Genomic DNA, 57,671 nt, shown 5'->3' on the forward strand with positions numbered 1-57,671 from the left:
ACGCGCCGTGCCATTGAACTGCGGGATGTCGAAGGAGACCATCGCCTTGCCATCTGCATCGAGCTTCACCGGACCGGAGAAGAAGGCCACGAGCCTTTCGCGCGGTGGATTGCCCTGCAGCGCAACCTGGCCCCCGTCACCGCCGGTGCGCAGGCGTCCGGTTGCGCCCAGCGAGCCATCGATCAGACGGCCATAAAGGTCACGCAGTTCGAGGCCGAGCCGGCGCTGGCCGAAATAGTAGCTTTCCGGATCTGGTGTCTCATAGCGGGTGAGGTTGAGAATGCCGACATCGACGGCGGCGACCATCACATAGGCTTCCTCGCCGATGCCAGCGCCGGTCACTTCCACCGGGATTTCCAGGGGCTGGCGGGGCAAGGTCTTTTCCGGTGGCGAAAGCTTGATGGCCAGCTTGTCGGCGCCCGGATCGACGGCGAGCCAGGCAATGCCGATTGCACGCGCCGGCATGCGGCTTTCCTCGGCGTCACCGGGGCGGAAAAGGGTCGCGGTCACATAGGCCCCGGCGCCGAAATCCGCAGTAACTGGAATTTCGATTTCCGTGCCGGTGGCCGGGACTTCGGCAACCTGCGTCGAAATCAGGGCATCGGTGCCCGAGGTAACGATAACCTGGCCTGCGAAACGCGGCGAGATCTTCAGCTTTGCGGTATCGCCGACCTTGTAAGCCGGCTTGTCGAGGCCAATCTCGAGTGCGTCTGGCGTTTCGGTAGAGCTTGCTGTGACAAACCAGCCGGCATCGAAGTCGACGCTGGTGACGGCGCCGCCCTGCTCGACTTCCAGACGATGGGCGCCCCAGGTCACCGGTGTTGAAAGTGGTGTGCCTTCCGCTGCGATATCGACGGTGCCGTCGGCCACGAGCTTGGTCGTGGTGATCGGCTCATAGCGCCAGGAGGAACCATCGCGATACCACTGGTAGTTCCGCTCCAGCTTGATCAGCTTCCAGCTCGCGCCGGCTAGGGCCTGGCGCTCGCCATCAGAGCCGAGCGCGATCAGGTTGAAGGCGGCATTCGAGTTCTCGGAGACCTCGCCTTCGAATTCCGGCTTGATGCCGATGACGGGTCCTTCCGGCGTGACGGGAAGGGTTAGCTTGCGCTCGACCGCGCGGCCTCCACTTTCGCGCAGACGCAGGACAATATCCGCGTTCAGGAGGCGTGTCGTCGAGGGCAGATCGGTCAGGGCAACCTCGATTTCGGCGAGGCCATCGTCATCCAGCGCGTCCAGCCCTTCGAGCGGCAGACGCATGTCTTCGATGCCCTCCTCGTCCGAAAGGCCGAAGCTGTAACGGGGAAAATCGGGATGGCTGGTCGTCGGGCGGATCACCACCTCGCCTTCGAGCGTCAGGCCGGCTGCCGGCGCGCCATAGAGATAACGGCCATCGGCCGACACGGTAACGGCTTCGTCTATAGAGATTGCCCCGGCTTCGCTCGAAAGTTTCAGGTCGAGCCGGTCCGGCACGAAATCGTCGACCAGGAATGTCGACCGAGCGATGGCCGGCTTTTTCGGGTCGGTGTGGATGGCGACTGTCCAGGTGCCACGCATCGCATTGGCAAGGATCGGCAGGTCGACGGCATAACCACCCAGCGTTTCGCTTGACACCGCGAAACGGCGGAACTCGACCCCGTCGGGTCGCGAAAAGAGGAAGGTGAGCGGCAGGCCGGAAATGGCGTCGGCATTGGTGTCGCGGGCCAGCGCTACGGCATGCACAGTCTCGCCGGGGCGGTAGATGCCGCGTTCGGTCCAGGCGAGGATATCGACCGGGCCGGGCGCGGGGCGACCGGTGACGCCGCGGTCGGAGAGGTCGAAGCCGGCGCGCGTCATGTCGAGGAAGACGTTGTCGTCAGCACTGCTGCGGGCCGCAATCACGGCCGGAGCCAGCGCTGCGCCACCGCGCACGAGGCCGGCGTCGAAACGGGCCCGGCCTTCGGCGTCAGTTATGGCGGTCGCCAGGATCTCGTTGTTCTTTGCGATCAGCTGCAGCTCGATATTGGCAAGTGGGCTGGCCGATGCCAGCGAGCGTGCAAAGACATGCAGCCCATCGGTGCCGGCAAAGGTCGAAAGGCCGATATCGGAGACGACGAACCACTGCGTCGCGCGGCTGTCCCAGCTCTCGTTCACACCAGTCGGGGAGACCGCAGTCATCACATAGATGCCGGGCTTGCGGGTCGGCAGGGCCTCCTGCAGCGGAATGCTGGTAACGACCTCCCTGTTCTGCTCGTTGGCAATCTCGACCGAACCCTGCCAGACAAGTTCGCCGATCTCGTCCTTCACGCGGCCGGCGGTGTAGCCGTCCATCTGGGTGAGAAACTGCGAGGCGGCGAGAAGCGGGGCGATGTTGCGGTCGCCGATCCGGTAGAGTTCGAGATTGGCGCTTTCGCTGTTGATCGAGACGAGCGGAATGCCCTGGCGCGCGGATGATGGGAGAACGAAACTGTCGCCGGTAAAGCGTACGGTCGATGTGCGGTCACGGACATAGAGCTCGAGTTCGACCGGAGCATCCAGGTTTTCGTCGACCGAGGACGGCAAGCCGGCGCGAACGGCAAGACGATAGCGACCGCCATGCTCCAGGCCCTCGACGCAGATCTGGTTGTTTTTTGCTTCCAGCGCCTTCGGCGTCTTGCCGTCAAGCGTGACGAAGGACGAGTAGTCGACTCCGCGCTTGACCAGCGGTTCGGAGAACTCGACGCAGGCGCGCGGCGAAGCGCTGTCGGAATCAACAGTGTTGTTGACGACGCGGAAACCCTGTCGGGAGCGCAGGTCTTCGAAGCCGGCGCGCACTTGCGCATTCGACGCGAGTTCGAGGCTTGCCTTGTAGGCGCTGAGAGCCGGACGCCAGTTCTCGCTGTTCTCAAGGGACTTTGCCAGCGTGGCGAGCGCGTCGGCGCGGGTGGAGGCGCCACGGGTCAAGAGATAGCCGTTGATCGACGCCATCGCGCCTTCGTTGGCCATGCCGTAGTTGTTGATGACGGTATTGGCCATCCGGGCCATTTCGAGCCAGAGTGCTTCGTCGTCTGCATCGATCGCCAGTGCACCCTTCAGGGACAGAATGGCGTAGTCGATGTTGCCACTTGCAAAGGAGGCGCGCCCTATTTCAATCAGCGAGTCCCGTCCCAGGCCCTGCTGTTCGGCTGCAATGACAAGATTGCTGCGCTGATTGCGGGCTTCCGATTTCAGGTAGTCGGAGACGAAGGTCAGCGCCGGCGGAGCGCCGATGTCCTCTTCCGCCGTCTGAACCACGATGCGGCCCGCGATCGCGCCCGGGAAGCTGTTCAGCTGGTCATAATCGGACTTCAGGAAGCACCAGTTGACCTTCGGATTAAAAGTGAAGGCGCGGCAGGAGGCGTCGCCGATGCAGCTCGCCTCGCATTCATCGATGGAGACGTTCTTTTCGGTTCGCAGGTCGAATCCGAAATAGTCCGCATCGTCAATGCGTTCGATTGTCCTGATATCCTGCGCGTAAGCTGAAGGGGATAATGGCAATAGAGCCAGCGCGACTGTGAGCAACGCCGAAAAACGGTTCGTAAACATGGTCCCCTCCAAGCCTGATCATGGCTTCGGAGGTTAGTCTTTGCTCATGACGGAGGCTTGTCAATCGGCACAGGACACACCCTACGAGTCATTTCTTGGTGGTCTTCAAGCACTCGTGGGGCGTCGCTCGCTGAAGCTTCTTGCCTGTTCGATTATCCAGGTGGCAAAGGTGCTGGCCGGCCCATAGGCCATCTTCGACAGCGGGCGGACGAGGTAGTAGGCGCTTGCGCTTTTCACCTCATGATCCCAGGCGCGGACCAGCTGGCCACTCGCCAGCTCCGGCTCGATCAGGAATGTCGGGACGAGCGCGATCCCCAGGCCCGCGTGACAGGCCTGGACGACGTTGGAGAATTGCTCGAAGCGCATGCCGCCGCCGCGGCCCTCACTGATGCCGAGGCTGGAAAACCATTGTTCCCAGGCCCGTGGGCGGGACGCCATGTCGAACAGCGGCTTGGACAGAAGGTCTTCCGGCCGGTTCACCGGGTTGGCATCGAGAAAGGCCGGACTGCAGACCGGCACCACCAATTCATGCATCAGAAACTGGCAATCGGTGCCTGGCCAGTTCGGTTCACCGATATGGATCGCGGCATCGAGACCGGAGCCCTCGAAATCGAACTGGCCGATGCGGGTGGCGAAGTCCATGATGATGGCTGGATTCTTGGCGAGGAAGTCCGGCATGCGCGGCATCAGCCAACGGGTGCCGAAGGTCGGCAGGATGGCGAGACGCAGATGGGTGTCATCGCGGGTTGCCATGGCCTCCAGCGACAGCGTGCGGATCGTGGCAAGCGCGTCGCCGATACCCTTGGCATAGGTGCGGCCGATCGCTGTCAATTCGACACCGCGATTGGTTCGCTCGAAAAGCTTGACGCCGAGCTGGTCTTCGAGAAGGCCGATCTGGCGGCTGATCGCGCCTTGTGTCAGCGCCAGCTCGTTGGCGGCGGCCGAGAAGCTACCGAGCTTGGCGACGGAATCGAAGGCGGCGAGAGCGCTCGTCGATGGCAGGAAGCGGCGTTGATGTGTGAGCATGCGATATGAATAGACCTAATAGCAACATGAGTAAACATGGGTTGAATTGCGCTCCGACATGAGCAATCTGTGATAACGAAACAAATGGATGAGACCGATGAGCGAGATGCGACCCTTTTCCTGGAGTGACCCCTTCCTGATGTCCGAGATCCTCAGCGAGGACGAGCGGATGATCCAGGATGCGGCAGCGGCCTTTGCAGAAGCCGAGCTCGCGCCGCGGGTCGCCGACGCCTATCTCGGCGAAACGGTCGAGCCGGAACTCTTCCGGCTGATGGGCAAGGCTGGCCTGCTTGGTGTCACCCTGCCCGAAAAATACGGCGCTGCTGACGCGAACTATGTTTCCTATGGCCTCGTCGCCCGCGAGATCGAGCGTATCGACTCCGGCTATCGCTCGATGATGAGCGTACAGTCGTCGCTGGTGATCTATCCAATCTACGCCTATGGCTCGGAGGAGCAGAAGGACAAGTATCTGCCGGGTCTCGTTTCCGGTGAACTCATCGGCTGCTTCGGGCTGACAGAGCCGGATGCCGGCTCCGATCCGGGCGGCATGAAGACGCGCGCCGAGAAGATCGAGGGCGGCTATCGCCTGCGCGGGTCGAAGATGTGGATCTCCAATGCGCCGATCGCCGACGTCTTCGTCGTCTGGGCGAAGTCGGAAGCGCATGGCGGCGAAATCCGCGGCTTCATTCTCGAAAAGGGCATGAAGGGCCTGTCGGCGCCAAAGATCGGCGGCAAGCTCTCGCTGCGTGCTTCCGTCACCGGCGAGATCGTCATGGATGGCGTCGAAGTCGGCGAAGATGCGCTGATGCCCAACGTGTCGGGTCTCAAGGGTCCATTCGGCTGCCTCAACCGTGCTCGTTACGGCATTTCCTGGGGCGTTCTCGGCGCTGCGGAGGATTGCTGGCATCGTGCTCGGCAGTATGGCCTTGATCGCAAGCAGTTCGGCAAGCCGCTTGCCGGCACGCAGCTATTCCAGAAGAAGCTTGCCGACATGCAGACCGAAATCTCGCTTGGTCTGCTTGCCTCACTCCGCGTCGGCCGTCTGATGGACGAACACCAGTTCGCGCCGGAGATGATCTCGATCATCAAGCGCAACAATTGCGGCAAGGCGCTCGACATCGCCCGCATGGCTCGCGACATGCACGGCGGCAACGGCATCCAGATCGAATACCATGTCATGCGCCATGCGCAGAACCTGGAAACCGTGAACACCTATGAAGGCACGCATGACGTGCATGCCCTGATCCTTGGCCGCGCCCAGACCGGCATCCAGGCCTTCTTCTGATCGCTCTTTCGAGCTCAAGCAGTCCGGCGTCCCTGACTATTTGTGGGTTTGGGCGCCGGACTGTCGCATTCTTGCGTCGCTCCCAGAACTCAAAGATTTCAGCTTAAACATTCATATACTTGTCGGCGGCTAGAAACACATTCTGAAGCCGCGATGTTTGCTTTATGCTGATATTTGGCGATTCCTGATCTATCAGGCAGGATGGCCTTTGCTGTATGCTGCGGCCGGTTGTGGAGGACGCGTCATGTATGCTCTAACAGTGCTCGACCACTCTGCGCTTGCAGTGTTCCGGAGTGAACACCCCTGGCTGGAATTCCCTGATGCGATCTTAGAGGTCTGCATATACTTCGACGACAATGGCGGACCGACCCGGCTGACGGCTCTCAAGGTAGGGCCCAATGGCCAGACCGCGGAAGCCGATGTCGACACGTTTGGTGTCGATACCGTACTCAGTCTGATCCGCTATGCGCCGCAAGGGGCCGCGAAGCACGAGGAATCTCCCGAAGAGCGTCATATCTGGGCACTCCTCGAAGAGCTGCCCGTTGCCGACGGCTCTCGTCCCGTCGAAGTGGTGGAGGCGGAGCGGGCAGCCAAGCTGCAAAACGCCTATGCCATCCTGCAGGATATCGCCCAGGACAAGCTCCGCAGCCTGTTGGCCTCCGCTCGAAGCCCGCGTGAGACACAGCGTCTCACCGATGCGATCAACGCGCTTCCGGAGCGTCTCGAAAAGGTAGACGACAGCCACAAACCGCAGTTTCTGGAGATCGACCTCTGGCGTTTCGTTGCCGTTCTCCGGGACGAGCTTGCAATGCCTGCCGACTATGAAATCACTGCCGGCCGAGACGATGAGCTGATGTTGAGGGACGTCATCGAGCAGGCCGAGTCAACGGCGCTATCCGGGCCGGTCATTCAGGCGCTTTTCGAATTGTCGCCGGTGGCCTTCTCCATTTCGAGCATCGGCCAGAAGAGCTCGCGCTATATCCGGGTCAATCAGGCCTATCTCGATCTCGTCGGCAAAAGCTGGGATGATATCGGTGGAAACGAAATGATGGCTTCTGGCATCGTGTCGGGGAGTGAAGCGCGTGCCGAGCGTCTGATGCTGCTAGACCGTGACGGTGGCTATGCAGGCATGCGGGGTGAAATCCATGACGCAGCCGGCAATATGGTCCCCGTCATGATTTCTGCCCGGCGCATTTCGGTCGCCGGACAGCTTTACGATTTCGAGGTGCTGCAGCGCGCCTCGCGGGATTGACGGCAAGGATCAGGCGCGTCTGAGCAGCGCAAGCGATCGTGCCTGCAGCCTGAACGCCTTGCCTTCTTCCGCGATATCGCCGTGCCGCTCCACATCGAAGGTCGTCAGCTCGAGTTGCCAGTTCCCGCCGCCGGTTTCAGGTAGGACGAAATCAATGTCCTCGGCGACCGGATTGAAGAGCAGGAGCGCCTCCGGCCAAACACCCTCTTCCGCCTCCAGATCAGGTCGCCGGAGCCTCAGCGCCAGCGGGTTTCCATCGAACCAGTGTTCGGGCTCCTGATGGCCGCCTTCGACATGGTACCAGTCGATAAGCATGCCATCGCGCCAGTTCGAGCGACGCAGAAGAGGTTGCGCCTTGCGAAGAGCTATCAGCCGGCGGGTGAATTCCCGCAGATCCTCGCAGGACTGCGGTAGGTCTTCCCAGTGCAGCCAGCTGATCTCGCTGTCCTGGCAATAGCCGTTGTTGTTGCCCATCTGCGAGCGGCCAAATTCGTCGCCCGCGAGCAGCATGGGTGTGCCGTGCGAGAAGAACAGTGTTGCCAGGAGATTGCGCTTCTGACGGTCGCGGATCGCATTGATCTCGGCATCGTCCGTCGGACCTTCGTGACCGTAGTTGTGGCTGCGATTATGGTCGTGGCCGTCGTTGTTGTCCTCGCCATTGGCTTCGTTGTGCTTCTGGTCGTAGGACACGAGGTCGTTCAGGGTGAAGCCGTCATGGGCGGTGATGAAGTTCACGCTCGCCCAGGGGCGACGGCCGCGCAGGTCGTAGATGTCGCCTGAGCCTAGCAGGCGGGCGGCAAAGTCCTGAGAGGTGTTGTCGGCGTTCAACCAGTATTCACGGGTCGAGTCGCGATACTTGTCGTTCCATTCGGCCCAGCCCGGCGGGAAGCCGCCGACGTGGTAACCGCCGGGGCCGATGTCCCAGGGCTCGCCGATCAGCTTGACCTTGGAGAGAACGGGATCCTGGCTGACGGCGTCGAAGAAGCCGCCGCGCTGATCGAAGCCTTCCGGTTCCCGGCCGAGGATCGTACCCAGATCGAAGCGGAAACCGTCGACATGCATCTCCTCAGCCCAGTAGCGCAGGCTGTCCATCACCATCTGCAGGACGCGCGGGTGGGACGTATTCACCGTATTTCCCGTGCCCGTGTCGTTGATGTAGTAGCGGTGATTGTCCGGCATCGTCCGGTAGTAGGAGAAATTGTCGATGCCCTTGAAGGAGAGCGTCGGGCCGAGTTCGTTGCCTTCGGCCGTATGGTTGTAGACGACGTCAAGGATAACCTCGATGCCGGCATCGTGGAACGCGCGGACCATGTCGCGAAAGCCCACCAGACCTTTGGGACCGTAGTAGCGGCTCGCGGGCGAGAAGAAGCCGATCGTGTTGTAACCCCAGAAGTTATGAAGCCCCTTGTCCATCAGGTGGCTATCGTCCGGGAAGGCATGCACGGGCAGAAGTTCGATCGAGGTGATGCCGAGGCTCTTTACATAGTCGACGGCCGCCTTGTGGCCGAGGCCGTCGAATGTGCCTCTGAGATTGTCAGGGATCGCGGGATGCAGCTTGGTGAAGCCTTTGACATGGGTCTCGTAGACGATCGTGTCGGACCAGGGGATGCGGGCGAAGCCGTTTGACATGCGGTTCTCATTCGGATCGATCACCCGGCATTTCGGCGAGCATGACGCGCTGTCGAGCGTGTTGAAGGTGAGGTCCTTCTCTTCCGCATCCAGGTCGTAGCCGAAATGAGCCTTCGACCAGGCGAAATCGCCGACGATTTCGCGCGCATAGGGGTCAAGGAGTAGTTTGTTCGGATTGAAGCGATGACCGTTCTCCGGCTCATAGGGCCCGTGGACACGGTAGCCGTAAAGCTGTCCGGGGCGCACGCCCGGGACATAACCATGCCAGACTTCGTTTGTGTATTCTGGAAGCTCAAGCCGGGCGATTTCGACGCTGCCGCTGTCGTCAAAGAGGCAGAGCTCGACACGTTCCGCATGGGCTGAAAAGAGAGCGAAGTTCGTGCCCTCTCCATCGAAGCACGCGCCGAGACTGTGCCATTCGCCCGGCGTGACATGAAAATGCGTGCTCTTGGCGTCCATCTGATCCTCTGATGTCTGGAGTTGCGCAGCTTAATTCCCGAACGCGAAGCTTTGTTCCAAGCCCCTCTCCGGCTGGAACTTTCAGCCCCTTTGCCGGTTTGCCTCGCATCGAAATCGGATGAAACAGGAGGTGTGCAGATGCCGGCGAAATCGAAGGCGCAGCAGAAGGCGGCTGGTGCTGCACTGGCCGCCAAGCGGGGTGAGGCTAAGGTGTCCGATCTCAAGGGCGCGTCGCGCAGCATGGAACATAGCATGAGCAAGAAGGAGCTCGAAGAGCTCGCCTCAACGAAGCGTCAGGGCAAGCCCGAACATGTCGAGGGCAAGTCATGAGGCGCGGCGAACTCGACGGGAGAACCGCCGTGGTGACCGGAGCGGGCTCCGGGATCGGCAAGGGCGCTTCTCTCAATCTGGCAAAGGGTGGTGCCTTTGTCGGTCTGCTGGGGCGGACACGAGAGGAGTTGGACGAGACGCTCGCGGAGATCCGCGCAGCCGGGGGCGACGGGATGGTCCTGGTCGCCGATGTGAGCGATCATCATGAGATGGAGCAGGCGTTGACGCGACTGACCGACGAACGAAAGCGGCTGGACATTGTCATTGCGAATGCCGGGATCAACGGCACCTGGGCGCCGATCGATGACCTCAAGCCCGAGGAATTCGACAAGACGATCGCGATCAACCTGCGCGGCACCTATCTCACGCTGCATCATGCTGTGCCGCATATGAAGAAAAATGGCGGCTCGATCGTGGTGATCTCCTCGATCAACGGAACCCGGACGTTCACCTCACCGGGTGCAACAGCCTATTCGGCGACCAAGGCCGCCCAACTTGCCATGGTGCAGCAATTGGCGCTCGAGCTCGGCCGCCATGGCATCCGGATCAATGCAGTTTGCCCGGGCGCGATCGAGACCGAAATCGACGACAACACGCATATTCGCAAGAAGGATCAGACCGAGGTACCGGTGACCTTCCCTGACGGCGACATTCCTTTGACGGGTGGGGAACCCGGCACGATAGAGGAGGTGGCCGATGTGATCGGTTTTCTCACGTCTGATGCATCGCGCCATGTGACCGGAACGCCGATCTGGGTCGATGGTGGCCAGAGCCTGTTGAGGTAGGATCGTCTTGCCGAGCGCGGCTTCAGTCGCGCTCGGGAGGTAGGGGCAGCCGGTGTTCAAGCAGCCGCAACAGCCACAGCACGCTCAGCGCAAAGCCGCTTGCAATGAGGCCGATCTGCCAAAAGCCGAGCCCGCAGGCAAGGCCGATAGACCCGGCAAACCAGAGGCCGGCGCCCGTCGTCAGGCCTTTCACCTCTCCCTTGTTGAAGACGATCATTCCTGCCGCGAGGAATGCAACACCTGCCGTTACGGCTTCAATCAGGCGGATGGGGTCCAGACGGATCTCGTCTCGGTCGAAGGCGCCGTGATGAGCGATTTCGATGGTCAGGATTGCAACAATCGCCGCTGACAGGCAGACGAGGATGTGGGTGCGCAAGCCGGCAGCGTGGCTGCGCCATTCGCGCTCCACGCCGATACAGGCGCCGCAGACCATCGCGATCAGTAGCCTGATGACGATGGCCGACAGTTCCAGAGTGGTCGCGGTGCCGAAACTGTTCAGTTCAGAGGGCATGTCCCGAATCCCTGACGGTACCGTTCCCTTCCGCGATTAATGCTTCCGGTCGCTGGCGACGGTGGAGGTGTAGGACGCCGAGACCGGGTCACTGGCGGGGAAGGTGTCTTCCAGTCCTTCCTGCAGGGCGGAGTTGCTGTTCGGATTGTCGGCTGTCTCCTGCTGCTCCTGACGCAGGCTCTCGACAGCTTCACTCTGTTCATCGTTTCCGCTTTCGGCGGTTGCACCGAAGCGGCTCGCCTGCACGAGTAGGACCTGCGCCTTTTGCAGGGCGTTGTCCCGGTTCAGGCTGCCGTTTTCAGACTGTGCCATGTGAACCGATACCTTCTCGCCGCCGTCTCCGAGGAATTCGACGACGAAGCCACCTTTTGTGTCGTGGCCTTCAATGACTTCTGTTTCGATGATCTGCATGGATGAACTCCCGTGGTTTCCGGCATGGGAAACGCGTGGCTTCGCAGGGATGTTCCATCGGACGGCATGTTCCATTTATGCGAGCAACATGTCTCCTGCTTGAGCTGTTAAGTCTATGTTTACCATATTGTTTAGCAATTTATGAAAATCTGAACAAACAGGGGTTGTGGGCGTTGTGGTGGCAAAAGGAGAACGAAGATGAGACCAGGACAGCCCCTTGCCATCGATACGATCCTCATTGTCGAAGACGATGTCTTCATTTCCATGGATGCCGCCGACGCGGTCGCCCGCGCTGGGGTCAATGTCATCACGACCGAAACGGTCCGAGACGCGCTCGAAATTCTCGAAAACGAACATATCTCAGGGGCGATCCTTGACTTCAAGGTTCGCGACGGGGCCGTGACGCCGATCGTTCAGCGGTTGCGCCGCAGCGGGATACCGTTTCGCATCGTCTCGGGATCTGCCATCCGGGAGATCGAGGAGAACGGCATACCGCCGGAGCTTTGCGCACCGAAGCCTGCAGACTACGGGAAGGTCCTGGTTTCCATTCTGAACGACGTGCTGCCGCAGCGACCGGGTGGTCAGCACTAATATCGCGTCAGGCGCGCTTGGACATCAGACGTTCAAGTGTGCGCTCAACCACGTCAACCATCACCATGGTCTGATGATCGACCTCAATGTTCAACGCATCACCAGCTTTGTAACGTGGAAACGTGGTTTGGCGCAGCGTCTCCGGGATGAGGTTGATCGTAAATGTGTCGTCTTTGGCCTCCGCCACCGTGAGGCTTGCGCCGTTCACGGCAAGATAGCCCCGCTTGAAGACGTACTTCGCCCACTCCTCGGGCACGCGGAAGCGGATGAACGCGCCCGGCATTTCCATCTTTGCAGCGATCAGTTCTGCCGTCGTCGCGATGTGCCCGGCAATGTTGTGGCCACCATTTTCGTCGGTCGGCTTTGCCGAGCGCTCGATATTCACCCGGTCTCCGGCTTGCAGCATGCCCAGATTGGTGCGCTCCAGCGTCGCATCCATGGCGTCGAAGGTGACGATTGTGCCGTCCATCGAGGTCACGGAAAGGCATACGCCTTCGACCGAAACACTTGCACCCAGTTGCAGATCCACCATCAGCCGCTCGGGGAGTTCGACGTAGAACGTCGTGTAGCCGTCATGGCGGATGACTGACTTGATCGGGGCGACTGTCTGGACGATGCCGGTATACATGGTGCTTTCCTCGGTAAATGCGTTGGGAAGGTAATGTCTCAGGCGCCAAAGACAATGCCCTGCGGCGATACCGCAGTGTTCACCATCCATGCAAACGGGAACGAGGCGGTCCAAAGTCGGTTGAGCAAGTGCGGCTTTCGACCGGGTTGCGGACGGGACCTTGCCCGTCCTAGATCTGTCGTATCTTTGTTGCAGTCTGGCATTCTGACTTTTCCATGGTGGCCCCTTCTATGACCAAAATCCTTTGCCTCGCACTCAATCCGGCGATCGACATCTCCAGCGATGCGGAGGTGGTGCGTCACACCCACAAGACCCGGACCTATAATCAGCAGCAATTTCCAGGTGGTGGCGGGATCAATGTCGCCCGCGTCATCGTCACCCTCGGCGGGACATGCGAGTTGATGTTCCTGTCGGGTGGGGCCACGGGCGAATTGCTCGAGGCCATGTTGAAACCCCTGCCGATCATGGAGCGAACATTCCGGATTCACGATCCCGTCCGTGTGGCTTTTGCGGTGCACGAGACCTCGACCAATCTCGAATATCGTTTCGTGCCGGAAGGGCCTCTAGTGACGGAGGAGGAGCTTAAGCCCGTATTCGATGCCGTCGAAGCCAGTGATGCCGAATATGTCGTTGCAAGTGGCAGCCTGCCAAGGGGCCTACCGGATGACACCTATGTCCGTCTCGCGGATCTCGTCGCGGCGCGGGGCGGCAAGTTTGTCCTCGATACATCGGGAAATCCGCTTGCGCAGGCGTTGTCGCGATCGCGCATGTTCCTCGTGAAGCCGAGCCACGGTGAGTTCGAAGCCTTCCTGGGGCGCAAGCTGGCGCATGACGAGGTGGGACCTGCAGCACAAGCGCATGTTCGAACGGGCGCTGCCGAACATATTGCCGTCACCCTGGGGGGCGACGGTGCGATCCTCGCCTCTGCCGATGAGATCATTCGACTGCCGGCAATCGATGTGCCGGTCAATTCTGCGACCGGGGCCGGCGACAGCTTTGTCGCAGGCATGGTTTGGTCACTTGCCCAAGGCTACACAATCGGCGACGCCTTTCGTTTCGGTCAGGCGGCTGGTGCTGCGACGGTCATGACATCGGGCACGGAACTCTGCCGCCAGAAGGACGTCATCGATCTCTACGAGCGCGAGCGGCAAAGAGCCAGTTGATCGTCATCCGAGCGATTGCGTCCGCGGGAAAACCGCGCTTTGGTTGTTTTATTACTTGTCACAGATTATCAAGTTTTATATGGGGAAGGCAGCGTGACGGGCGGCGATGAGCGCCTGTTTTGTATCACAAGTTCATAAGGAGCTCCCAATGCCGCTCAACCATTCGGGACCTTCGCTGAAGCGATTTGGCATTCTTCTTACTTTTCTTCTATCTGCATCACTGGTGCAGGCGCAGCAGCCGGCTCCGGCGGCCACGGAAACACCCGTCGTCGCGCCTCAGGCTGGCGCGACGACCGCGCCGACTGCAAGTGAAAGCTCTGCAACTTCGCCTCGCGTCGTGACGCAGCCCGACGCTTCCGCGCCTCCGGCAGCGACGGCCGCTCCCGTTTCGCCTGCCAACCCCAACAGTGAGGCTTCTCCACCAGCACCAGAGGCCGTGGCTGCTCCCAGCGCGCAGGCCCCAGTCTCCGACGCTGCCAACCTTCCTTCTGCCGTGCAGCCGGCCGATGCCGCTGCCACCGGCGGTGAAGCCGCGCAATCTCCGACGGATCCGCTTGCCTCCGAGGTCGATGCGGTGCCCGCCGACACGGTTACGGACGTGCCGCCGATGAAGGCCATGCCGCATGATCTCTCGCCTGAGGGCATGTTCATGGCTGCCGATTGGGTGGTCAAATCAGTGATGATTTCGCTGGCTGTGGCTTCGGTTCTGACCTGGACCGTGTGGCTCGCGAAATCCTTGCAGCTTTTCGGTGCGCGGGCACGCGCCAAGCGCGGCCTCAAGGCCGTCACGAATGCCCGCCAATTGCGTGATGCCCTTCAAGCCCTCGAAAATCGCGGCGGTGTGGTGGCGACCATGGTTCGTGCCGCCCAGCATGAGGTCAGTCTTTCCGATGCGGCAATCGACCAGGTCGGTGGCGAAGGCGTCAAAGAGCGCGTCGGCTCGGCGCTCGCCCGGATCGAAGCCGGGGCAGGACGCGGCATGGCGAAGGGCACGGGCGTTCTCGCCAGCATCGGCTCGACTGCGCCATTCGTCGGTCTGTTCGGCACGGTCTGGGGTATCATGAATTCGTTCATCGGCATTGCCGAGACGCAGACCACCAATCTTGCCGTCGTCGCGCCGGGTATCGCCGAGGCGCTTCTGGCAACGGCCATCGGTCTCGTCGCGGCCATTCCGGCTGTTATCATCTACAATGTCTTTGCACGCTCCGTGACGGGCTACCGCCAGCTTCTTGCCGACGCCGGGGCTGGCATCGAGCGGCTGGTCAGCCGTGATCTCGACTTCCGCAAGAGTGCCCGCATCGCTCAGGCGACCAAGGCCATGGCGATGGCGGCGGAGTGAACCAATGGCCGGTGGCATCAGAGAAAACAGTTCCGGCGACGATCTGGCCGAGAACCACGAGATCAACGTGACGCCGTTTATCGACGTCATGCTTGTGCTGTTGATCATCTTCATGGTCGCCGCGCCCTTGTCGACGGTCGATGTGAATGTCGATCTGCCCGCTTCCACGGCGAAGCCGGCCGAACGTCCCGATGAGCCCGTTTATGTCACTCTCAAGGAAGACATGAGCCTGGCGCTTGGAAACGATACCGTCGCACGCGAGACGCTCGGCACGTCGCTCGACCGGATGACCGAAGGCAACAAGGACGCGCGCATCTTCCTGCGTGCCGACAAGACGGTCGACTATGGTCAGTTCATGGAGGTCATGAACCTCTTGCGGGATGCGGGATACCTGAAGATCGCCCTCGTTGGGCTGGAAGCAGTTGCCGCCGTGCCGGCGCCTGATGCTGCTGCAGCGACAGAGCCCGTAGGACCGGCACCATGATCGAGCCTCGCTCCACGAAACGGATCCTTGGTGAAGGGCTGTTGTGGACAACGGCCGGGGTCCTGATCGCCACGGCCCATGCGGGTGCGGTGGCTGTTCTGTTGCGCGAACCGGACATGGTGATGGCCGATAGCGGGCCGCCGCCAGCGATCATGATCGAGCTTGCGCCGGAACCTGAGGCCGTCATCACAGACGAGACCGAGATCTCGACCGAACAGGTCGATGCAGAAGAGGTCAAGACCGCAACCAGCGAGCCGCTGCCGGAACCCATCCCGGAGCCTGTGGAGCAGCCTCTCCCGGAGCCGCCGCCTCCAGAGCCTGAGCCAGAACCAGAACCCGAGGTCACAGAACTTCAGCCCGAAGTGCCGCCGCTGATCGAGCCCGAGCCGCTGCCGGAGATCGATCCGATCGAACAGATGGTGATGGCGGAACTGGAGAATGTCGAGGTTCCGATCCCGATGCTGCGGCCGCCCGCGCCGAAACCGGAAATCGAGAAGAAGAAAGAACCGGCGCCGAAGAAAGTGGTCAAGAAGCAGGCCCAGCCTCCCGCGTCGCAGGCGGCCCGCACGGCCAAGGCCGAGGTCGCCCAATCGACCCGCAATGCGGCTGCGGCAACCGCCAGCGGTGCCGGTCGGAGTGTTTCGCCGGCGAGATGGCAGTCGCGTCTGATGTCCCATCTCGAACGTCGCAAGCGTTACCCGAGTGCTGCCCGCAGCAACCGGGAAGAAGGCACCGTCTACGTCCGGTTCCGGATCGACGATTCCGGCAATGTGCTGTCCGTCTCGCTTTCGCGCTCGTCGGGCTTTCCGACGCTCGACAACGCGGTTCTCGACATGGTGCGCGCTGCTTCGCCGGTGCCGGCCCCCCCTGTCGGGGTCAACAAGACGATCACGGCACCCGTCCGCTTCAACCTTCGCTGAGTTTACAGGCGGCCGCGAGATCCAGCGCAGCCTGCGCAACGGATGCCGGGGGGCTTGCCGCATCGATGCGATGCCAGCCGATCGGACCGGTTCCGCTCTCCAACTGTTTGTCGAGCACGCTCACCGTCGCATCCGAGTCGACAACCGGTCGGGCCTCGACGCGGGCTCTGAGAACAGCCGGGTCCGCCTCCAGCCACAGTCCGACGAACGGCACATGGTTCGCCCGCGCGACCTCCTCAATGGCCATTCTTTCGTCAGCATGGGCGAAGACGGCATTGGCGACGACGCAGCCGCCCGACCTCAGAACCATGCCAGCCTTTTCGGCGAGGGTCGCATAGACGCGTGCTGATGTTTCCGGCTTGTAGGCGTGCTGTGGCATGGGATGACCTCGCGCATGGCCGAGCATTGCGCGGCGGAGGCGGTCGCTCTCGAGCAGGCGCGCGCCGGGAGCAAGCCCCAGACGGGGCGCCATGGCTTCGGCGAGGGTGGATTTGCCAGAGCCGCTTAGCCCGCCGATGGCAACCAGCATCGGTTCCTTCCGCTGCAGCAGCTCGAGCGCCAGATCTCGGTAGGCGATCGCTTCCTCTGCGCCATGGCCGGTGCGATCTCCGAGGTTGCGCACCAGTGTCGCGCCGACATGAGCGCGGATCGCGGCCCTCAGCCCCAGGAGGAAGGGCAGGAGCCCAAAGCCTGCGTCATCGCCCGTTCGATCGAGATAGCGATTGACCACGGCGTTGGCATACTCCGGCAGGTTTCGATGCCAGAGATCCATCAACAGAAAGGCAAGATCATAGAGGATGTCGGAGGTCGCAAGGCCTTCGTTGAAGTCTATGCAGTCGAACATGCGCGGACCCTCGGGCCCGAGGAAGATGTTATGCAGATGAAGGTCGCCGTGGCAGTGACGGATCATGCCATCCTGCTCACGCTCGTTCAGCAATGAAGCATGGCGGTCGAGGGCATCCCGGAAGAGCCTGTTCAGACGGTTTGTCTCGTCGGCTGAGAAGAGCGGCACGGCGGAAAAAGCTGCATGGTTGATATCGAGAACAGCGGCGAGGTTGGCTTCACCGCTACCCGTATGCAGCACCTCCGCCATCCCGTGAAAGTCTGCAATGCGCTCGGCCGTTTCTTCCATCAAGGTCTTCGGCAAGCTGCCCGTTTCCGCCATCCTGTCGAACAGCTTGTCCTGCGAGAAGCGGTGCATCTCGACCACGTAGTCGATAGGTGACGCTTCAGCGTCGAAGGCGACATCGCCGTTTGCGTCTCGGCCGATGGACCTCACACCGGAGTAGATCTCCGGCGCGGTTCGGCAGTTCAGCTCTACTTCTCTATGGCAGTATCGTTTTCTGAGATCGAGCGTCGAGAAGTCGGCATAGGGCAGCTTCACCGCGCGCTTCAGCTTGTAGGCCTTGTCGCCGGCCAGGAAGATGAGGGAGATGTGGGTTTCGATCACCTCGACTGGCGAGGTGATGCCATGGCTCCCGGGATCGCGGAGAAAGGCGATGGCGGCGGACTGGTCCTCGACTGGCATGCATCCCTCACGTCTGACGGCTGCTTCAGTCTCACTCATCCGTTGATCAAAGGCCAGCGTCTGGCGCATGGACCTTTGTTGCAGGAAAGAAGGGCCGACGGTTGGCCGCCGACCCCTTCATAGCTTTACTCGATGTCGAACTTAACGCCCTGGGCGAGTGGCAGAGTGCGGCCGTAGTTCACCGTATTGGTCTGGCGACGCATATAGGCCTTCCAGCTGTCCGAGCCGGATTCGCGGCCGCCGCCGGTTTCCTTTTCACCACCGAAGGCGCCACCGATTTCGGCGCCCGAGGGGCCGATGTTGACGTTTGCGATGCCGCAGTCCGAACCGCGATCGGAGACGAAGGCTTCGGCTTCGCGGATGTCGTTGGTGAAGATCGACGAGGAAAGGCCCTGCGGTACGTCGTTGTTGAGGGCGAGGGCGTCATCGAAGTCGGCATACTTGATGACGTAGAGGATGGGGGCGAAGGTTTCCTCGACGACCGGGCCGCACTGCTCCGGCATTTCAACGAGGGCCGGGCGAACGTAGAAGGCGTCAGCTGCTTCGTCAGAGCGAACGCGGTCACCGCCATGCACCTTGCCGCCATTGGCCTTGGCAGCTTCTAGGGCGTGCTGCATGCGCTCGTAGGAGCCCTTGTCGATCAGCGGTCCGATCAGATTGCCGGCTTCCAGCGGGTTGCCGATGGTGACGGAGCCATAGGCCTTGACGAGGCGCGGCACGAGCGTGTCGTAAACGCTCTCGTGGACGAAGAGGCGACGCAGTGTGGTGCAGCGCTGGCCGGCGGTACCCATGGCGGAGAAGGCAACACCGCGCAGCGTCAGGTCGAGATCGGCGGTCGGGCCGACGATGGCGGCATTGTTGCCGCCGAGTTCGAGGATCGAGCGGCCGAAGCGGGCGGCGACACGCGGGCCGACGGCGCGGCCCATGGCGGTGGAGCCGGTCGCCGAGATCAGCGGGACCTTGGGGTTGTCGACGAGGATTTCGCCGATGTCACGACCGCCAATGAGGAGCGTCGACAGATTGGCCGGCGCCTTGCCGCCCTGTGCGTTGTAACGCTTCACGGCCTTTTCGAAGATCGCCTGGGTGGCGATGGCAGTGAGCGGGGTCTTTTCCGACGGCTTCCAGATCGTCGAGTTGCCGCAGACGAGGGCGAGTGCCGCATTCCAGGACCAGACGGCCACAGGGAAGTTGAAGGCCGAGATGATGCCGGTGACGCCGAGCGGGTGCCAGGTTTCCATCATGCGGTGTTCGGCGCGCTCGGTCGCGATGGTGAGACCGTAGAGCTGGCGCGACAGGCCGACGGCGAAATCGCAGATGTCGATCATTTCCTGGACTTCGCCGAGGCCTTCGGAGGTGATCTTGCCGACTTCGATGGAAACGAGGCGACCGAGTTCGGTCTTGGCGGCGCGCAGTTCCTCGCCGAGCAGACGGATCAGCTCACCACGCTGAGGTGCCGGCACGAGGCGCCATTCGAGGAAGGCCTTGTGGGCTGCATCAATGGCCTTGCGGGTGTCGTCGCCAGAGATTTCGGCAACGGCTGCGATGGTTTTGCCGTTGATCGGCGAGCGGACAGACATCGTGCCGCCGGTCAGAGCCTTGGCGTCGACGCCGAAGCTTGCCATCAGCGATGCCGTTTCGGCAGAAAAATTGAGAGTGGCGAGGGTCATGGTGGTCCTTCCGTCAGGTCTACCTGGTTCTTGTTCGTTCAAAATCGTGCGCCGGCCAGATGCGCCACCTGGGCGCCGGCCTCGTACCATGCTTCCTTCAGGGTGCGGAAGGCCGGTGCTTGTGGATCGGTGAGTGGCAGGGGCAGTTCTTCCTCTGACATCTGGCCGAGAATGTGGCTTGCGATGGTCTTGCCGAAGATCGTGCCCGGCGAGATGCCTCGACCGTTATAGCCGGAGAAGCCGATGACGCCGGGCGCAAACTTGTGGAAGCGCGGAAGCGCATTCGTGGTCATACCGATCTGACCATACCATTCGCTTTCGAAGGCAATGTCGCCGATCTGCGGGAAGATCGCCTTCAGCGCGCGGCGAGCCCAGGACCGATGGATCGAGAGCCCGGTGCCGCGTAGGGCGCCGACGCTGCCGAAGACCATGCGGCCGGCCTTGTCCATGCGGAAGGAGGAGAGAACCTCCTTGGTATCCCAGCAGCCCTGACGTTCCGTCAGTATCGACTTACGCAGGTTGTCGCTCAGGGGGGCCGTCGCAAAATTAAAGTAGGGGAGGTGAACCTGTTCTTCGCGGACGGCGGCAAAGGGGCCGTGGCTATAGGCATCGGTTGCGACGACGATCCATTGGGCATCAACAGTGCCTTCTGCCGTGGTGACCCTCCAGCGATCGGCTGTCTTGCCATAGGCTTCAACCGTGCTTGCCGTATGCAGAACCGCTCCGGCCTTTTGTGCAGCATGAGCGAGACCGCGGACATAGGCGAGTGGCTGCAGCGTGCCAGCCCGGCGATCGAGCAGGGAGCCCTGGTAGGCGCGGGTGCTGATCTTGGATTCCGTTTCTGCCTTGTCCAGCAGGTCCACGGGGGCGCCCCGGCGCTGCCATTGCTCGGCGCGCGCCTCGATTTCCTTCTGGCCGGCGCTGCCGACTGCGCAGTGTAGCGTGCCAGAGCGCTCGAGTTCGCATTCGATGCCGTGGCGATCGATCAGTTCCATCACGGTGCGCGGTCCGTTGCCGAGAAGGTCCAGCAGCCGCTCGCCATAGACTGGGCCGAGTTCGCCCGGAAGATCGTCTGGCATGACCCACATGCCGGCATTGATCAGGCCGACATTGCGGCCCGCGCCGCCGAAGCCGATCTCCTTCGCTTCGAGCAGGATCACGCTGGTGCCTGCTTCAGCGAGGTGCAGGGCTGCAGAAAGCCCAGTATAACCGCCGCCGACGATCACGACATCCGCAGTCGCGGCGCCGCGCAGGGGCGCGGTCTGGGGCGCGGCAGGGGCCGTCTTTTCCCAAAGTCCGTGGGAGCGAGGATCGTTCAGCATGGTGTGGCCCCGAGATCTGCAATGTGCCGGGGCTGGCCGCATGAGATCACTCCGTGTCCCATGTCATTCCGCCCCGTACAGTCTTGTGATTTCTAGAAGAGCGTTCTACGCCATTCCAGCGATAAATTCTCAAGAGATCATTCCAAAAAGGCATGACCATGCTGCCTGCCCGCCGCTTCCTTCCATCGCTGTCGCTGCTCACTGCATTCGAGGCCGCAGCCCGGACGGGGAGCATCACGGCGGCGGCACGGGAGCTCGATCTGACGCAGAGTGCGGTCAGCCGACAGATCAAGGCATTGGAGAACCAGCTTGGTGTCGAGCTGTTTTTACGCGAGCGCCAGACGATCCGGCTGACAGTCGCCGGTGACAGCTATGCCCGCGAGATACGGGAAGCGCTTCGCCGCATCTCCAGCGCGTCCCTGAACCTGCGTGCCAATCCGCATGGCGGCACGCTCAATCTTGCAATCCTGCCGACATTCGGTGCCCGTTGGCTCGCCCCGCGGCTGGGGCAATTTCTCGCCGGCAATCCCGGGATCACGATCAATCTGGTGACGCGACTGTCGCCATTCGACTTCCGACTGGATTCGATCGATGCGGCGATCCATTTCGGCGATGCCGTCTGGCCGGGCGCGGAACTGACGCTCTTGATGCGGGAGGAGACGATCCCCGCATGCAGCCCGGACTTCAAACAGGCGCATGCGATCGATGCGCCATCCGATCTTCTGCACGTGCCTTTGCTGCATCTCACGACCCGGCCGGATGCATGGGAACGTTGGTTCACGGAAACCGGTGTCGTGTTCGAGAACCTGCATGGAATGCTCTTCGACCAGTTCGCCACTGCATCGCAGGCGGCGATCGGCGGTCTCGGCGTGGCGCTGCTTCCGACCTTCCTCATCCAGGACGAGCTCGCACGGGGCGAGTTGGTGGCCGCAGTCGATCGCCCGATGCAGAGCGCGCAACGATATTATCTCGCCTTTCCGCGGGAGCGGGCGGCCTATCCGCCGCTCGTCGCTTTCCGGGAGTGGATCGTCAAGGAACTTGCGCAGCGCTAGCAGCTTCTGGTCACAGTCAACTCGCCGCAGCCGCAATCCAGACGGCGAAGGCGAGATGGGTGAGATGGTGCAGGGTCTGATCGGTGCCGAAAAGCCACCAATAGGCCGCCTGGTCCACCTTGAAGTGGTAACGCTGCTGGACCAGCGCCTTGCTTCTATCGATCAGTGCGTGAACGACAAGATCGACAACCGCAAGCCAGGCGAGTTGCGGTGCCATCGTGAGGCAGATCAACAGCGTTCCCAAGGCATGGACGGCAACATGCGCGAACAAGGGAGCTATCCACCCTTTAAGCCGCTCCTTGCCTGTTGCCATCCAACCGGTCTGAAGCAGAAAATCGGCCAAGAGATGCTTGATGACGAACAGAGCGACGGCCCAGATCAAAAGATCACTGGCGATTTGCTCCGGGATGGTGGGCATGAATATTCCTTCGGCTGTATGTTCTGTCCGAAGATAGACCACTCTCCAAAACGCTGTGAAGCTGCCATTTAGTGTACCCAGATTTGGGCTTTGCGTTTCCTTTACGCAGCTATCGTGTTTCGGAGCACGGAATTAGGAGGATAGTAGTGATTGCGTCCGTCATCACCATCCGTCGGAAAGCACCTTTTCCAGCATGTCCGCGAAGAAATCGGCGCTCTCTTTGCCAAGGCAGAGCGGCGGCTTTATTTTCAAAACGTTAAGATGATCGCCCGTTGGTTGCATGATGACGCCGAGTTCTAGCAGGCGGTCGCATATGGCTGCAGTCTCTTCCGTTGCAGGTTCCAGCGTCTCGCGATCACGCACGAATTCCAGCCCGAGATAGAGGCCCATTCCGTGGACGGCGCCGACGATCGGGAAACGCTGACCCAAAGCTTCAAGCCGTGCTTTCAGATGGTCACCGGTGTCTCGGGCATTTTGCTGCAGTTTTTCGTCCCGCATGATGTCGAGAACGGTCATCCCGACGACACAGCTCACGGGGCTGCCGCCGGAGGATGAGAAGAAATAGCCCTCTTTTTCGAGGCTGTCGGCGATCTCGCGCCTGGTGATCACGGCGCCGAGCGGCTGGCCGTTGCCCATGCCCTTGGCGACAGTGATAATGTCCGGGACGACGCCCTGCTGTTCGAAGCCCCAGAAATGATGACCAAGGCGGCCGTATCCGACCTGCACTTCATCGGCGATGCAGAGACCTCCACGCTCGCGAACGAGTGCATAGACGTCCCGGAGATAACCCGGCGGAAGCGGAATGCCACCGGCATTGCCATACACGCTCTCTGCGATGAAGCCGCCCAGCTGACCGCCCGCATTTTCGATCTCGGCGATCTTCTCGATCACGGCCTGAACATAGCCATCTGTCGAACCGTCACCGCGGTATTTGCCGCGGTAGGTGTTGGGGGAGAGCACCGGGTGCACCCAGTCCGGGCGCGTTTCCAGGGCGCGCGGATTGTCGGCGAGCGATGTCGAGACCGCGTCGCTTGCGACTGTCCAGCCGTGATAGGCCTCCAGGAGGCTCAGGATGTGACGGTGGCCGCTGTGGGCCCAGGCGAGCCGCAGCGCAAGGTCCACGGCTTCGGAGCCCGAATTCACGAGGAAGACCGTGTCTAGCCCCTCTGGCGCGAGTGAGGCGAGGCGATCCGAGAATTCGGCGACGGCGGCGTAGTGAAAGCGCGAGTTCGTGTTGAGCATGGCCCATTGTCTGCCGACCGCCTCGGCCAAACGTGTATTGCCGTGGCCGAGGATCGTGACATTGTTGACCATGTCGAGATAGGCGCGGCCGTTCACGTCGAAGAGATGCTCTCGCCAGCCCCGTTCGATCTGTGGTGGGTCGGCATAGTAGTTCTTCTGCGGCTTGGCGAAGCTGTTCTTGCGGCGTTCCAGAAGCGCATGGCTCTCCGGTGCCGGTGCATCAACGCCGACGCCGAGCAGCGTCGAAGGCGAGGGACATATGCGGCGCCAGACTGCGCTTTGCTGCGGCTTGGCAAAGAGTGGCGGGACGAGATCCGGATCGCGGCAAAGCTGGATGCGCAAGCCGCCGACGCCACCGGCTGCGCCGGCCACCGCACCGATTGCGTCACCCGCCTTTACGGTCGTGCCCTCTTCGAGGCTGCAGTCGATGCCATCCAGATGAAGCGACAGCTCAGGCGATGAAAGGATCAGGTGGTGGCCGTCGAGTATAATGGTTCCGTCGAAGGGAGCGAAGGCTTCGGTCGCTCCTGGCAGGCAGACATCGATATGCAGTGCGAAGGTTGCCGGCGGCGTCTGGGACAGAGGCTTGGTGTAGGACAGGCGGAATTCGCCATAGCGGGTCGAGGCAACGCCTGTCTCCATGGCCGCTCGGGCCAGAAGCTTCCAGTCGATCTCCTGGTCGCTCCAGGTGTCGCGCGGCAGGTCCTGGCTCGTCACCGACAGGTCTGTCAGGCGGAAGTCTGCGGGTGCGAGCGAGGGAAGAAGTGGATGCGACTTCGTCAGCTCCGGTTCGTCCGGAAGCATGCCGGCGGCGTCCAGGATGGCCGCTTCCATCAGCGGGTAGGGCACCGAGGTCGCCACCTCGAAAATGGTCCGCTCGTGCTCGATATTGCCAAGCACATAGTCGTTGTCAGGGTCGATCGACAGCTGCTGCTCGCTGCTGGCGACCAGCACCCCGGCGCGGGCGACGATCAGCGGCCAGAGCGCCTTCAACTCCGCCTCGTTGAGTGGATAGCGTGCGTGGAAGGCCTTGACGGCCGGCAGGATGAAGCAAGGGTCTCCATCGGCGTGGTGCAGGAGTGCGGCGCAGGTCACCGCGAGGTCGGCCACCAGCCATCCATAGAGAACATCACCGAAGTCGATGACGCCATCGGGCATCAGACGGCCGGTTGCGTTCGGTGTGGCCACCACGTTGTCGTCGGTGATGTCGTGATGAATGCATTGAATGCGCAGTTCTGAAGCCAGTGGCTGCAGGCGCTTCACCGCCATGATCATCGCCTTGGCAATCCGGTCCCGCTGTTTCTGGTCCGCGACTGATTTCAGGAGATGCAAGGCAACCGGGCCTGCGCGGCGGAGATCCCACTGCAGTTCCCGTTCCAGCCCGCTGTGACGGAAGTCCTTGAGCCCGCCTGCAATCCTGGCGACCACGTCACCGAACGAGGCGACAACCTCGGGAGCAAGATATTTCTGGCGCGTCAGGGGCTCGCCATCCAGATAGGACAGGAGCCTGACCCAGTAGTAGTGCCCGCCAACTTCGATCTGGGGGATGTATTCCCCTGTCAGGGCCGGGATCGGTTCGGGTATGCGCAGACCGAGATCAAGATTGCGCAGGTGCTCCATGGCCCTGTTCTGGGCATCCAGTTCCGGCTGGGGATATTCCGCCCGTGTGACCTTGAGAACGAGCCGCTCTTCGCCGGTGTCTATCAGGAAATTGCGGTCCTGCTGGCTGCCGAGTTCCCGGATCGTCCCGCTGAAGCCGTAGAATTCGTTAAAAATGACCCTGGCATCTGCCAACGTGACGTTCGGGCGCGGCAGTTCGGTGCGCTGGAGCAGAGCCGAGTCGGCCATACGTTTCCTCCCACGGGAATCATGTCGGGAGATTAGCAGAGCCTTGTGTCGCGTCTATCCCGCAGAGCCATGGCAGCAAAAGACGAAGGGCGTCGTTTCCGACGCCCTCTTTATGCTCAGCCCATGCGCTCGGAGGCATAGGAGCCCGGGCTTGCCGGGAAGACGACCGTGCGGTTGCCGTTGATGAAGGTGCGGTGGTGGATATGGGCGTGGATGGCGCGTGCCAGCACCTGGCTTTCGACGTCGCGGCCGATCGAGACGTAATCGTCTGCCGACTGGGCATGGGTGATGCGGGCGACGTCCTGCTCGATGATCGGACCTTCGTCGAGATCAGCGGTGACGTAATGGGCCGTGGCACCGATCAGCTTCACACCGCGTTCGAAGGCCTGCTTGTAGGGGTTTGCGCCCTTGAAGCTCGGCAGGAAGGAATGGTGGATGTTGATGATCTTGCCCGACATCTTCTTGCACATGTCGTCGGAGAGGACCTGCATGTAGCGGGCGAGCACAATCAGTTCGGTGCCAGTCTGCTCGACCAGGTCCATGATCCGGGCTTCGGCTTCCGGCTTGTTTTCCTTGGTCACCTTGATGTGGTGGAAGGGAATGTCATGGTTCACGACGACCTTCTGGTAGTCGAAATGATTGGATACGACACCGACGATCTCGATCGGCAGCGCGCCGATCTTCCAGCGATAGAGAAGGTCGTTCAGGCAGTGGCCGAAGCGCGAGACCATCAGGAGGACCTTCATGCGCTTGGCGGCGTCATGCAGGTTCCAGTTCATGCCGAATTTTTCGGCGACGGGCAGAAAACCCTTTTCGAGCTTGGCTTCATTGGCGCCTTCCTCCGAGATGAAGGAGACGCGCATGAAGAACTGGCCGGTGTGGAGGTCGTCGAACTGAGAGCTGTCGACGATGTTGCAGCCCTGCTCGGCTAGATAGCCCGAAATCGCCGCGACAATGCCGCGGGTCGACTGGCAGGATACGGTCAATACATAGCTCGTCATCGGTTCTCTCATCTCCTCGGCATGGCGCAGGCGCCGTGTCTCTATCGCATGTCCGACACGATCGGAAGCGTGCCGTGTTGCTGATCCTCATCGTCTTTCAAAGGAAGTCGGCACGCGCGCCTGCGGTTTCCGCTCCTTTGCGATGGCCAGAGATTAGGGCAGGAAATGCAAAACCCCGTTCCCATTGCGTCTTTCCAGGGCGCATCTTCGCCGTTCGTCTCTTGATGGGGGTGGAATATTCCGGCCTGTTAGCGCCGTTCGCGGTGACTTGCGCATGAAGGATCGGGAATGCCTTCCCGGTGCCGCTCCTCAAAGTGTGATTTGAGGCGCGGTGTCGACCACACGCATGAATACTGCTGGCAGAACCAGAATGACATTACGCCGGTGACCGGCTAGAACGTCCGCGATATTCAGGCCAAGACAGGATTGAAAACGATGAAACGGAATTTGATGCTCGGCCTGATTTCCGCTGCTGTCGCCATTGCAATGCCCATCAATTCGTTTGCTGCCACAAGCAGTGCTTGCTTTCGTGGAATAAACCTCGCGGGGCGGAATTCGGCAATCTGCAGGGCGTGTTCGGCGAAGGCTACATCTATCCCTCGTTGGAGACGATCACCTACTTCGCGGGCAAGGGTTTCAATACCGTGCGGCTCCCGTTCCTTTGGGAGCGCCTGCAGCCGAAGCTGAACAGCGACTTCGACCCTGCGGAGCTGAGCCGTCTCAAGGAAACCGTCGCGACGATCGGATCCTTCAATCAGACCGTGATCCTAGATCCGCATAACTATGCGCGCTATTTCGAAAAGCTGATCGGAACCGAGGAGGTTCCGGTCTCGGCCTTCGTCGATTTCTGGGAGCGGCTGGCCAAGGAGTTCGAGGGAGACCGACATGTGGTCTTCGGCCTGATGAACGAGCCCTTCGACATCTCGTCGACGGATTGGCGTGATGTTGCCAACGAAGCGATCGCGGGCATTCGCGACGTTGGCGCAGACAATCTCATTCTGGTTCCGGGTACGTCCTGGACGGGTGCGCATAGCTGGTTCGGCGACTGGTATGGCGGGGCGAATGCCGAGGTGCTTTTGAGCATCAAGGACCCGGCGAATAACTATGCCTTCGAGATTCACCAGTATTTCGACGACGACTTTTCAGGCACCTTGAACAATTGCAGCCGTGCCGCTGATGCCGTCGATGCGATCCGCGAGGTCGGCGAATGGCTGAAGGAAACCGGTCAGCGAGGCTTCCTCGGCGAGTTCGGTGTTCCGGGAACGCCGGAATGCACGGCGGTGTTGACGGAGGTGGTGAAGCTGCTCGATGAGGACAAGGCATCGTGGATCGGCTGGACCTATTGGGCGGCTGGTGACTGGTGGCCCGAAACCGAAGAGCTCAACATCCAGCCGACCAAGAACGGCGATCGACCCCAGCTCCGTGGTCTCGCACCCGTGCTCAACGATTTCGTTGGTGCAGCGGAAGGTTGCCCGGGCCTTGAACGTCCCTGAGACCGCCAGCCGTGTGAAACGGCGCAGAGGTTAAGCTGGTATCAACAGTTTTGGTATTTGCTCGGCGAAGTTCCGCACATTCGAAAGAGCTCCCGATTGGCCTTACCGGATCACATCGAGCTGGTCACGCAGACGCCTGATCTGGCGCATGACGCCGTCACGGTTGTCGTGACGGTACCGACCTTTCGTCGACCAGTGCACCTTCTCAAGACGCTTGAAAGTCTGGCGGCCCAAAGGACAAACCGTCGCTATGCCGTCGTGCTGGTCGACAATGACAGTGATGACCGCGAGGGTGTGGTGGCGGCCCGGCCCCTGTTCGAAACGGGGCAGATCAACGGCATCCTGATCGTCGAGACGCTCAGGGGAAATTGTAATGCCTATAATGCCGCCTGGCTGACGGCGCTTCAGCACTTCCCCAACATGAGCCATCTGCTTGTTATCGATGATGACGAGATTGCCGATCCGGACTGGATCGAGGCCATGAGCCGCACCAAGGAAATGTTTGGTGCCGATCTGGTAGGTGGCCCGCAAGTGCCGGTCTTCCCGACGACTGAAACCGGCGATGTGCCCCGGCATCCGGTATTCACGCCGCCTTATCAGACGACCGGGCTTGTCCCGCTCCTCTATTCCTCCGGCAATCTCCTGGTCTCCCGCGTTCTGCTTGAGGCAAATACCTATCCGTTTCTCGACCAGAGGTTCAACTTCACCGGTGGCGGGGATGCGAACTTCATTGATCAGTCTGTGCGCAAAGGTTTCAAAACTGCCTGGTGTCATGAGGCGCCGGTCCTCGAGACCGTGCCTGCAAACCGTCTTCAGCGATCCTGGCTGCGCGCGCGCGGCATTCGCGATGGTGTCATTTCCAGCCTGGTCGAGAAGGGACGGCGCGCCAGCCAGCCATTGGGCTCCACGCAGGTCTTCCTGAAGAGCATCGCCCTGCTGAGCCTCTCGCCGCTGAAGGCGATCATGGCCGCTCGCCGCCTCGGATCGTTGCGGAACAGCCTGTATTACGTCCATGTCGGCCTTGGCCGGACGCTCGCTCATTTCGGATATGCCGATGAACAGTATCGACATACGGACGGGCGCTGACCGCGACGTCGCGGGGCGGAGGCCTGCCTATCCCGCGCAGATGCTGCGCCGGGCGGCCGTCGTCGTGGGCATCCTGCTGTTTACGATCATGCTGATCTCGTTCCAGCCTTTCTCGCCGGTTCATGAAGGCGTGGAAGAAGGCGGCAATCTGGTCAATCAGCTGGGTTTTGGCATGCTTGGCCTCATTGCGCTCGGCTCGCTGCTGACGCTGGCCGATCTGCGCAGGCTGCCGTCCCTGATCGGTCCGGCCTGGTTGCTGATGATCGGTTTTCTTGTGCTGTCCGGATTCACCGCTCCAGATCCGAGTGCGACCTTGCGCGGCATCATTCTCACCCTGATCGTGATGATGACCATCGTGACCGTGCTGGCGCTGCCGCAGGATGGAGATGGCTATGCCCGCATGTTGAGCGTGGTCGCAGGCATCCTGATCTTCATCTGCTATGCCGGGCTCCCCTTGGTCCCGTCTCTGGCAACCCATGGCTTCGACGCGCTGGAGCCTCAGAATTCCTATCTCTGGCGCGGGGTCTTCACGCACAAAAATATCGCCGGGCCGGTCATGGCGGCATTCGTCTTTGCGGCCATCTATCTCTGGCGACGCGGCGACCGCTGGTCCGGCGTGGTGATCGCGGTGTCGGCCCTGATCTTTGTCAGCCAGACGGGCTCCAAGACCACGCTTGGACTGGTGCCCGTTGCCGCTCTCCTTGTCCTCCTACCGAGTGCGATCGGGCTTCGCGTGCTGACACCGATCGCGGTCTTCTGCTGCCAGCTTGCCTTTGCTCTCCTGACCTTCGGTTCCGTGCTGATCGAACCGATCCACCAGTTTATTCTCTGGCTCGGGATCGACCCGACATTTACCGGACGTGTCTCCATCTGGAAGTTCGGGCTCGATGCACTGGCCGATCGCCCGCTCACGGGCTTCGGCTATGAGAGTTTCTGGAGTACGGATCTGGTCCGCTATGCCGCCAATCCCTATTATCTCGACTGGGATGTGCGCGGCATCGTGCATGCCCATAACGGCTATCTCGATATCGCGATCTCCATGGGGATACCGGCGCTGATCGTCGCGCTGGCGGTCCTGATCCTGCTTCCGCTGATCGACTACATGCGCTGCAGGCCGGTCCAGGAGAACAGGTTGCTCGCGGACTTCTTCATGATGATCGTCTTCTTCACGACGCTGAATGCGATGATGGAGAGCTTCTTCTTCCGTCGCATGGACCCGGTCTGGATGCTCTGCTTCTTCGGGGTGATCGGCCTCAGGCTCGTGGCGAGAGTGTCCATCCCACGAAGGCTTGCCTGAGCTGCCTTTCGTTCAGGCCTGCGCGTCTTCGCGGCGTTTCCACAAGCGTGTCAAATTGAGGCCAAGGGCGAGCAGAACGCCGATGCCAAATCCAGCGATCAGGCCGCCAAGGGCGATCACCTTGCGAGAGGGACCGACCGGATCCAGCGGTGGGCGGGCCTCCGACAGGACCTGAATATTGGCGAGCGTAATGGCCTCCTGTTCCCCGGTTTCGCGGGTTCTGAGCAGGAAGGACTCGTAGACGGAACGGCGTGCCGCCGCCTCGCGCTCGAGTTCGCGCAATGTGACGAGGCTATCATTGTTCGATGCCTGGGTGTCCTTGAGTTCCCGGAGGCGGCTGGTGAGTGCCACTTCCTGCTGGAGGGAGCGATCCAGCTCGACCTGGAGGGCGCTGCGGATGCGGCTGAGTTCCTCACGGATCTGGTTGAGCATCCCACTGGCCTGCGATTGTGCCTCGATATATCTCGGGTGTTGCGGTCCATAGCGGGCCGCGATCGATTCGAGTTCCTTGCGCAGATCGGCATAACGCGTGCGCAGGACCGCGATCGTGTCGGAACTCACGTCTTCGGGAAGCGCCAGTTCACCGCCGCTGGAGGCTGCCATCTTTGCGATGCTGGTGATCTTGGCGCGCAGGCCGGCGGTTTCGACGCGCAGCGAACTCAGTCTTTCATTCAGCAGTTTCAGATCGTTGTCCACGATCAGTTTGCCGTCGACATTCACGAGGTCATTCGAGTTGCGGAAGCTTTCGGCTGCCTTTTCCGCCTCTTCGAGCTTCATGCGCAGGTCGGTAAGGCGGCTCGACAGTTCGTCCGATGTGCGGCGAACAGCTTCGGATTGCATCGAGGCCAGTTCGCGCTGAAAGACGTCGCTGACGATGTTGGCCAGACGCGCGGACTTCTCCGGATCCCGCGTTTCTGCAGAGATCGAAAAGATGAATGTCTTCTGATCCCGGTTCACATTGATCACCTCGTGAAGGTGGTTCAAGACCCGTGACTCGACATTCTGGGCGTCGCTCTGGGATGCTGGCGACCAGAGGGCGCTCAGGCCCGAGGGGCGGAGGGTGCCGTTGAATTCCGGGTCCTGCTTGAGATCGGCCTGCTCGATGACTTTCAACAGGACACTGTTCGACTTGACGATGCGCGCCTGACTTTCGACCACGGCGAGCGAGGCATCGGTGGGCAATTGATCGGTGGTCAACTGGTCGCCGACGGTGCGGATCTGCCTGGGGTCGACGAGGATGTCACTGCTGGCGACCCAGAGTTTCGGCAGGGTCATGGCATAGGCGGCACCAAAGAGGCCGCCGATCACCGTCGAGGCAATCAGAATGCGATGGGACCGTTTGAGAATGTCGATGACGATGAGGGGGTCGATCAGAGGCTTCCATTCGGCCTGATCCCGCCGGACGTCATGGCCGTCTCGATTTCCATCCTGACGACTGTCCGTGGAGATTTCAGGCGAAGGCTCCTGGATCGGCACGACAACGGGGGCGGGAGCAGGGGGGCTGGATTCTCCGACCTCCATGCTGTTCACCTGGCCCTCGAGCATGGATACGCGTGCCCGCAGAAAATCGAGGTGGTCGTCGTGGCGTTCCAGCATGTCCCGCAGGGAAGGTCGCCCGACACGGGTGTCTGCGGAGTGTCCGGATAGGCGCTCCGCGCCTGCGGCGCCGGGCTCTTTGCCTCCGTGACTGGTGCGATCATCGCGCAGATACATGTCAGCCCTTGCTTCGGGAAATGGTTCGCGTGGCGCGAATTTAATTTTTTATCAAAAACAAATGGTTAAAAGATCGGAAAATTAACCGTTTCGGACGTAGCTTCTGCAGGTGTCGACGCCGTCCGAAATGTGACCTGCGCCTTCAGCAACTCTGGACACCACGTGAACGCGATCCTTCGGCACCTTTCTGCAAACCGGCAGCTCCTACACTCCTATTTCTCGGTGATATCGGGATCTGCGGGGCGACTGGTCGTGTCTCTCGCCTACTTCGTCGTGCTGGCCAACACACTGCCGCTTGCGGACTACGGCGTCTTCGCCACAGCGTCGGGCGCCGGGCTCGTTCTCTCCCGGCTGCTGGCGCTCGGTTTCAGCTCACCGCTTTATCGCATTGCGGTCGTCAAGCCGCGGCTACTCGGCGTCTACACGGTTGGCTATCTGCTCGCTTCTCTTCTCTCCCTGCCGCTCGTCATCATCTCAGCGCTGCTGATCTATCTCCTGTTCTTTTCCGACGATGTCGGTCTGCTCACCTTTTCCCTGGTGATCATCGCCGAGATTTTGCTCTGGCGGTCTGCCGAGATCGTCATCATCGTCAACAATGGGCTCAAGCGTTTCGGGCTCGCTGCTCTCCTGGTGATCTTTGGAACTGCTGCACGCGCGGCTGCAGCTGGCCTCTTCTGGAGCCAGGCCTCGGTCCAGGACCTCGAGCATTGGGCATGGTGGTACATGGGCGCGAATGCCGTATCGCTGGTCGTTGCCCTCTGCTTCTACCCCCGCGTTCGGCTGCGGTTCGATATGCGGCTCTATCTTCGGCGGGTGCAGGATTCTCTCGCCGTCGCGGGTGCTGAACTGCTGTTCTACCTGCAGTCGGAGCTCGACAAGCTGATGGTGCTCGGGATCGGTGGGCCGGCCGTTGCCGGTGTCTATGCGATCATCATGCGGGTCGTCGACCTGACTGCGCTGCCGATCCGCTCCTTCAACACGATCCTGGTGCAGAAACTGATGCAGAGCCCTGACATGTTGAGGTCACTCAAGGTCAGGGTGCTCATCGAAGCAGGGTTGATGATCGTCTCCGTTGCCGGCCTCGCAACACTCGCCTTTCTCCTGCACCTCTATCCGAATGCGCTCGGCCGCAACGTGGCACCAGTTGCCGAGTTGCTGCCGCTTGTTCTGCTCGTTCCGGGTTTTCGGAATCTCGCGGAGTACCAGGGAGAGCTGATGTATGCCCGTGGTCAAAGCTGGCTGCGCACGTTGTGTCTTGCACTTCTGACACTGAGCAAGGCAGGGCTAATCGCGCTCCTGCTCAACAGTTTCGCACATGAGGGCCAGGACTGGATTGTTGCCTTGAATGGCGTCTTTGCCGGTCTCTATGTGATCTCGGCCATCTTTACCTATTCGAGCCTCAGGCTGCCGGCAAAACGAGTCTGACGGTTCTCGCCACGAAGCTCACCAATCGTGGTCAAAGGCCGAGGATGCGTCGGATTTCTGCGGGTTCAAGACCCAGGAATGACTGCATGCCGAGCGCCACCTGTTCAGGTGCCATGTCCGCCACGAAGGCACGGAATTCGTCCTCCGTGGGCGGTGGAGCCAGCCAGAAGACCTTGCAAAGCTCCGTCTGGTCGTGGAAATGACCCGCGCCGTGCTCGACGTCATCCACGAAGCGGCCATACATCATGCATTCCGAAAAACAGCGCTGCTTGCCCATCGCCGCGATCCAGTGCTCGCCCGTGACGCTCTCGATCCGCGCACACATGTCCCTGATGCTGCTTCGTTTCCAGGCGATCATCGTGCCGACATAGTCGCTCGTGGAGCGCTGCGTTTCGGGCAGACCGAACAACTTCCCGGCATTGGCGGACCAGCGTCGATGTTCGTCCATGGAGTCTGCCGTCAAGGCGCCGGGCCTGACCAGCAGGCGCAGCGCTTCGTCGCGCCAGAGCTGGCTGCAATCATAGGGCCGAAGGAATGCGACATCGGAATCCAGATAGAGAAACGCATCGTCCTCGACCAGGTCGGCGATGGCTATCCGGCGAAACTGCTGAACATGCCAACCGCGAAGCGGCTTAGTCTTGAACGATAGCCAGATGCGACGTCGGCCCATGGTCAGCGGATCGGGAAAGACCTTCAGCCAGGATGGCAAGAGGTCCTTCTCTCCGATGATCACCCTGCGCGGCGATTGCAGTGGCCGGAACAGCGGAACATCGCGGTCTTCGACGAGCACATAATGTTTCGTGTATCCCGTGACATGCGTGTCCAGCGTCTCGCAGAGCAAACGGAACCGTTCGAAGTCCGCGTGATAGCTCGCGGTGACAATGGCTGTCTTCATGACAGAGCTTCCTTTGCGCCTGATGTGGCCCCGGTCAGCATGTCGAGCATCTGCCTGATGCCGGCATCCATCAGCTGGGCCTGTGTTTCGGCAAAGACCCGGCCATCGAGCCGCTGAAGGTTGCCCGCCCGCGCCCGACGGATCTTGTCGTTGAGCGCTGCAGCGAAACTTTCGGGATCGTCAGCAATGGTGCAATTGTCGGGGATCGCCGCAATGCCGCGGACCGAGCTTGTCGTCGCCACGCTTGGCAGGCCGAGCGAGAAGGTTTCAATCGTCTTCAACTGCACGCCCGTGCCGGCCCGACTGATCAGCGGGATCACGGCGCTTTCAGCGACGAAATCTGTCGCGCGTTCCACCCTTCCGACGAAGTCGACATCGGGCCAGGCAGAAGCAAGATCGGCCGGGGTGCTGCCAGCGACCCTGATGCGCACATCGTCGAGCAGCCTGGGCGTCACCTCGTTTAAGAACCATTCCAGCCCGATCCGATTGGGATGCCATGTCCAGGTGCCCAAGAGGGCAAGATCATGCGCCAGTTTTCTCGTCTCCGGGAGCCGCGTCGATCTCTGAATACTTAAGGGGAGGAATACGGAGCGGTCCGGCGGAACGCCGAGATCCACCGCGTCCTCGGCAGCGAAGGTCACGACGCTGGTCGACCGGTCCCTGAGCCTGGGCTCAAGTGTCTTCAGAAGTCGCGCATCACGGGCGAACAGAATGCGCTTGATCAAGGAGCCGGCATTGCGGGCGTTCTCGGCCGACGAGCGATGCTCGACATTGTGAGCGACAAAGATCGATGGCTTGTCGGTGAACAGATCCGGAAAGGCTCCCGCGAGGGCGACGCCGTTCAAGACATAGCCGTCGAACGGGCCAGCGGCCGTGATTGCGCTTCGCACAGCCTCTTTTCGTATCACACGCAGCTTGGCGCTCGACATCGGCAGTCCCGTCGCAAGGGACATGAGTAGCCATTTGATCTTGAGCCAGGGGCCAGCCTTTTCGGTTCGCACTTCCACCTCGCCCAGAGCGGCCTCCGCATCCGGAGCGACGGCCTGTCCTGGCCAGGCGCAGCCGATGACCGTGGTGCGCACGCCTGCCCGTGCCAAGCCTTCCAGCAGGGCTGCATTGGCAAGTTCATAACCTGTTGAAGGATTGGCTTGTGCAACGAGCGACGTGACGAAGACCAGATGCAAGGACAAATCGCCACCTATGCGAGACACGATACTTTTTCGAGATGCAATTCTTAAACCTTATTCTCAGTTAGGGGCGTGAACATTCCTTTAAACCTGGCCACTTCAGTACCCCATTAACTCCGAATTCATGCCTCGACACCTAACGTTTCACAGGTTCGTGACGGGGCTTTGCCTATTGAAGGCAGACGTCCCTCTCGATCGCGTAAGTTGTTCAGACATGTCACGGGTGGCCAGCCTTGCGAGGTAAAGGCGCATCAAGTGATCGGAAGCACGGCGCATTGCTTCCCTTGTTTCAGTTGTTTGGATGCCGGGTTGGTCCTGCTGCCATGCATCTTTGATTGGTATTGCGTTCTGGGAGTGCAGCGAGAATGGACGCCAGATTACAAGAGAGCCGGGATCTGCCGCTTGCGGTCGATCTGGATGGAACGCTGATTGCGACGGATCTTCTTTGGGAGACGATCTTTCTCGCCCTCAAGACCAACCCGCTCATCGTCTTTCTGCTTCCGATCTGGGCGCTGGCTGGCAAGGCGCGCCTCAAACTTGAGCTGGCTCGACGGGTCACGCTCGACCCATCGCGGCTGCCATATCGTCAGGACTTCCTCGACTATCTCAGGGCGGAACGCGCTTCAGGCCGCACCATCGTTCTCGCGACCGCAGCGGCGGAGCCCCTGGCGCAGGCGGTTGCCGCCCATCTCGGCATATTCTCCAAGGTATTTGCCACACGCGACGGGATCAATCTCGCCAGCAAGGCGAAAGCCTCGGCGCTGGTCGACGAATACGGAGAATACGGGTTCGACTATGCGGGCAATGATCGCGCTGACCTTGCGATCTTCGACCGCGCCCGCAACGCCGTCGTCGTTGCGCCCGACCGGGCGGCCTCGCGCTTCCAGCAGGCGCATGACACCATGCGTTTCGACGCGCCCCGCACCCATTTCAAGACATATCTCAAGATGTTGCGGGTGCATCAGTGGCTGAAAAACCTTCTGGTGTTCGCTCCGCCGGTGCTGGCCCATGATTTCCTGATTGCCGAAACGATGTTTTCGGCGACGCTGGCCTTTATCGCGTTTTCGGCGTCGGCCTCGGCGATCTACATCATCAACGACATCATCGATCTGCCGCTCGATCGCGTCCACCCGCGCAAACGGCATCGGCCCTTTGCCAGCGGTGCGCTGTCCATCCCCTTTGGCCTCATGTGTTCTGCGGCTCTTCTGGCGATTGCTGCGGCGATCTGCTTCTTTCTGCCGCCGATGTTTGCCGCGATTATCGCTGTTTATATCGTTACCACCACGGCTTATTCGCTGGCGATCAAGCGGATGCTGCTGCTCGACGTCATTTGCCTGGCCGGACTGTACACTCTGCGCCTCCTCGGCGGCAAGCTGGCGGCGGACATCCCAATGTCCTTCTGGCTGATGGCCTTTGCGTTGTTCTTCTTCCTCTCGCTCGCATTCCTGAAGCGCTATGTCGAATTGCAGCATTCCGGAGCCCCGGAGCAGTCACGGATCGCCGGCCGCGGATATCGGCCGGAGGATATCGGCATCGTCGGTCAGAGCGGCGTGTCTTCCGGTTTCACCGCCGTCCTTGTTCTGGCGCTCTACATCAACAGCGACGTCGTCGGGAACCTCTATTCCGAGCCCTGGCTGATCTGGCCGCTGGTGCCGATCGTGCTCTATATCAACATGCGCGTCTGGGTTCTCGCCCATCGCCGGGAAATGAACGAAGATCCGGTCGTCTTCATCGCCTCGGACTGGCGCAGCCAGATCTTTATTGCGATCGGTGCGGCACTCCTCATCGTCGCCGGGATGGTGTGATGCTGGGCGCTTTCGACAGCTTCGGACGGGTTGATCGGCGGCAGCGCATGGCGCTACCGGTGGCCGACGCCCTCGCAAGACTGCGGGCCCCGGCTGAAGGCGCTGGTTTGTCGCTTCTGCCGTTCGGCAATGGTCGGTCCTATGGGGACAGCTGCCACAATGACGGCGGCGCGCTGGTGCCGATGCGTGCCCCCTCTGCCGATATGTCGCTCGACCCCGAAAGCGGTCTCCTCGACGCCGCCGCTGGCGTAACGCTGGAAGACATCATCGCTCTGGTGGCACCGCATGGCTTCTTCCTGCCGGTGACGCCAGGAACACGCCATGTGACGCTCGGCGGGGCCATTGCCAACGATGTCCACGGCAAGAACCACCATCTGCGCGGCACTTTCGGCTGCCATGTGGCAAGCTTCGAACTTCTGCGTTCCGATGGCGAAACCCATCACTGTTCGGCGACGAGCAATGCAGCTCTGTTTGCCGCGACGATCGGCGGCATGGGACTGACCGGGATCATCACCCGCGCACGGCTCAAGCTGATGCGCGTGTCTTCGCTGGATATTGACGAAGAGGTCGTCGCCTTCGCCAATCTTGGCGACTACTTCGATCGGGCCGAAGAGGCCGACCGGATCAACGAATATGCGGTGGCCTGGGTCGACCAGCTGGCGGCGGGTCGTTCCGCAGGACGCGGCGTGCTGATCACCGGCAATCATTCCGACAATGGCAAGCGGGAGGTCGCGACGCGGGCCAGCCGTTTGGCTGTTCCCTTCGATCTCCCTTTCTCGGCCCTCAACCGCCTCAGCCTTTCGGCTTTCAACGCAGCCTATTTCACGGCGAAGAGCCGCAAACACGGCGTGCACCGGGCGAGCTACGGAAGCTTCTTTTATCCGCTCGATGGCGTCCGTCACTGGAACAGGCTCTACGGTCCGCGTGGCCTTTTCCAGCACCAGAGCGTCATTCCGTTCGAAGCCGCACGGCAGACGATCCCGCTGCTGCTCCAGGCGAGTCGGGATGCTGCTCACGCCTCCTTCCTGACGGTGTTGAAGCGTTTCGGCGATATCGGTTCTCCCGGCCTCCTGTCTTTCCCGCGACCGGGCTACACCCTGACCATGGATTTTCCCAACCGCGGCGCGCCAACCCTTGCGCTTCTTGAGACACTCGATCGCCTCACGATCAAGGCCGGCGGTCGCGTCAATCCCTACAAGGACCAGCGGATGAGCCCGGCCACCTTCAAGGCCGGCTTTCCTAGCTGGTCGGAACTCGAGACGTGGCGCGATCCGGGGTTCTCATCGAACTTCTGGCAACGCGCTGTACTGAATCCATCGCACTCATGACGAGACCGGACAGACCATCCGACGAGAGGACATCATGAAATACATCCCCTTCATCCTGTTCACGGTGATGACCAATGCAGCCGCACAGCTGATGCTGAAATACGGCATGATCACGCTGGGTCCGATCAGCTTTTCGGCGGATACGATGATCCAGCGGATCTTCCAGATCCTGTTCAATCCCTGGGTCTTCTTCGGCCTTGCCATGTTCGTGGTGTCGATGGCTTCGCATCTCTACGTGCTCTCGAAGGTAGACCTTTCCTTCGCCTATCCCTTCCTCAGCCTTGCCTATGTCGCCGTCGCTCTCTGCGCCTGGCTTCTGTTCAAGGAGGAGCTTGGCACGCTCAAGATTGCCGGCATCGCCTTCATCTGCATCGGCACCGTCCTGATTGCCCAAAGCGGCAGTAGCAGCACCAAAACAGCGGAAGACAGCTCGATTGCGAAAGCGGTCGAGACCTGAGCATCAAACCAATCTGACACGACAAAAAACCAAGAAGAAAACGGGGTTTAGAACATGAGACACATCATCTTCGGTGGAGACGGGTTCGTCGGACGCTACCTGGCACCCAGACTGCTTGCCGACGGCCGCGAGGTTGTCGTTGCCGATATCGTGAAGAGCGACCTGCCGCATTACCGTGATGCGCGCTTTGTCCCGACGGATGTCACGGATCCGGATTCGATCCGCAAGCTCGGCATCGGCGCCGACGACATGGTCTACAACTTGTCCGCCAAGATGCTGTCGCCGATCCAGGTCCGCGCCAAGCGGCACGACTTCTTCTTCCCGGTCAATTTTTATGGCACCGAAAACATCATCAAGGCGATGGATGCCGCCGGCGCCAAGTCGCTGGTGCACTTCACCACCGACATGGTCTATGGCCATACCTATAGCTGGCCGCAGACGGAGGATCATCCGTGCAAGCCGCTCGGCGAATACGGGCTTTCCAAGCTGAAGACCGAGGAACTGGCGGCGGACTGGCGCAAGCGCGGCATGAATATCAGCCTGTTTCGCCCGCGCCTGATCATCGGCCCGGGCCGTCTCGGCATTCTCGCCAAGCTCTTCAAGCTGATAGACAACAACCTGCCGGTGCCGATGATCGGTTCGGGCAAGAACCCCTACCAGTTCATCTCGGTGTTCGATTGCGCCTCGGCCGCCCATGCCGCCTACAAGGCCGGCGTACCGAACGAGGTCTACAATCTCGGTTCGCTCAACCCGCCGCCGGTGAAGAAGCTGCTTGGCGATCTGGTCAAGCATGCGGGCTCGAAGTCGATCCTGGTGCCGACGCCCGCCTGGGCAGTCAAGCGCACGCTCGATTTCCTCGATCTCATCAACATGCCGCTGATGGACCCGGAGCAATATCTGATCGCCGACGAGATGTGCATCCTCGACGTGTCCAAGGGCGAACGCGAACTCGGCTGGGTGCCGCAGTATCGTGACGAGGACATGCTGATCGCCGCCTATAGCGAATACCGGAAATCGCTCGAAGGTCGTGTTGAACCCCATGCCGCAGCATCAAAGGCTGCGTGAGGAGACAGTGATGAATACTGCAGTCAGATTGAACGAACAGCCGACCCTCGATGCGGTGAAGGCGCCCCGCGCGAAAACCGAAAAGCCGAACCTTCTGTCGGTCGATCAGGCCAAGGCGCTTGACCTTCCGCAGATGACCGACCTCTTCACGCAGCACCTCAATCCCGGCCAGCTGCATTTCATGAAGCTGCTCGGCTTCCACAAGATCAAGGTCGAGCGTGCCGAGGGCATGTATTACTACGACCAGAACGGCCGGAAGATCCTCGACTTCTTCGGCGGCTTCGGGTCGCTTGCCTTCGGCCATAATCATCCGCGCATCATCGAGGCGCGCAAGACCTTCCAGGACGAGAAGCGCCACGAGATCGCGATCGCTTTCATGTCGCAATATGCGACGGCGCTTGCGCACAATCTGGCGGCTTGCTCGCCCGGTGATCTCGACATGGTCTTTCTTGGCTCGTCCGGTTCGGAAGCCATGGAAGCTGCGATCAAGGTGGCCGAGCGGGCTGCCGGCCCGCAGAAGCCGAAGGTCGTCTATGCCGAGAATTCCTTCCACGGAAAGACAAAGGGCGTCCTGTCGATCACCGACGGTTCGCTTTATCGCGGCCAGTTCAAGCTGGTCGACAATACGGTTCGCGTGCCGTTCGGCGATATCGAAGCGATCGAGAACGCCTTCCGCAGCGATCCGGAAATTGGTGTCATCGTGCTCGAAACCGTCCAGGGCGGTGGGGGCATCATTCAGGCGGATGCGGCCTTCTGGCAGAAGCTGCGCCAGCTCTGCGACCAGTATGGCGTTCTCTGGGTTGCCGACGAGGTCCAGTGCGGTCTCGGCCGTACCGGCAAGTTCTACGCATTCGAGCATTACGGTGTCGTCCCTGACGTGACCGCGCTCGCCAAGTCACTCGGCGGGGGCAAGACCGCGATGGCGGCAATGATCGCGCGACGCGAGGTCTACATGAAGGCATATGGTACGCCTAAGACGGCGATGATCCACGCCATGGCGACCTTTGGCGGCATCGGCGAAGCCTGCATCACCTCAATCGAAGCCCTCAACGTTCTCTATGACGAGGGCCTGATCGATCGCACCGCAGAGGTCGGCGATTACCTGCTCGACCAGCTCCGGATCCTGCAGGCGCGTTACCCGAGCCTGATCAAGGAAGTCCGTGGCCAGGGGATGATGGTCGGCCTCGAATTCCACGACTTCTCGCAGACCATGCCGCTGGTGCTGCGTCCGGTCATCGCGATGCTCGACGACAAGCTCAAGGGCTCGCTGCCGGGCTTCATCGGCAGCCATCTCCTGCGCGATCATGGCGTGCTGGTGGCCTTCACCGAGTATAACCGCAACGTCATCCGCCTCGAGCCGCCGCTTATCTGCGAGCGGGAACATGTCGACCAGTTCATCGCGGCGCTGGACGAGGTGATGTCGCGCGGGATTATCCGGATCGTGAAGGATTTCGTCACCGCTCAGGTGAAGTGAACCCCACGACCATGAAAGCCTACCGGCCGGGCCCTGAGCCCGGCCTTTTTATTGGGGCTTCAACATGCCCGGACGTAGCAGGAGATCCCAGCAAGGGTCGAGAGCGACCACCTGGCGTCCGCCGAGCGCTGCCGCATAACGTTCCTCAAGCATCCGCCGCCCGGTCGTGACAGGGCATTTCGGGCGAAGCACCCCGTCGGTTGCTCGAACCGCTTCCAGTGCGTCGGCTGACACCTGTCTCACAGTTCGGAATGGGTCTGCCCCGATCTGGATCTTGCGGGTCGCGTCGCGGTCGAGGATCCAAGGAAACGGATTGACGAAATCGAGCGTCATCAGACTTTCCAGACGGATCTGGTTGTCGGTCTCGAACTGCAGCAGCGCCTTGACCAGGATGTCTGCGGAAATGACCCAGTAGGTCTGATAATCGAGCTCGCTGTAGAGTTGCCAGCTCGGCAGTTGGCCCTGGTTTGCCAGGTCAATGTATGCCGCTCCCTGGGTGGCGTAATGGTTCTCCAGCATGACTGCCCGCTCCAGTACATCCGGCCGCATCGACACCTGCTGCATGTTGCGCAGGAGAGGAACGTCGGGCTGGACATAGGTCGGAGCGACCGCGACCGATCGCAGCGTCTTGTGTGCGACCTTGCTGAGTGTCGGGACGGTGCAGAAGGCGGCCAGCACGAGGAAGGTGACCTTCGTCCGGTCGACCACTTGCGGCAGTCGGTCATAGGCCATCAGCAGAACCGGCCAGATGAAGATGAATTCCTGGCTGCCCGTGTTCTGGGTCTCAAGGATCGTTCCGCCGAGCAGGGAGATGCCGAACCACCAGTAGGATCGGTCGAAGAACCGTCTCGGCTCGGATGCATAGTTGAGATCCGCCCAGATCATCACCAGCAGAAGCAGACCGGCCGGCATCAAGACGTCGAGCTTGCCCGAGGCGACGGTCAGGAACCGCGGCAGCAAGGCATCCTGGTTCATGGCGATCAGGTCTAGGATATCCCGGATGTAGGCCGAGATCATGCCGGTGCCGAGTTCGATGATCACGAGTGGAAGCAGAAAGGCGGCCGCGGCAAGTACGAGATTGCCAAGTGAAATCCGGCCGGCGAGCACGGCGCCGAGGCCGACCAGGCCACCGACGAGGAAGCCTGTGATCTTGGTGAGAAACAGGGCCAGCATGACCAGGGCGCAGAAGAGCGCAAAGCGCGGGCCGCCGCGCATGAAAACGAGGCCTGCGGTCAAGACATAGAGAAGAAGCGAGGTCTGCCGGTTGTAAATGCCGAAGCCATCAAGCCCCGGATAGGAATGGAAGAACTGGGCATTGGCCGGGAAGGCGGCAAAGACGAGAAAAGGGATCAGCAGGAGGAAGGCCGTGGCGCGGCTTTTCCTGTCTGCGTCGATCAGCACCAGCGTCATCAGCGGTGCGGTGACCGCGAGCTGTGACCATTGGACCAAAAGAAGCGGCTGCGCCCGCGGGAAGAGGTCGAGCCCCCAGGTAAAAAGGTAGTAACCCAGCGCGCCCACAGGCGTGGAAAAGTCGATGCTTGGGATCTGGCCCATTCGGATGCGCTGTGCGGCATCCAGATAGATATAAGTGTCCCAGTACATCGGGCCGATTGGCACCGCCAGCGGGAGTGTGAGCAGGACGAAAAGCGCGGCTACCGTCAGCCAGAGCCAAGCGATCGGAGACAATAGAAGATAAGACAGCGTTTTTCGATCACGCGTCTTCGAAGCCGAAATATCCACCACCGTTATTGTCCCGTCCGTCAATGCTCTGCCACAAATCGGGTCATGGTGTGCATGAAAGCTTAACAGGCCGGAAACGGTGCCGATCATCGTGCATGGTCTGTCGGCTGGCGCGGTCGCTCAGGGGTAGAGATGTTCCTGCCCTTTGCGGTCGCGCACAGCGTACCGCCCATCACCGAGATCGCGGACCGCGTCCTCACCGAGTGCCACCTTGCCGTGCCCGCCGGGCAGGTCGAGGATGTAGTGGGGGATGCAAACGCCTGATATCCGCGTGCGAAGCTCCCGCATGAGAGCCTGCCCTTCGGCGATGGATAGGCGGAAGTGGCCGGTGCCCGGCGCCATGTCGGGGTGATGCAGATAGTAGGGCTTGATGCCGGTCTCGACGAATGCCCGCATCAGCGATGTCAGTGTCTCGGCGTCATCATTCACACCCTTGAGGAGCACGCTCTGGCTGACCAACTGGACGCCGCCGGCGATCAGCCGCCGACAAGCCGCGCGCACCTCCGGCGTCAGTTCACGGGGATGGTTGGCGTGCAGCGCAAGGATCACGCTTTTGCCGCTCAGCGTCAGCGCCTCGACCATCTCGGTCGTAATGCGCTCGGGATCGACGGCCGGGACGCGGGTATGGATCCGCAGGACCCTCACGTGATCCATGGCAGCCAGACGCTCGGACACTTCCCGCAGGCGTCGTGGAGACAGGATCAGTGGATCGCCGCCCGTCAGGATGACCTCCCAGATGCCCGTATTTGCCGCGATATAGTCGAGCGCGTTTTTCAGGCGCTCACCCGCAAGGTTGCCGTCGCCCTGCGGGCCGACCATTTCGCGGCGGAAGCAGAAGCGGCAATAGACCGGACAGACATGCACGAGCTTCAGGAGAACCCGGTCAGGATAGCGGTGAACGATACCCTCGACAGGGGAATGCGGATGGTCGCCGATCGGATCGAGGCGCTCTGCCGGATGATCGATCAGCTCGGCAGGCGAGGGAATATACTGGGCGGCTATGGGATCGTGCGGATCTGTCGGGTCGATGAGGGCTCGTACCGTGGGAGTGAGCGCTATCGCGTAACGCTCCGCCACGGCGTCGAGCATCGTGGTCTCCTCCTCACGGATGAGCCCTTGTGCCACGAGGTCGGCCACGGAGCGCAGGGTCGTCTCAGCCAAAATGCGTCTCCGCCACCGGCGCCCAGATAACCTGGTCGATCCTCAGCGCGCCTGTCGCCAGCATCACCAGACGGTCAAAGCCGAGCGCGATGCCCGATGCGTCCGGCATGTCTGCGAGGGCTTCGAGGAAGTCCTCATCGAGTGGATAGGTCTCGCCATAGACGCGGTTCTTCTCGGCCATTTCAGCTTCGAAGCGCCGGCGCTGTTCGGCAGGGTCCGTCAGCTCGCCGAAGGCATTGGCGAGTTCAACGCCACAGGCATAGACCTCGAAACGTTCCGCGACACGGGGATCGTCGGGGCACGGGCGCGCAAGCGCTGCTTCTGCCACCGGGTAACGATCCAGGATGGTCACGCGGCCGTTGCCGAGTTTGGGTTCCACCTTTTCGACGATGACCCGGCTGAACAGGTCGGCCCAAGTGTCGTCATCTGCCGTGCGAATGCCAGCGTCCGCGAGTTGACCGGCCAGTGCATTGCGATCCGTCGTGCCATCCGTTGCGATCGTGGCCAATAGATCGATGCCGGCGTGCTGCGCGAAAGCGTCTGCGACAGAGATCCGCTCGGGCTCCGCGAATGGGTCGACGATCTTGCCGGCGAATGCGAATTGCCGCGTTCCGACCGTGCGTGCGGCCAAGGCGATCAGATCGACGCAGTCGCGCATAAGTTGCTCGTATCCCTCGCCGACCCGATACCATTCCAGCATGGTGAATTCCGGGTGGTGCAGCGGTCCGCGCTCGCGGTTTCGATAGACATGCGCGAAGCAGGCGATACGGGTCTCGCCGGCGGCGAGCAGCTTCTTGCAGGCGAATTCCGGAGAGGTGTGCAGGTAAAGCGGCGCTGCCGTTCCATCGTGGCCGATGGCATCTGTCCGGAAGGCGTGCAGATGGGCCTCGTTGCCTGGAGAGACCTGCAGGGTCGCGGTATCAACCTCGACGAAGTCATGCTCGGCGAAATGCGCGCGAAAAGCCGCCTGGATCCGGTTTCGGCCCATCAGGAAGGGACGGCGGTCCGCATGTACGGACCTGCGCCACCAAGAAGGGGATGATTGGCGGCTGTCAGTCATGCCGGAATCTCGGTCCATTTCTCAACACGGGCTGGCTATTTTACCGGATTTGGGTTAGTTGCGCCCGAGAAATTCAAAGAGGTCAGTCGGGACGGCCGTCCTTTACGACGGGTCTTACGCAGATACAAGGAATTCCAATGGTCAAGATTATCGCCTCGTCGGTGCGCAAGGGCAACGTGATCGACGTCGACGGCAAGCTCTACGTCGTCCTGACGGCTGAAAACTTCCACCCGGGCAAGGGCACGCCTGTCACTCAGGTCAACATGCGCCGCATCGTTGACGGCGTGAAGGTTTCCGAGCGCTGGCGCACGACCGAGCAGGTCGAGCGCGCGTTCGTTGAAGACGTCAATCACCAGTTCCTCTACGAGGACGGCGAAGGCTTCCACTTCATGAACCCTGAGAACTACGACCAGGTTGTCGTTGACGTCGAAACCATGGGCGACCAGAAGGCCTATCTGCAGGAAGGCATGGTATGCATCCTGTCTATGCACGAAGGCGTCGCGCTTGCCATCCAGCTGCCGCGCCACGTAACGCTCGAGATCGTCGAGACGGAACCGGTCGTCAAGGGCCAGACGGCTTCGTCGTCTTACAAGCCGGCGATCCTGTCGAACGGCATCCGGACCATGGTTCCGCCGCATGTCGACGCCGGCATCCGCGTCGTCATCGCGACCGAAGACAATTCCTACGTCGAGCGCGCCAAGAACTAAGAGCTGTAGCTCGACCGATACCGAAAAGCCCGGCGTGGATCACGCCGGGCTTTTTTATTTGCTCGTCATTTCCCCTAATGCCGGCGGGGCGCAGGGTGCCCCGCCGGCCGTTCTCACCGGTCACGCTTGCGCCATCACGGAGCGCCCGCGTGATCAGCGTCCGGCGAGAATGGGACTGCCGAAGTTCGATGCCTTGGGGCGGGCGGCGTTTGCCTTCATGGCATCGCCCCGCTCGAGCAACATGATCTGCTCCTTCAAGTGCAGCTTGATCTTCTTCAAGGCGCGGACCCTGATGCCATCAGGCTGCGGACGGCGCTGTTCCTCGTCAATCTTGGCGGCGACGATCGAATGGCGGGCTCTGAGGGCTTTGAGCAGTTGCTTCATGGCGATCTCCTTTCGTACGTCGACAATATGAGTCTTCCGAGTTGATTGTTCCAATTGATTGATTGTATGATTTCGATAGATTCTATCTATCGAGGTCGACATGCCATTTCGCCCCAGTCATCGGCAGTTGGAATATCTGGTCATGCTTGGCGAAACCGGGCATTTCGGCGAGGCGGCCAAGAGGTGCAACGTCTCCCAGCCGACGCTTTCCGTGCAGGTTTCGCTGCTTGAAAAACAGCTTGGAGTGACACTCATCGACCGGATGCCCGGCCAGGTGATGCCGACGCCTGTTGGCGCCGAGATCATTGCGGCGGCGAAGGTCATTCTCAATGGGCTTGATGAGATCAGGGCGCTTGCCATGGGATCAAAGGCCAATCTGGGAGGAGCTATCCGGCTGGGTGTGGCGCCGTCCTTCGGGCCCTATTTCATGCCCTATCTTCTGCCGCCGCTTCACCAGACGTATCCGGAGCTCAAGGTCTATATCCGGGAAGACAGGCCCCGCCAGTTGGAGAGGGCCGTGTTGCAGGGCGAGACGGAATGCGGGCTCGGACCGCTGCCTTCCAACGAAGAAGGCCTGGTGGCGTTCCAGATATGCCGGGAGCGCATCCTGCTTGGCGTGCCCAAGGCCCATCGGCTGGCCGCATTCGATACAATTACCTCGCAGGAACTCAAGGGCGAGAAGCTGCTAACGCTCGGACCGGGGCACCGACTGATGGACGAGGTACGGCGCTTAGCGGACATGTCCGGTGCCATTCTCGCCGAAGAGTATGAAGGATCGAGTCTCGATGCTATCCGTCAGATGGTCTCCATCGAAATGGGACTGTCCCTGTTTCCCGAACTCTATGTCCGCTCCGAGTTCGGCAAGGAGGATGGGATCAAGCTTCTGACGATCGAAGACTGGCAGGGGATTCGCGACATCGGCTTCTTCTGGCGACGGTCATCAGCGCGGGGCGGTCACTTCGAGGCCCTGGCCGGTCTCGGCAGGACGGTGGCTGAACGGATATTCCGGTCCGGGGACGTCAAATGAAAATCCCCGGCAGTGCCGGGGATTTCAGATGGTTCAGGCGATGCCGCCGAGGCAGATATACTTGATCTCGGTATAGTCATCCACGCCGTATTTCGAGCCTTCGCGGCCGAGGCCCGACTGCTTGATGCCACCGAAGGGCGCTACTTCTGTGGAGATGAGGCCCGTGTTGACGCCGACCATGCCATATTCGAGCGCTTCCGCGACGCGGAACACCTTGGCGATGTCCTTCGAGTAGAAGTAGGAAGCAAGACCGAATTCGGTGGCGTTGGCCAGCTCAATCACCTCTTCTTCCGTCTCGAACTTGAAGAGCGGCGCAACCGGCCCGAAGGTCTCTTCGGTTGCGACCTTCATCGCGGTGGTGACGCCGGTCAGGATCGTCGGTTCGAAGAATAGCTCGCCGGCCGCAGACGGCTTGCCGCCGAGGGCAACCTGGGCACCCTTGGACACGGCATCCGCCACATGCTCCTTGACCTTCTCGACCGCCTTGGCGTCGATAAGCGGTCCGGTGGTAACGCCATCAGCGAAGCCATCGCCGACCTTCAACTGGCCGACCTTCTCGGCCAGCTTCGTGGCGAAGGCGTCATAGATGCCCGCCTGGACATAGAGGCGGTTGGCGCAGACACAGGTCTGGCCGGCATTGCGGTATTTCGAGATCATGGCGCCTTCGACGGCGGCATCGAGATCGGCATCGTCGAAGACGATGAAGGGCGCGTTGCCACCAAGCTCCAGGCCGAGCTTCATGATCTGATCGGCCCCCTGACGCATCAGGATGCGACCGACATTTGTCGAACCGGTGAAGGTGAGCTTGCGGACCTTGTCATTGGCGCACATTTCCTCGCCGACCATCGCCGCATCGGTGGAGGTCAGGACCGAAAAGAGACCGGCAGGCAGACCGGCGCGCTCGGCGAGAACGGCAAGAGCCAGTGCCGAGAGCGGGGTCTGGGCGGCCGGCTTCGATACCATCGCGCAGCCGACGGCAAGCGCCGGTGCCACCTTGCGGGCGAGCATGGCGTTCGGGAAGTTCCACGGCGTGATGGCTCCGACGACGCCGACGGGCTGCTTGATGACCATGATCCGCTTGTCAGCCTGGTGCCCCGGGATCGTGTCGCCATAGACACGCTTGGCTTCCTCGGCGAACCACTCGACGTAAGATGCGCCGTAGAGGATTTCGCCGCGGGCCTCCGGCCAGGGCTTGCCCATTTCCATCGTCAGGATCGTGGCCAGGTCGTCGGCATGGGCGACCATCAGATCGTTGAGCTTGCGCAGAATGGCCGCACGCTCCTTGCCGGTCTTCTTGGCCCAGGCTTTCTGGGCTGTATAGGCCGCATCTATCGCCTTCTCGACGTCTGCCTTGCTCAGATCCGGGAGCACGGCGATCACGTCGCCGGTGGCCGGATTGGTCACTTCGAAAGTCTTGCCCGACTGGCTGGCGGCCAGCCACTCATTGCCGACCAGTGACTTGTCGGTCGCCAGCGTCGGGTCCTTGAGTTTGTCCGTCAGAATGTTCGAGATGGTCATGCGTCAGGCTCCTGCTGCAACTTCGCGGATCGAGGCTTCGATCAGATCGAGTGCCTCATTGAAGACCTCGTCCTGAATGGTAATCGGGGCGAGGAAGCGGATCACGTTGCTGTAGACGCCGCATGTCAGAAGGATCAGGCCCTTCTCCAGCGCCTTCAGACGCACCGCATTGGTGAAATCCGCATTCGGCTTGTCGGTTCCCGGGATCTTGAATTCAACGGCGTTCATGAAACCAAGGCCGCGGATGTCCATGATCTGGGGAATGTCCGACCGCAGGCTTTCGAGGCGCTGCTTCAGGCGGTTGCCGAGCTGGTTGGCGCGGTCGCAGAGGTTTTCCTCTTCGATCACGTCAAGAACGGCATGAGCAGCTGCGATCGCCAACGGGTTGCCGGCATAGGTGCCGCCGAGGCCGCCGGGGCCGGGGGCATCCATCAGTTCGGCGCGGCCGGTTACGGCCGACAGCGGGAAGCCGCCGGCAAGGCTCTTGGCCATGGTCGTGAGGTCCGGAACGGCATCGTAGTGCTCCATGGCAAACATCTTGCCGGTGCGGGCAAAGCCGGTCTGGACTTCGTCGGCGACGAGGAGAATGCCGTGTTCGTCGCAGAGTTCGCGCAGGGCCTTCATCAGAGCGCGCGGAACGTCATAGAAGCCGCCTTCGCCCTGGACGGGTTCTAGGATGATGGCTGCGACGCGCTTCGGGTCGACATCGGCCTTGAACAGCTTGTCGAGCACGTCGAGCGAGGTCTCGACGTCGATGCCGTGCATTTCGAGCGGGAAGGGCACGTGGAAGACGTCGCCCATCATCGGGCCGAAGCCGACCTTGTAGGGCACGACCTTGCCGGTGAGCGCCATGCCGAGGAAGGTGCGGCCGTGGAAGCCGCCGGTAAACGCGATAACAGCCGAGCGGCCGGTGGCGCAACGGGCGATCTTGATGGCGTTTTCTACGGCTTCGGCGCCGGTTGTCGCGAAGATCGTCTTCTTCTCGAAATTGCCCGGCACGATCTTGTTGAGACGCTCGGCAAGCGCGACGTAGTTTTCGTAAGGCACGACCTGATGGCAGGTGTGGGTGAAGCGGTCGAGCTGGTTCTTCACGGCTTCGACGACCTTCGGATGGCGATGGCCGGTGTTGAGAACGGCGATGCCACCGGCGAAATCGATGTAGCGTCGGCCCTCGACATCCCAGATCTCCGAGTTCTCAGCCTTGTCGGCATAGATCTGCGTGGTCATGCCGACGCCGCGGGAAATGGCATCATTCTTGCGAGCTGAGATTTCGGCGTTCTTCATCGTTTTCGTCCTGTGCGAAGGGTTGCCAGCGGCGTTGCAGATGGCTGCAATCGCGCGGTGCTATATTTCCTACATTTTTTCTGTAGACTTGCAATATGCCTTATCGGCATTATCACGCAAGACTGCGACATTTGATGAGGGCAGCGTGGACGATATCCGGTTCAAGATTGCGGAGGCAGCGCGCATGGCGGGCGTGTCGCCGTCGACGCTTCGCCTCTGGGAAAGCCAGGACCTGATCCAGCCGATCCGGACACCGACCGGCCAGCGCGTCTATGATCGGGTGTTGGTGGATCGGCTGAAGCGGATCGCCTGGCTGCGGACGGAGAAGGGCCTTAATCCGGCGGCGATCCGCGAGACGCTGCGGGAATTTTCGTCTGATGCCGACGAGGAGAGCGTCGAAACTGAGGATGATACTTCCGATATCCGCGCAGGCACGCGAATGCGGCGTCTGCGGCGAGAGGCGGGCAAGACGCTCGAATACGTCGCCCAGGCGACGGGGGTGTCGGTATCGCAGCTCTCGACATTCGAGCGGACCTCGCAAGGACTGTCGTTTACCGCCCTGCATGAGGTTGCCCGGCATCTCGGCACGACACTCGCGTCGCTCAGCGGCCAGGAGGAGGGCAGGGGCGGCGAAAGCCTGATCCGCGATGGCAAGTGGTCGTCATGGCCAACCACCTCCTCCGGTGTGGCCGTCCAGGTTCTGGCCGAGGGTCGCAACATGATGGAGTGCAACCGCTTCCAGCTTGCCCCCGGGGCGTCGAGCGAGGGCGCCTATCAGCACGAGGGAGAAGAGTTCATCCACATGCTGTCCGGAAGCCTCGAGATTATCCTCGACGGCGACCAGTTCTTCGAACTGCATGCCGGCGACAGCTTCTATTTCGAAAGCCGCAGGCCACATTCCTGGCGGAACATTTCCAGCGGTGAGACGGTCCTCATCTGGATCAATACGCCTGCGACCTTCTGAGGTGAGGCAAAGAAAACCCGGCAACCGTTTCCAGTGCCGGGCTCTGATGTGTTTGCCGGAGGTGCTTACCTGCTGGCGACGACCGTCTTCGATCCGTCCCACGCATAGCCGCCGCCGATCGCAACGTTCAGCTGGACATAACCATTTGCCAACTGCTGAACAGCCTGGGCGAGGTTGGCCTGAGCGCTGGCGACGTTGCGCTGTGCATCGAGGACGTCGAGCAGCGAGGAGGCGCCGTCACGGTAGCTTGCGGTAGCAAGCGACAGGGCTTCCTCGTAGGAGCGCACGGTAGCCGTCAGGGCCGAGACCGTCTGACGGGTACGGCTCACGGCAACAAGCGCGTTCTCGACTTCGGAGACGGCGCTCAAGACCGTCTGCTTCCAGGCGAGATAAGCTTCGCGGGCCGCCGCTTCACGTGCCTTGATGTTGGCGCGGCGTACGCCGGCATCGAAGATCGGCAGGTTCAGGCTCGGACCGAAGCCCCATGATGTCGCGCTACCGCTCGCTGCCGATGTGGCGACCAGTGTCGGCGAAATCGAGCCGCTGAGGGTGATCGACGGATAGAGGGCTGCTTCCGCAACGCCGATTTCGGCGGTTGCTGCTGCGAGATTGCGCTCGGCTGCGCGGATGTCCGGGCGGTTGCGGATCAGGTCCGCGGGAACGCCCGCGTTCACGCCACGACGAGCGTAAGGCTGGGCTGCACCCTTCTGGAGGTCGGCAAGCAGGCTTGTTGCGGGCAGGCCGAGCAGCAGTGAAATGCGGTGGACCGACTGGCGGAAGGAGATCTCAAGGCCCGGAATTTCCGCGAGCGTCGAATTGACGAGACCTTCAGACTGGACGACGTCGAGGCGTGAAGCTGCTCCGGCCTCGAGCTGCAGGCGTGTCAGCTCCAGTGTTTCACGACGCGAGGACAGGTTCTTGCGGGCGATCGCGATCCGTTCCTGGTAGTAGCGTGCATCGACATAGGCCGAGACGACACTGGACAAGAAGGTCAGGCGGGCCACATCGGCGCCGGCATAGGCCGCATCGAGGGTTGCCTTCGCGCTTTCCTTGGAACGGCGGTACTGGCCGAAGAGATCAATCAGCCAGGAAACGCCGAGCGTGCCGCTCGTCGTGTTCGTGGTGTCGCTATCACGGGTTCTCAGCGCGCCGCTGCCGTTCGTCTTCGATACCTGATGATCGGTAGATACGTTCAGCTGGGGAAACGCTGCCGAGTCTGCCGCTTCGAAGCTGGCTTCCGCAGAGGTAATCCGCTCGATCGCCTGCAGTACATCAAGGTTCTGGGCGAGGCCGGTTTCAACCAAGCCGTTCAGACGGCGGTCGTTGAAGGCGGTCCACCAGGGAGCCAATGTCACGTCGGCCGACGCGCGGGCGCTGCCTTCGGAGAACTTGACGGGGAGGGCGGTCTGCGGCGCCTCATGGTTCGGACCGACGACACAGCCGGAAAGGAGGAGCATTGCGAGTGGTGCGGCGGCACGAATCTTGAGCATCACGTGTTCCTGTAAAAGTCCCCCGGTCTTGCCACGACGAGGTTTATCATGACCTCGAGCCAACGACCGACTTACACACGCAGGCTACCGCAGCAGCCTACGCATTAGTTGGTTAACATAGTTTGTCAATCACGACGACGACAGCGCTTCCTTCGGTTTTGCACCGCCGAAAATCTGCCGGATGATGACGAAAAACGACGGTACGAAGAAGATTCCTAGCGCCGTAGCCGTAAACATGCCGCCTAGGACGCCAATACCAATCGAATTCTGTGCTGCAGAGCCCGCACCGGTCGCGATCGCCAGCGGCACCACACCCAGAATGAAGGCGAGCGAGGTCATGATGATGGGGCGCAACCGGAGCTTTGCAGCTTCGAGTGTTGCATCAATGACACTGATTCCGGTAGCCTGGCGATCCTTCGCGAACTCCACGATCAGAATCGCGTTCTTTGCCGCTAGACCAATTGTCGTGAGCAGTCCGACCTTGAAATAGACGTCGTTGGACTGGCCGAAGACATAGGCCGCCGCGACCGCTCCCAGGACACCCACCGGCACCGCCATGATGACGGAGAACGGTATCGACCAGCTTTCATAGAGGGCTGCCAGGCAGAGGAAGACGATCAGAACCGAGAGCGCGTAGAGCATGGGGGCCTGCGAACCGGACAGGCGCTCCTGGTAGGAGATGCCCTGCCAGGCTACGGTATAACCACCACCCAGATCGGCGGTCAGCTGTTCCATCGTCTCCATGGCCGTGCCGGAGCTCACGCCGCCGCCTGCTGCACCTTCCATCGAGATGGCGCCGACGCCGTTAAATCTGCTGAGCGTCGGTGCGCCGCTGATCCACTGCGTCCTGATGAAGGACGAGAAGGGAACCATCTCGCCGTTGGCATTCCGGGCATGCCAGTCGTTGATCGCGGTTTCCTGCATGCGGTAAGGCGCGTCGCCCTGAACATAGACAGGCTTCAGTTCGCCGTTCAGGGTGAAGTCGTTGACGTCACGGCCCGCAAAGATGGTCGACAGCATGCTGTTGACGGCTGCGATGTCGAGGCCCATGGCGCCCATTTTTTCCTGGTCTAGCAGAAGCTTCAACTGGGTTTCAGCCGGCGGGTTGTTCGAGCGCAGCGAGCTCACGTTCGGATTGGAGCTGCCCACCTGCATCAATTGCTGAGATGCGGCCGTCAGTGCTTCGGTGCCTCTATTGCCGCTGTCGACCAGATACATGGAGAAGCCACTCGACGTGCCGAGACCGGGGATCGCAGGCGGCGCCAGTGGGAAGACCATAGCGTCACGAAGCGTGAAGAAATAGCCCATGGCGCGCTGTACGACGGCAGGCGCGGCAAGCTGTGGGTCTTCGCGCAGTTCGAAGTCCTTAAGCTTGGCAAAGACCAGCGCGTAGTTCTGGCCGGCACCGACAAAGGAGAAGCCGGAGACGGAGAAGACGTCTTGGATCGCGTCCTTTTCCTTATCGAGATAGTAGTCCTCGATCTTCTTGATGATCTCTTCGGTGCGCGTGACAGTTGCGCCGTTCGGCAGCTGGACGATCGTCATCAGCACGCCCTGATCCTCTTCCGGGAGGAAGGAGGAAGGCAGGCGCAGGAAGAACCAGCTCATGCCAGCGATCACGATCGCGAACATCAGCATGACCCGAAGCGGACGCTTGAGAAGATAGCCGATCGACGAGACATAACCGCCGGTCGCGCGATCGAAGTTACGGTTGAACCAGCCACCAAGACCGCCCTTCGGCTTGTGGTGGTCGACCGGCTTCAACATCGTCGCGCAGAGCGCCGGGGTTAGAACAAGAGCAACGACAGCAGAAAGCAGCATCGCCGAGACGATGGTCACGGAGAACTGGCGGTATATGATGCCGGTCGAGCCGCCGAAGAAGGCCATCGGAATGAAGACGGCCGTCAGGACGAGGGCGATGCCGACGATTGCGCCGGTGATCTCGCCCATGGACTTCTGGGTTGCCTCGAGCGGAGACAGTCCTTCCTCGGACATGATGCGCTCGACGTTTTCAACCACGACGATCGCGTCATCGACAAGCAGACCGATCGCCAGAACCATGGCGAACATGGTCAGCGTGTTGATCGAGTAGCCCGTCAACGCGAGGATGCCGAAGGTACCGAGAAGAACGACGGGCACCGCAATCATAGGAATGATGGTGGCGCGCAGGTTCTGAAGGAAGACGAGCAGGACCACGAAGACCAACACAATGGCTTCGAGCAGGGTGTGAACGACCTTTTCGATCGACAGCTGCACGAAGGGCGTGGTGTCGTAGGGGTAGGTGATCACCACGTTTTCCGGCAGCGATGGTGCGATTGTTGCAAGCTGCGACTTCACGCGTTCTGCCGTATCCAGTGCATTGGCACCGGTCGCCAGATTGATGGCGAAGCCGGTCGCCGGATTGCGGTTGGAGCGGGTCTTGGTGGCGTAGCTTTCCTGGCCGACCTCGATGCGCGCGACATCGCTCAGTCGCACGGTGGCGCCGTCTGTCTCGGTCTTCAGGATGATGGATTCGAAGTCGGATACGGACTGCAGCTGGCTTTGAGCGGTCACGGTGACCGTCAGCTGCTGACCCGCCGGCGCCGGCTGGCTGCCGAGGGCACCAACGGAAACCTGCGTGTTCTGCGCCTGGATGGCGGAGGTTACGTCCGTCGGTGTCAGCTGGAACTTGTTGAGTTTGAACGGGTCTAGCCAGACGCGCATGGCGTAGCCGGTACCGAACACTTCAAGGCTTCCCACGCCTTCCAGACGCTTTATCTGATCCTCGATCTGCGAGGAGAAAATGTCGCCAAGCTCGACATTGCTGCGGGCGCCATCCGTGGACACCAGTGCGCCGACGAGCAGGATGCTCGAGGTCGAGCGCGTTACCGAGATGCCGGCCGACTGGACGATATCCGGCAGTTGCGACTGGACGAGCTGCAGCTTGTTCTGGACCTGAACCTGGGCAATTTCGGGATCGATCGAGTTGCCGAAGGTCAGCGATACGGAGGCCGAGCCGGTGCTCGACGATGACGTCATATACGTCAGGTCATCAAGGCCGGTCATGCCGTCTTCGATGATCGATGTGACTGACTTCTCCACCGTCTCCGCGCTTGCGCCATTATAGCTTGCCGATATCTGCACGGTTGTCGGTGCAATTTCCGGGTACTGCGAAATCGACAGCGTCGAAATCGCGAGCGCGCCGCCGAGCATGATGATGATCGCGATCACCCATGCGAAAATCGGGCGTCGAATGAAATATTGGGCCATGGATTATCCTCTACGCCTCGATTGCCTTGTCTGCCGCACAATCAGGGTTGTGCGGCAGGGGCGGCAGCCGGCGCCGCAGTTTCCTGGACGATCCCGTTCTCATCAATCTGTGCTGCGACCGGCTGGACGGGGGCGCCGTCGCCAATCCATTGGAAGCCGTCGACGATGAGCTTGTCGCCATCATTGATGCCGCTGGCCACGAGCCAGTTGTTGCCGGAAACCTGCGCTTCGTCGAAGATCCGGGTCTCGACCGTGTTCTCTGCCGTGACGAATTTTGCCGAAAGCTCTCCATTGGCGCTGCGCGTGGCTGCCCGCTGGGGGATCAGGAAGCCGTCTTCCGTGCCGACGGTCACCGTGGCGCGGACGTACATGCCTGGCAGGATAAGGCCATCGGGATTGTCAAACACAGCACGGATCGAATAGGTACCGGTCGTCTGACTGACCGCCATTTCCGACATGTCGAGCTTTCCGACAACTGGGTATTCGTGGCCGTCCTCAAGCGTCAGCCGGATTTCGGATGCGCCGTTTTCGTTGCGGTTGATGCGACCCTCGGTGATGGCCTCGCGCAGACGAAGAAGATTGACGCTCGATTCCGTCAGGTCGATGTAGATCGGATCAAGACGGCGCAGGGTCATAAGGCTGTCGGTCTGGTTTGCGGTGACGACGTTGCCGACCGAGTAGCGCGACGCAGTGGTCACGCCTTCGAAGGGGGCGCGAATTTCTGTGAGAGCGAGTTCGATCTCGGCGGAGCGCAGCGCTGCGTTTGCCTGAGCGACATCTGCCTCAGCCTGCAGAAGCGTCACACGGGCGTTTTCGAGTTCCACCTGGGTGGCGCCGCTGCCGACCAGCCGTTCCTGACGCGCAAGGTTGGATTGGGCCGTCGGCACGCCGGCTTCAGCCTTCTGCAGACTGGCCTGGGCCTGGGCCTGGGCGGCGCGGTACGTGTCGTCTTCGATCTTGTAGAGCAGATCGCCCGGCTGAACTTCGCTGCCTTCCTTGAAGGCAATTTCCTTGATGATGCCGCTCACGCGTGGGCGGATTTCTGCGGTCTGGAAGGCGGCTGCGCGTCCCGGCAGGGTACTTGTCAGCGGTTGCAGTTCCTTCTTCATCACCACAACGCTCACGGCTGCAGGTGGCCGTTCGCCGCCAGCCCCTGCGGCGCCGCCGTTGTCAGCCGTTCCCTGATCGGAGCAACCCGCCAGGACGGCGGTGCAAACGAGAATGGCGGAGGCAAGTCTGAAGCTTGGGCGCATCAAGGAATCCCACTGAGAAAGGTCACAGAACATTACAAGTCATGGACCAGCGCCGCTGAAATCAGGCACTGGCGAGACGGCGAGAAAGTGCGCATCCAAGGGAGGCGGTTCTCTTCAGTCGAAGTGACGTAAATGAACAATCGTCACTTTGCAAGTGGTGACCGCAGTGCAGTATCGA

General features: G+C 61.1%; 47 protein-coding genes (2 of these 47 running past the window's edge). 22 read left to right on the forward strand and 25 right to left on the reverse strand.

What is annotated here, in order from left to right:
- Both BSY240_RS16830 and BSY240_RS16835 read right to left on the reverse strand, forming a co-directional pair.
- On the reverse strand, positions 1 to 3,540 hold the 5' portion of the coding sequence (locus BSY240_RS16830) for an alpha-2-macroglobulin family protein (RefSeq protein WP_069043061.1). 1,905 nt of this gene lie to the left of the window's left edge; only the first 3,540 of its 5,445 coding nucleotides appear in the window; its start codon is at positions 3,538 to 3,540; its stop codon lies off the left edge, out of view.
- A gap of 105 nt (positions 3,541 to 3,645) precedes the next feature.
- Positions 3,646 to 4,566 carry a LysR family transcriptional regulator gene (locus tag BSY240_RS16835; protein ID WP_069043062.1) on the reverse strand — a complete coding sequence of 307 codons (921 nt, stop codon included), beginning with the start codon at positions 4,564 to 4,566 and terminating at the stop codon, positions 3,646 to 3,648.
- 97 nt (positions 4,567 to 4,663) lie between these two features.
- Between BSY240_RS16835 and BSY240_RS16840 the strand changes: the two genes are divergently transcribed.
- Complete coding sequence (locus BSY240_RS16840) at positions 4,664 to 5,851, forward strand: acyl-CoA dehydrogenase (protein ID WP_069043063.1); 1,188 nt, start codon at positions 4,664 to 4,666, stop codon at positions 5,849 to 5,851.
- Between the two features lie 244 nt (positions 5,852 to 6,095).
- Positions 6,096 to 7,103: a diguanylate cyclase gene (locus BSY240_RS16845; protein WP_069043064.1), complete on the forward strand. Its 1,008-nt coding sequence runs from the start codon at positions 6,096 to 6,098 to the stop codon at positions 7,101 to 7,103.
- 9 nt (positions 7,104 to 7,112) lie between these two features.
- Here BSY240_RS16845 and glgX read toward each other — a convergent pair whose 3' ends face one another.
- Positions 7,113 to 9,191: a glycogen debranching protein GlgX gene (gene glgX / locus BSY240_RS16850; RefSeq protein WP_069043065.1), complete on the reverse strand. Its 2,079-nt coding sequence runs from the start codon at positions 9,189 to 9,191 to the stop codon at positions 7,113 to 7,115.
- 138 nt (positions 9,192 to 9,329) lie between these two features.
- Here glgX and BSY240_RS16855 point away from each other — a divergent pair, with 138 nt between their 5' ends.
- Positions 9,330 to 9,521, forward strand: coding sequence for a DUF3008 family protein (locus BSY240_RS16855; RefSeq protein WP_054148597.1), 192 nt, complete (start codon positions 9,330 to 9,332; stop codon positions 9,519 to 9,521).
- Positions 9,518 to 10,306: an SDR family oxidoreductase gene (locus tag BSY240_RS16860; protein ID WP_069043066.1), complete on the forward strand. Its 789-nt coding sequence runs from the start codon at positions 9,518 to 9,520 to the stop codon at positions 10,304 to 10,306. Before BSY240_RS16855 ends, BSY240_RS16860 begins: the two co-directional genes overlap by 4 nt.
- Positions 10,307 to 10,328: 22 nt before the next feature.
- Here the strand turns inward: BSY240_RS16860 and BSY240_RS16865 are convergent, their stop codons facing one another.
- Together BSY240_RS16865 and BSY240_RS16870 are read right to left on the reverse strand one after the other, a co-directional pair.
- Positions 10,329 to 10,817 carry an MgtC/SapB family protein gene (locus BSY240_RS16865; protein ID WP_054148599.1) on the reverse strand — a complete coding sequence of 163 codons (489 nt, stop codon included), beginning with the start codon at positions 10,815 to 10,817 and terminating at the stop codon, positions 10,329 to 10,331.
- 36 nt (positions 10,818 to 10,853) lie between these two features.
- Positions 10,854 to 11,228 carry a hypothetical protein gene (locus BSY240_RS16870; protein WP_054148600.1) on the reverse strand — a complete coding sequence of 125 codons (375 nt, stop codon included), beginning with the start codon at positions 11,226 to 11,228 and terminating at the stop codon, positions 10,854 to 10,856.
- 198 nt (positions 11,229 to 11,426) lie between these two features.
- Between BSY240_RS16870 and BSY240_RS16875 the strand changes: the two genes are divergently transcribed.
- Complete coding sequence (locus BSY240_RS16875) at positions 11,427 to 11,819, forward strand: response regulator (protein ID WP_054148601.1); 393 nt, start codon at positions 11,427 to 11,429, stop codon at positions 11,817 to 11,819.
- Between the two features lie 7 nt (positions 11,820 to 11,826).
- Here BSY240_RS16875 and BSY240_RS16880 read toward each other — a convergent pair whose 3' ends face one another.
- Complete coding sequence (locus BSY240_RS16880; RefSeq protein WP_069043067.1) at positions 11,827 to 12,447, reverse strand: riboflavin synthase; 621 nt, start codon at positions 12,445 to 12,447, stop codon at positions 11,827 to 11,829.
- 230 nt (positions 12,448 to 12,677) lie between these two features.
- On the opposite strand from BSY240_RS16880, the gene BSY240_RS16885 reads away from it, so the two are divergent.
- From BSY240_RS16885 to BSY240_RS16900, 4 genes are all read left to right on the forward strand, one after another.
- Positions 12,678 to 13,610, forward strand: coding sequence for a 1-phosphofructokinase family hexose kinase (locus BSY240_RS16885; protein ID WP_069043068.1), 933 nt, complete (start codon positions 12,678 to 12,680; stop codon positions 13,608 to 13,610).
- Between the two features lie 148 nt (positions 13,611 to 13,758).
- Positions 13,759 to 14,949 carry a tonB-system energizer ExbB gene (exbB, locus tag BSY240_RS16890; protein ID WP_069043069.1) on the forward strand — a complete coding sequence of 397 codons (1,191 nt, stop codon included), beginning with the start codon at positions 13,759 to 13,761 and terminating at the stop codon, positions 14,947 to 14,949.
- Positions 14,950 to 14,953: 4 nt separating this feature from the next.
- Positions 14,954 to 15,433 (forward strand): TonB system transport protein ExbD, encoded by a 480-nt coding sequence (gene exbD, locus BSY240_RS16895; protein ID WP_069043070.1) that lies wholly within the window; start codon positions 14,954 to 14,956, stop codon positions 15,431 to 15,433.
- The gene (locus BSY240_RS16900) at positions 15,430 to 16,353 is read left to right on the forward strand and encodes an energy transducer TonB (RefSeq protein WP_069043071.1); all 924 of its coding nucleotides are present in this window, start codon (positions 15,430 to 15,432) and stop codon (positions 16,351 to 16,353) included. The genes exbD and BSY240_RS16900 overlap by 4 nt, the downstream gene beginning before the upstream one ends.
- Here BSY240_RS16900 and BSY240_RS16905 read toward each other — a convergent pair.
- The 3 genes from BSY240_RS16905 to BSY240_RS16915 form a co-directional block, all read right to left on the reverse strand.
- A complete protein-coding gene (locus tag BSY240_RS16905; protein WP_069043072.1) occupies positions 16,340 to 17,881 on the reverse strand; it encodes a bifunctional aminoglycoside phosphotransferase/ATP-binding protein in 1,542 nt (513 codons plus the stop codon). The genes BSY240_RS16900 and BSY240_RS16905 overlap by 14 nt on opposite strands.
- Positions 17,882 to 18,006: 125 nt before the next feature.
- Positions 18,007 to 19,548 (reverse strand): L-piperidine-6-carboxylate dehydrogenase, encoded by a 1,542-nt coding sequence (amaB, locus tag BSY240_RS16910; protein ID WP_069043073.1) that lies wholly within the window; start codon positions 19,546 to 19,548, stop codon positions 18,007 to 18,009.
- Positions 19,549 to 19,586: 38 nt separating this feature from the next.
- On the reverse strand, positions 19,587 to 20,870 hold the full coding sequence (locus tag BSY240_RS16915) for an NAD(P)/FAD-dependent oxidoreductase (protein ID WP_069043074.1): 1,284 nt from the start codon (positions 20,868 to 20,870) through the stop codon (positions 19,587 to 19,589).
- Positions 20,871 to 21,022: 152 nt separating this feature from the next.
- On the opposite strand from BSY240_RS16915, the gene BSY240_RS16920 reads away from it, so the two are divergent.
- On the forward strand, positions 21,023 to 21,922 hold the full coding sequence (locus tag BSY240_RS16920) for a LysR family transcriptional regulator (protein WP_171901587.1): 900 nt from the start codon (positions 21,023 to 21,025) through the stop codon (positions 21,920 to 21,922).
- Between the two features lie 16 nt (positions 21,923 to 21,938).
- On the opposite strand, the gene BSY240_RS16925 is transcribed toward BSY240_RS16920, so the two are convergent.
- The 3 genes from BSY240_RS16925 to purU all read right to left on the reverse strand — a co-directional run bounded on the left by BSY240_RS16925 (position 21,939) and on the right by purU (position 26,431).
- Positions 21,939 to 22,340 carry a DUF3307 domain-containing protein gene (locus tag BSY240_RS16925; protein WP_069043075.1) on the reverse strand — a complete coding sequence of 134 codons (402 nt, stop codon included), beginning with the start codon at positions 22,338 to 22,340 and terminating at the stop codon, positions 21,939 to 21,941.
- A gap of 162 nt (positions 22,341 to 22,502) precedes the next feature.
- Positions 22,503 to 25,430, reverse strand: coding sequence for an aminotransferase (locus tag BSY240_RS16930; protein ID WP_069043076.1), 2,928 nt, complete (start codon positions 25,428 to 25,430; stop codon positions 22,503 to 22,505).
- Positions 25,431 to 25,546: 116 nt separating this feature from the next.
- A complete protein-coding gene (purU, locus tag BSY240_RS16935) occupies positions 25,547 to 26,431 on the reverse strand; it encodes a formyltetrahydrofolate deformylase (RefSeq protein WP_054148612.1) in 885 nt (294 codons plus the stop codon).
- A gap of 521 nt (positions 26,432 to 26,952) precedes the next feature.
- Between purU and BSY240_RS16940 the strand changes: the two genes are divergently transcribed.
- The 3 genes from BSY240_RS16940 (at position 26,953) to BSY240_RS16950 (ending at position 30,307) form a co-directional block, all read left to right on the forward strand.
- Complete coding sequence (locus tag BSY240_RS16940; protein WP_236759270.1) at positions 26,953 to 27,924, forward strand: glycoside hydrolase family 5 protein; 972 nt, start codon at positions 26,953 to 26,955, stop codon at positions 27,922 to 27,924.
- Positions 27,925 to 28,020: 96 nt separating this feature from the next.
- Positions 28,021 to 29,010, forward strand: a complete 990-nt coding sequence (locus tag BSY240_RS16945; RefSeq protein WP_069043077.1) for a glycosyltransferase family 2 protein — start codon at positions 28,021 to 28,023, stop codon at positions 29,008 to 29,010.
- Positions 28,979 to 30,307 carry an O-antigen ligase family protein gene (locus tag BSY240_RS16950; protein WP_069043078.1) on the forward strand — a complete coding sequence of 443 codons (1,329 nt, stop codon included), beginning with the start codon at positions 28,979 to 28,981 and terminating at the stop codon, positions 30,305 to 30,307. The genes BSY240_RS16945 and BSY240_RS16950 overlap by 32 nt, the downstream gene beginning before the upstream one ends.
- A gap of 12 nt (positions 30,308 to 30,319) precedes the next feature.
- Here the strand turns inward: BSY240_RS16950 and BSY240_RS16955 are convergent, their stop codons facing one another.
- Positions 30,320 to 31,903: a GumC family protein gene (locus tag BSY240_RS16955; protein ID WP_236759271.1), complete on the reverse strand. Its 1,584-nt coding sequence runs from the start codon at positions 31,901 to 31,903 to the stop codon at positions 30,320 to 30,322.
- A 279-nt stretch (positions 31,904 to 32,182) separates the two neighbouring features.
- Between BSY240_RS16955 and BSY240_RS16960 the strand changes: the two genes are divergently transcribed.
- Positions 32,183 to 33,445: a lipopolysaccharide biosynthesis protein gene (locus BSY240_RS16960; RefSeq protein ID WP_069043079.1), complete on the forward strand. Its 1,263-nt coding sequence runs from the start codon at positions 32,183 to 32,185 to the stop codon at positions 33,443 to 33,445.
- A gap of 31 nt (positions 33,446 to 33,476) precedes the next feature.
- On the opposite strand, the gene BSY240_RS16965 is transcribed toward BSY240_RS16960, so the two are convergent.
- Entirely contained in the window at positions 33,477 to 34,340 is an 864-nt protein-coding gene (locus tag BSY240_RS16965; protein WP_069043080.1) for a DUF6492 family protein, read from the reverse strand.
- Entirely contained in the window at positions 34,337 to 35,530 is a 1,194-nt protein-coding gene (locus BSY240_RS16970; protein ID WP_069043081.1) for a glycosyltransferase, read from the reverse strand. Before BSY240_RS16970 ends, BSY240_RS16965 begins: the two co-directional genes overlap by 4 nt.
- A gap of 362 nt (positions 35,531 to 35,892) precedes the next feature.
- On the opposite strand from BSY240_RS16970, the gene BSY240_RS16975 reads away from it, so the two are divergent.
- The 5 genes from BSY240_RS16975 to BSY240_RS16995 are packed head-to-tail and all read left to right on the forward strand — an operon-like array spanning position 35,893 to position 41,656.
- Positions 35,893 to 37,332, forward strand: coding sequence for a UbiA family prenyltransferase (locus tag BSY240_RS16975; RefSeq protein ID WP_069043082.1), 1,440 nt, complete (start codon positions 35,893 to 35,895; stop codon positions 37,330 to 37,332).
- 47 nt (positions 37,333 to 37,379) lie between these two features.
- Positions 37,380 to 38,660: an FAD-binding protein gene (locus BSY240_RS16980; RefSeq protein WP_442856016.1), complete on the forward strand. Its 1,281-nt coding sequence runs from the start codon at positions 37,380 to 37,382 to the stop codon at positions 38,658 to 38,660.
- Positions 38,661 to 38,694: 34 nt separating this feature from the next.
- Positions 38,695 to 39,117: an EamA family transporter gene (locus tag BSY240_RS16985; protein WP_054148622.1), complete on the forward strand. Its 423-nt coding sequence runs from the start codon at positions 38,695 to 38,697 to the stop codon at positions 39,115 to 39,117.
- Positions 39,118 to 39,171: 54 nt separating this feature from the next.
- Entirely contained in the window at positions 39,172 to 40,182 is a 1,011-nt protein-coding gene (locus BSY240_RS16990; RefSeq protein ID WP_069043084.1) for an NAD-dependent epimerase/dehydratase family protein, read from the forward strand.
- A 10-nt stretch (positions 40,183 to 40,192) separates the two neighbouring features.
- Positions 40,193 to 41,656 carry an aspartate aminotransferase family protein gene (locus BSY240_RS16995; RefSeq protein WP_083229651.1) on the forward strand — a complete coding sequence of 488 codons (1,464 nt, stop codon included), beginning with the start codon at positions 40,193 to 40,195 and terminating at the stop codon, positions 41,654 to 41,656.
- 48 nt (positions 41,657 to 41,704) lie between these two features.
- Here BSY240_RS16995 and BSY240_RS17000 read toward each other — a convergent pair whose 3' ends face one another.
- From BSY240_RS17000 to epmA, 3 genes are all read right to left on the reverse strand, one after another.
- Positions 41,705 to 43,399 (reverse strand): hypothetical protein, encoded by a 1,695-nt coding sequence (locus tag BSY240_RS17000; protein ID WP_083229652.1) that lies wholly within the window; start codon positions 43,397 to 43,399, stop codon positions 41,705 to 41,707.
- A 117-nt stretch (positions 43,400 to 43,516) separates the two neighbouring features.
- Positions 43,517 to 44,560: a lysine-2,3-aminomutase-like protein gene (locus BSY240_RS17005; protein WP_442856017.1), complete on the reverse strand. Its 1,044-nt coding sequence runs from the start codon at positions 44,558 to 44,560 to the stop codon at positions 43,517 to 43,519.
- Positions 44,550 to 45,617, reverse strand: a complete 1,068-nt coding sequence (gene epmA, locus BSY240_RS17010) for an EF-P lysine aminoacylase EpmA (protein ID WP_069044022.1) — start codon at positions 45,615 to 45,617, stop codon at positions 44,550 to 44,552. Before epmA ends, BSY240_RS17005 begins: the two co-directional genes overlap by 11 nt.
- 137 nt (positions 45,618 to 45,754) lie before the next feature.
- On the opposite strand from epmA, the gene efp reads away from it, so the two are divergent.
- Positions 45,755 to 46,324, forward strand: coding sequence for an elongation factor P (efp, locus tag BSY240_RS17015; RefSeq protein ID WP_054148625.1), 570 nt, complete (start codon positions 45,755 to 45,757; stop codon positions 46,322 to 46,324).
- A 153-nt stretch (positions 46,325 to 46,477) separates the two neighbouring features.
- On the opposite strand, the gene BSY240_RS17020 is transcribed toward efp, so the two are convergent.
- Positions 46,478 to 46,708: a YdcH family protein gene (locus BSY240_RS17020; RefSeq protein ID WP_054148626.1), complete on the reverse strand. Its 231-nt coding sequence runs from the start codon at positions 46,706 to 46,708 to the stop codon at positions 46,478 to 46,480.
- A 100-nt stretch (positions 46,709 to 46,808) separates the two neighbouring features.
- Between BSY240_RS17020 and BSY240_RS17025 the strand changes: the two genes are divergently transcribed.
- Entirely contained in the window at positions 46,809 to 47,735 is a 927-nt protein-coding gene (locus BSY240_RS17025; RefSeq protein WP_054148627.1) for a hydrogen peroxide-inducible genes activator, read from the forward strand.
- 33 nt (positions 47,736 to 47,768) lie between these two features.
- On the opposite strand, the gene BSY240_RS17030 is transcribed toward BSY240_RS17025, so the two are convergent.
- Both BSY240_RS17030 and BSY240_RS17035 read right to left on the reverse strand, forming a co-directional pair.
- On the reverse strand, positions 47,769 to 49,253 hold the full coding sequence (locus BSY240_RS17030) for an NAD-dependent succinate-semialdehyde dehydrogenase (RefSeq protein ID WP_069043086.1): 1,485 nt from the start codon (positions 49,251 to 49,253) through the stop codon (positions 47,769 to 47,771).
- Positions 49,254 to 49,256: 3 nt separating this feature from the next.
- The gene (locus BSY240_RS17035; protein WP_054148629.1) at positions 49,257 to 50,537 is read right to left on the reverse strand and encodes a 4-aminobutyrate--2-oxoglutarate transaminase; all 1,281 of its coding nucleotides are present in this window, start codon (positions 50,535 to 50,537) and stop codon (positions 49,257 to 49,259) included.
- A 184-nt stretch (positions 50,538 to 50,721) separates the two neighbouring features.
- Between BSY240_RS17035 and BSY240_RS17040 the strand changes: the two genes are divergently transcribed.
- A complete protein-coding gene (locus BSY240_RS17040; RefSeq protein ID WP_069044023.1) occupies positions 50,722 to 51,501 on the forward strand; it encodes a cupin domain-containing protein in 780 nt (259 codons plus the stop codon).
- A gap of 65 nt (positions 51,502 to 51,566) precedes the next feature.
- Here BSY240_RS17040 and BSY240_RS17045 read toward each other — a convergent pair whose 3' ends face one another.
- From BSY240_RS17045 to BSY240_RS17060, 4 genes are all read right to left on the reverse strand, one after another.
- Positions 51,567 to 52,991, reverse strand: coding sequence for an efflux transporter outer membrane subunit (locus BSY240_RS17045; protein WP_069043087.1), 1,425 nt, complete (start codon positions 52,989 to 52,991; stop codon positions 51,567 to 51,569).
- Between the two features lie 129 nt (positions 52,992 to 53,120).
- Positions 53,121 to 56,240: an efflux RND transporter permease subunit gene (locus BSY240_RS17050; protein WP_069043088.1), complete on the reverse strand. Its 3,120-nt coding sequence runs from the start codon at positions 56,238 to 56,240 to the stop codon at positions 53,121 to 53,123.
- Positions 56,241 to 56,281: 41 nt separating this feature from the next.
- Entirely contained in the window at positions 56,282 to 57,493 is a 1,212-nt protein-coding gene (locus BSY240_RS17055; protein ID WP_150127488.1) for an efflux RND transporter periplasmic adaptor subunit, read from the reverse strand.
- Positions 57,494 to 57,636: 143 nt separating this feature from the next.
- On the reverse strand, positions 57,637 to 57,671 hold the 3' end of the coding sequence (locus tag BSY240_RS17060; RefSeq protein ID WP_083229653.1) for a TetR/AcrR family transcriptional regulator. Its footprint extends 631 nt past the window's final position; the window shows 35 of its 666 coding nt (coding positions 632-666); the start codon falls outside the window, past its right edge; it ends in the stop codon at positions 57,637 to 57,639.

The sequence above is a fragment of the Agrobacterium sp. RAC06 genome (assembly GCF_001713475.1).
In the GTDB taxonomy this organism is placed as follows: domain Bacteria; phylum Pseudomonadota; class Alphaproteobacteria; order Rhizobiales; family Rhizobiaceae; genus Allorhizobium.

What these genes read in the sequence shown, in the direction of transcription:
- BSY240_RS16870 (WP_054148600.1), bottom strand. Translation starts at nt 11,228, where the DNA reads ATGCAGATCATCGAAACAGAAGTCATTGAAGGCCACGACACAAAAGGT.
- BSY240_RS16855 (WP_054148597.1), top strand. Translation starts at nt 9,330, where the DNA reads ATGCCGGCGAAATCGAAGGCGCAGCAGAAGGCGGCTGGTGCTGCACTG.
- BSY240_RS16885 (WP_069043068.1), top strand. Translation starts at nt 12,678, where the DNA reads ATGACCAAAATCCTTTGCCTCGCACTCAATCCGGCGATCGACATCTCC.
- exbB (WP_069043069.1), top strand. Translation starts at nt 13,759, where the DNA reads ATGCCGCTCAACCATTCGGGACCTTCGCTGAAGCGATTTGGCATTCTT.
- amaB (WP_069043073.1), bottom strand. Translation starts at nt 19,548, where the DNA reads ATGACCCTCGCCACTCTCAATTTTTCTGCCGAAACGGCATCGCTGATG.
- BSY240_RS17050 (WP_069043088.1), bottom strand. Translation starts at nt 56,240, where the DNA reads ATGGCCCAATATTTCATTCGACGCCCGATTTTCGCATGGGTGATCGCG.
- BSY240_RS17035 (WP_054148629.1), bottom strand. Translation starts at nt 50,537, where the DNA reads ATGAAGAACGCCGAAATCTCAGCTCGCAAGAATGATGCCATTTCCCGC.
- BSY240_RS16920 (WP_171901587.1), top strand. Translation starts at nt 21,023, where the DNA reads ATGACCATGCTGCCTGCCCGCCGCTTCCTTCCATCGCTGTCGCTGCTC.
- BSY240_RS16835 (WP_069043062.1), bottom strand. Translation starts at nt 4,566, where the DNA reads ATGCTCACACATCAACGCCGCTTCCTGCCATCGACGAGCGCTCTCGCC.
- purU (WP_054148612.1), bottom strand. Translation starts at nt 26,431, where the DNA reads ATGACGAGCTATGTATTGACCGTATCCTGCCAGTCGACCCGCGGCATT.
- BSY240_RS16980 (WP_442856016.1), top strand. Translation starts at nt 37,380, where the DNA reads ATGGCGCTACCGGTGGCCGACGCCCTCGCAAGACTGCGGGCCCCGGCT.
- BSY240_RS16955 (WP_236759271.1), bottom strand. Translation starts at nt 31,903, where the DNA reads ATGCTGGAACGCCACGACGACCACCTCGATTTTCTGCGGGCACGCGTA.
- BSY240_RS16975 (WP_069043082.1), top strand. Translation starts at nt 35,893, where the DNA reads ATGGACGCCAGATTACAAGAGAGCCGGGATCTGCCGCTTGCGGTCGAT.
- BSY240_RS17040 (WP_069044023.1), top strand. Translation starts at nt 50,722, where the DNA reads ATGGCGGGCGTGTCGCCGTCGACGCTTCGCCTCTGGGAAAGCCAGGAC.
- BSY240_RS16925 (WP_069043075.1), bottom strand. Translation starts at nt 22,340, where the DNA reads ATGCCCACCATCCCGGAGCAAATCGCCAGTGATCTTTTGATCTGGGCC.
- BSY240_RS16905 (WP_069043072.1), bottom strand. Translation starts at nt 17,881, where the DNA reads ATGCCAGTCGAGGACCAGTCCGCCGCCATCGCCTTTCTCCGCGATCCC.
- BSY240_RS16915 (WP_069043074.1), bottom strand. Translation starts at nt 20,870, where the DNA reads ATGCTGAACGATCCTCGCTCCCACGGACTTTGGGAAAAGACGGCCCCT.
- BSY240_RS16930 (WP_069043076.1), bottom strand. Translation starts at nt 25,430, where the DNA reads ATGGCCGACTCGGCTCTGCTCCAGCGCACCGAACTGCCGCGCCCGAAC.
- BSY240_RS16990 (WP_069043084.1), top strand. Translation starts at nt 39,172, where the DNA reads ATGAGACACATCATCTTCGGTGGAGACGGGTTCGTCGGACGCTACCTG.
- epmA (WP_069044022.1), bottom strand. Translation starts at nt 45,617, where the DNA reads ATGACTGACAGCCGCCAATCATCCCCTTCTTGGTGGCGCAGGTCCGTA.
- BSY240_RS16900 (WP_069043071.1), top strand. Translation starts at nt 15,430, where the DNA reads ATGATCGAGCCTCGCTCCACGAAACGGATCCTTGGTGAAGGGCTGTTG.
- BSY240_RS16860 (WP_069043066.1), top strand. Translation starts at nt 9,518, where the DNA reads ATGAGGCGCGGCGAACTCGACGGGAGAACCGCCGTGGTGACCGGAGCG.
- BSY240_RS16880 (WP_069043067.1), bottom strand. Translation starts at nt 12,447, where the DNA reads ATGTATACCGGCATCGTCCAGACAGTCGCCCCGATCAAGTCAGTCATC.
- BSY240_RS17025 (WP_054148627.1), top strand. Translation starts at nt 46,809, where the DNA reads ATGCCATTTCGCCCCAGTCATCGGCAGTTGGAATATCTGGTCATGCTT.
- BSY240_RS17030 (WP_069043086.1), bottom strand. Translation starts at nt 49,253, where the DNA reads ATGACCATCTCGAACATTCTGACGGACAAACTCAAGGACCCGACGCTG.
- BSY240_RS16875 (WP_054148601.1), top strand. Translation starts at nt 11,427, where the DNA reads ATGAGACCAGGACAGCCCCTTGCCATCGATACGATCCTCATTGTCGAA.
- BSY240_RS16865 (WP_054148599.1), bottom strand. Translation starts at nt 10,817, where the DNA reads ATGCCCTCTGAACTGAACAGTTTCGGCACCGCGACCACTCTGGAACTG.
- BSY240_RS16950 (WP_069043078.1), top strand. Translation starts at nt 28,979, where the DNA reads ATGAACAGTATCGACATACGGACGGGCGCTGACCGCGACGTCGCGGGG.
- efp (WP_054148625.1), top strand. Translation starts at nt 45,755, where the DNA reads ATGGTCAAGATTATCGCCTCGTCGGTGCGCAAGGGCAACGTGATCGAC.
- exbD (WP_069043070.1), top strand. Translation starts at nt 14,954, where the DNA reads ATGGCCGGTGGCATCAGAGAAAACAGTTCCGGCGACGATCTGGCCGAG.
- BSY240_RS17045 (WP_069043087.1), bottom strand. Translation starts at nt 52,991, where the DNA reads ATGCTCAAGATTCGTGCCGCCGCACCACTCGCAATGCTCCTCCTTTCC.
- BSY240_RS17055 (WP_150127488.1), bottom strand. Translation starts at nt 57,493, where the DNA reads ATGCGCCCAAGCTTCAGACTTGCCTCCGCCATTCTCGTTTGCACCGCC.
- BSY240_RS16995 (WP_083229651.1), top strand. Translation starts at nt 40,193, where the DNA reads ATGAATACTGCAGTCAGATTGAACGAACAGCCGACCCTCGATGCGGTG.
- BSY240_RS16965 (WP_069043080.1), bottom strand. Translation starts at nt 34,340, where the DNA reads ATGAAGACAGCCATTGTCACCGCGAGCTATCACGCGGACTTCGAACGG.
- glgX (WP_069043065.1), bottom strand. Translation starts at nt 9,191, where the DNA reads ATGGACGCCAAGAGCACGCATTTTCATGTCACGCCGGGCGAATGGCAC.
- BSY240_RS16840 (WP_069043063.1), top strand. Translation starts at nt 4,664, where the DNA reads ATGAGCGAGATGCGACCCTTTTCCTGGAGTGACCCCTTCCTGATGTCC.
- BSY240_RS16845 (WP_069043064.1), top strand. Translation starts at nt 6,096, where the DNA reads ATGTATGCTCTAACAGTGCTCGACCACTCTGCGCTTGCAGTGTTCCGG.
- BSY240_RS16985 (WP_054148622.1), top strand. Translation starts at nt 38,695, where the DNA reads ATGAAATACATCCCCTTCATCCTGTTCACGGTGATGACCAATGCAGCC.
- BSY240_RS17020 (WP_054148626.1), bottom strand. Translation starts at nt 46,708, where the DNA reads ATGAAGCAACTGCTCAAAGCCCTCAGAGCCCGCCATTCGATCGTCGCC.